General features: G+C 64.5%; 51 protein-coding genes and 1 tRNA gene (2 of these 52 cut by a window edge). 30 read left to right on the top strand and 22 right to left on the bottom strand.

Going from position 1 to position 57,189, the window contains the following annotated elements:
- Positions 1-2,196, top strand: the 3' portion of a protein-coding gene (locus GSQ92_RS10510) for a DUF4175 domain-containing protein (protein ID WP_158801743.1). 213 nt of this gene lie to the left of the window's left edge; the window shows 2,196 of its 2,409 coding nt (coding positions 214-2,409); the start codon falls outside the window, past its left edge; the stop codon is at positions 2,194-2,196.
- Here the strand turns inward: GSQ92_RS10510 and GSQ92_RS10505 are convergent.
- Positions 2,193-3,134 carry a choline sulfate utilization transcriptional regulator gene (locus tag GSQ92_RS10505; RefSeq protein ID WP_158801742.1) on the bottom strand — a complete coding sequence of 314 codons (942 nt, stop codon included), beginning with the start codon at positions 3,132-3,134 and terminating at the stop codon, positions 2,193-2,195. The two genes, GSQ92_RS10510 and GSQ92_RS10505, sit on opposite strands and share 4 nt — an antisense overlap.
- Positions 3,135-3,228: 94 nt before the next feature.
- Between GSQ92_RS10505 and betC the strand changes: the two genes are divergently transcribed.
- Positions 3,229-4,752 carry a choline-sulfatase gene (gene betC, locus GSQ92_RS10500; RefSeq protein ID WP_158801741.1) on the top strand — a complete coding sequence of 508 codons (1,524 nt, stop codon included), beginning with the start codon at positions 3,229-3,231 and terminating at the stop codon, positions 4,750-4,752.
- A 26-nt stretch (positions 4,753-4,778) separates the two neighbouring features.
- On the top strand, positions 4,779-5,741 hold the full coding sequence (choX, locus tag GSQ92_RS10495; protein WP_158801740.1) for a choline ABC transporter substrate-binding protein: 963 nt from the start codon (positions 4,779-4,781) through the stop codon (positions 5,739-5,741).
- 769 nt (positions 5,742-6,510) lie between these two features.
- On the opposite strand, the gene GSQ92_RS10490 is transcribed toward choX, so the two are convergent.
- From GSQ92_RS10490 to GSQ92_RS10475, 4 genes are all read right to left on the bottom strand, one after another.
- Positions 6,511-7,035 carry a hypothetical protein gene (locus tag GSQ92_RS10490; protein ID WP_158801739.1) on the bottom strand — a complete coding sequence of 175 codons (525 nt, stop codon included), beginning with the start codon at positions 7,033-7,035 and terminating at the stop codon, positions 6,511-6,513.
- 65 nt (positions 7,036-7,100) lie between these two features.
- Positions 7,101-8,135, bottom strand: a complete 1,035-nt coding sequence (locus GSQ92_RS10485; protein WP_158801738.1) for a cyclopropane-fatty-acyl-phospholipid synthase family protein — start codon at positions 8,133-8,135, stop codon at positions 7,101-7,103.
- Entirely contained in the window at positions 8,132-8,929 is a 798-nt protein-coding gene (locus GSQ92_RS10480) for a DUF1295 domain-containing protein (RefSeq protein WP_158801737.1), read from the bottom strand. Before GSQ92_RS10480 ends, GSQ92_RS10485 begins: the two co-directional genes overlap by 4 nt.
- Before the next feature lie 29 nt (positions 8,930-8,958).
- Positions 8,959-9,861 (bottom strand): alpha/beta hydrolase, encoded by a 903-nt coding sequence (locus GSQ92_RS10475; protein ID WP_158801736.1) that lies wholly within the window; start codon positions 9,859-9,861, stop codon positions 8,959-8,961.
- A gap of 114 nt (positions 9,862-9,975) precedes the next feature.
- On the opposite strand from GSQ92_RS10475, the gene GSQ92_RS10470 reads away from it, so the two are divergent.
- Genes GSQ92_RS10470 through GSQ92_RS10460 form a run of 3 tightly spaced genes read left to right on the top strand, consistent with a single transcriptional unit; the run spans position 9,976 to position 13,303 of the window.
- The gene (locus GSQ92_RS10470; RefSeq protein ID WP_158801735.1) at positions 9,976-11,328 is read left to right on the top strand and encodes an NAD(P)/FAD-dependent oxidoreductase; all 1,353 of its coding nucleotides are present in this window, start codon (positions 9,976-9,978) and stop codon (positions 11,326-11,328) included.
- The gene (locus GSQ92_RS10465) at positions 11,325-12,089 is read left to right on the top strand and encodes a DUF1365 domain-containing protein (protein WP_158801734.1); all 765 of its coding nucleotides are present in this window, start codon (positions 11,325-11,327) and stop codon (positions 12,087-12,089) included. Before GSQ92_RS10470 ends, GSQ92_RS10465 begins: the two co-directional genes overlap by 4 nt.
- Positions 12,090-12,091: 2 nt before the next feature.
- Complete coding sequence (locus GSQ92_RS10460) at positions 12,092-13,303, top strand: cyclopropane-fatty-acyl-phospholipid synthase family protein (protein WP_158801733.1); 1,212 nt, start codon at positions 12,092-12,094, stop codon at positions 13,301-13,303.
- Positions 13,304-13,378: 75 nt separating this feature from the next.
- On the opposite strand, the gene GSQ92_RS10455 is transcribed toward GSQ92_RS10460, so the two are convergent.
- From GSQ92_RS10455 to lgt, 8 genes are all read right to left on the bottom strand, one after another.
- The gene (locus GSQ92_RS10455; RefSeq protein ID WP_158801732.1) at positions 13,379-13,999 is read right to left on the bottom strand and encodes a hypothetical protein; all 621 of its coding nucleotides are present in this window, start codon (positions 13,997-13,999) and stop codon (positions 13,379-13,381) included.
- A 100-nt stretch (positions 14,000-14,099) separates the two neighbouring features.
- Positions 14,100-14,939 (bottom strand): SDR family NAD(P)-dependent oxidoreductase, encoded by an 840-nt coding sequence (locus GSQ92_RS10450; protein ID WP_158801731.1) that lies wholly within the window; start codon positions 14,937-14,939, stop codon positions 14,100-14,102.
- 12 nt (positions 14,940-14,951) lie between these two features.
- Positions 14,952-15,536: a histidine phosphatase family protein gene (locus tag GSQ92_RS10445; protein ID WP_158801730.1), complete on the bottom strand. Its 585-nt coding sequence runs from the start codon at positions 15,534-15,536 to the stop codon at positions 14,952-14,954.
- A 41-nt stretch (positions 15,537-15,577) separates the two neighbouring features.
- Entirely contained in the window at positions 15,578-16,510 is a 933-nt protein-coding gene (locus GSQ92_RS10440; protein ID WP_158801729.1) for a ribose-phosphate pyrophosphokinase, read from the bottom strand.
- Positions 16,511-16,604: 94 nt separating this feature from the next.
- Entirely contained in the window at positions 16,605-17,534 is a 930-nt protein-coding gene (locus GSQ92_RS10435) for a hypothetical protein (protein WP_158801728.1), read from the bottom strand.
- Positions 17,531-18,304 (bottom strand): peptidoglycan editing factor PgeF, encoded by a 774-nt coding sequence (gene pgeF, locus GSQ92_RS10430; RefSeq protein WP_158801727.1) that lies wholly within the window; start codon positions 18,302-18,304, stop codon positions 17,531-17,533. Before pgeF ends, GSQ92_RS10435 begins: the two co-directional genes overlap by 4 nt.
- Positions 18,301-19,281, bottom strand: coding sequence for a class I SAM-dependent methyltransferase (locus tag GSQ92_RS10425; RefSeq protein WP_158801726.1), 981 nt, complete (start codon positions 19,279-19,281; stop codon positions 18,301-18,303). The genes pgeF and GSQ92_RS10425 overlap by 4 nt, the downstream gene beginning before the upstream one ends.
- Entirely contained in the window at positions 19,278-20,105 is an 828-nt protein-coding gene (lgt, locus tag GSQ92_RS10420) for a prolipoprotein diacylglyceryl transferase (RefSeq protein ID WP_158801725.1), read from the bottom strand. The genes GSQ92_RS10425 and lgt overlap by 4 nt, the downstream gene beginning before the upstream one ends.
- A 170-nt stretch (positions 20,106-20,275) precedes the next feature.
- Here lgt and GSQ92_RS10415 point away from each other — a divergent pair, with 170 nt between their 5' ends.
- From GSQ92_RS10415 to GSQ92_RS10395, 5 genes are all read left to right on the top strand, one after another.
- Positions 20,276-20,656 (top strand): accessory factor UbiK family protein, encoded by a 381-nt coding sequence (locus GSQ92_RS10415; RefSeq protein WP_158801724.1) that lies wholly within the window; start codon positions 20,276-20,278, stop codon positions 20,654-20,656.
- Between the two features lie 190 nt (positions 20,657-20,846).
- Positions 20,847-21,350 carry a YbjN domain-containing protein gene (locus GSQ92_RS10410; protein ID WP_254065504.1) on the top strand — a complete coding sequence of 168 codons (504 nt, stop codon included), beginning with the start codon at positions 20,847-20,849 and terminating at the stop codon, positions 21,348-21,350.
- A gap of 67 nt (positions 21,351-21,417) precedes the next feature.
- Complete coding sequence (gene proC / locus GSQ92_RS10405) at positions 21,418-22,242, top strand: pyrroline-5-carboxylate reductase (protein WP_158801722.1); 825 nt, start codon at positions 21,418-21,420, stop codon at positions 22,240-22,242.
- 30 nt (positions 22,243-22,272) lie between these two features.
- Complete coding sequence (locus GSQ92_RS10400) at positions 22,273-22,932, top strand: TetR family transcriptional regulator (RefSeq protein ID WP_158801721.1); 660 nt, start codon at positions 22,273-22,275, stop codon at positions 22,930-22,932.
- 213 nt (positions 22,933-23,145) lie between these two features.
- Positions 23,146-23,523 carry a phasin family protein gene (locus GSQ92_RS10395; RefSeq protein WP_158801720.1) on the top strand — a complete coding sequence of 126 codons (378 nt, stop codon included), beginning with the start codon at positions 23,146-23,148 and terminating at the stop codon, positions 23,521-23,523.
- A 258-nt stretch (positions 23,524-23,781) separates the two neighbouring features.
- Here GSQ92_RS10395 and cobT read toward each other — a convergent pair whose 3' ends face one another.
- From cobT to GSQ92_RS10380, 3 genes are all read right to left on the bottom strand, one after another.
- Positions 23,782-25,677, bottom strand: a complete 1,896-nt coding sequence (gene cobT / locus GSQ92_RS10390; protein ID WP_254065503.1) for a cobaltochelatase subunit CobT — start codon at positions 25,675-25,677, stop codon at positions 23,782-23,784.
- Positions 25,678-25,689: 12 nt separating this feature from the next.
- Positions 25,690-26,646: a cobaltochelatase subunit CobS gene (gene cobS, locus GSQ92_RS10385; protein WP_371417968.1), complete on the bottom strand. Its 957-nt coding sequence runs from the start codon at positions 26,644-26,646 to the stop codon at positions 25,690-25,692.
- 202 nt (positions 26,647-26,848) lie between these two features.
- Positions 26,849-27,436: a J domain-containing protein gene (locus GSQ92_RS10380; RefSeq protein ID WP_158801718.1), complete on the bottom strand. Its 588-nt coding sequence runs from the start codon at positions 27,434-27,436 to the stop codon at positions 26,849-26,851.
- Positions 27,437-27,567: 131 nt separating this feature from the next.
- Between GSQ92_RS10380 and GSQ92_RS10375 the strand changes: the two genes are divergently transcribed.
- Genes GSQ92_RS10375 through GSQ92_RS10365 form a run of 3 tightly spaced genes read left to right on the top strand, consistent with a single transcriptional unit; the run spans position 27,568 to position 29,308 of the window.
- Positions 27,568-27,852 carry a BolA family transcriptional regulator gene (locus GSQ92_RS10375; RefSeq protein ID WP_158801717.1) on the top strand — a complete coding sequence of 95 codons (285 nt, stop codon included), beginning with the start codon at positions 27,568-27,570 and terminating at the stop codon, positions 27,850-27,852.
- 41 nt (positions 27,853-27,893) lie between these two features.
- Positions 27,894-28,355 carry an Lrp/AsnC family transcriptional regulator gene (locus GSQ92_RS10370; RefSeq protein WP_254065502.1) on the top strand — a complete coding sequence of 154 codons (462 nt, stop codon included), beginning with the start codon at positions 27,894-27,896 and terminating at the stop codon, positions 28,353-28,355.
- A 41-nt stretch (positions 28,356-28,396) separates the two neighbouring features.
- Positions 28,397-29,308 (top strand): SirB1 family protein, encoded by a 912-nt coding sequence (locus GSQ92_RS10365; RefSeq protein WP_158801716.1) that lies wholly within the window; start codon positions 28,397-28,399, stop codon positions 29,306-29,308.
- A 174-nt stretch (positions 29,309-29,482) separates the two neighbouring features.
- Here the strand turns inward: GSQ92_RS10365 and GSQ92_RS10360 are convergent, their stop codons facing one another.
- Complete coding sequence (locus GSQ92_RS10360) at positions 29,483-30,148, bottom strand: alpha/beta hydrolase (RefSeq protein ID WP_158801715.1); 666 nt, start codon at positions 30,146-30,148, stop codon at positions 29,483-29,485.
- 363 nt (positions 30,149-30,511) lie between these two features.
- On the opposite strand from GSQ92_RS10360, the gene cysE reads away from it, so the two are divergent.
- The 4 genes from cysE to GSQ92_RS10340 all read left to right on the top strand — a co-directional run bounded on the left by cysE (position 30,512) and on the right by GSQ92_RS10340 (position 34,527).
- On the top strand, positions 30,512-31,219 hold the full coding sequence (cysE, locus tag GSQ92_RS10355) for a serine O-acetyltransferase (protein WP_158801714.1): 708 nt from the start codon (positions 30,512-30,514) through the stop codon (positions 31,217-31,219).
- Complete coding sequence (locus GSQ92_RS10350; protein WP_158801713.1) at positions 31,216-32,316, top strand: cysteine desulfurase family protein; 1,101 nt, start codon at positions 31,216-31,218, stop codon at positions 32,314-32,316. The genes cysE and GSQ92_RS10350 overlap by 4 nt, the downstream gene beginning before the upstream one ends.
- Positions 32,317-32,391: 75 nt before the next feature.
- Entirely contained in the window at positions 32,392-32,721 is a 330-nt protein-coding gene (locus GSQ92_RS10345; protein WP_158801712.1) for a ferredoxin family 2Fe-2S iron-sulfur cluster binding protein, read from the top strand.
- A 399-nt stretch (positions 32,722-33,120) separates the two neighbouring features.
- Positions 33,121-34,527 carry an APC family permease gene (locus tag GSQ92_RS10340; protein ID WP_158801711.1) on the top strand — a complete coding sequence of 469 codons (1,407 nt, stop codon included), beginning with the start codon at positions 33,121-33,123 and terminating at the stop codon, positions 34,525-34,527.
- A gap of 128 nt (positions 34,528-34,655) precedes the next feature.
- Here GSQ92_RS10340 and GSQ92_RS10335 read toward each other — a convergent pair whose 3' ends face one another.
- Entirely contained in the window at positions 34,656-37,478 is a 2,823-nt protein-coding gene (locus tag GSQ92_RS10335) for a phosphoenolpyruvate carboxylase (RefSeq protein WP_158801710.1), read from the bottom strand.
- A gap of 164 nt (positions 37,479-37,642) precedes the next feature.
- Here GSQ92_RS10335 and GSQ92_RS10330 point away from each other — a divergent pair.
- The 9 genes from GSQ92_RS10330 (at position 37,643) to GSQ92_RS10290 (ending at position 47,948) form a co-directional block, all read left to right on the top strand.
- Positions 37,643-37,718 (top strand) — tRNA-Glu (locus GSQ92_RS10330).
- A gap of 555 nt (positions 37,719-38,273) precedes the next feature.
- Positions 38,274-39,083, top strand: coding sequence for a response regulator transcription factor (locus GSQ92_RS10325; RefSeq protein ID WP_158801709.1), 810 nt, complete (start codon positions 38,274-38,276; stop codon positions 39,081-39,083).
- Between the two features lie 373 nt (positions 39,084-39,456).
- Positions 39,457-40,488, top strand: coding sequence for a glycosyltransferase (locus GSQ92_RS10320; protein WP_159013422.1), 1,032 nt, complete (start codon positions 39,457-39,459; stop codon positions 40,486-40,488).
- A 199-nt stretch (positions 40,489-40,687) separates the two neighbouring features.
- Positions 40,688-41,521: a response regulator transcription factor gene (locus GSQ92_RS10315; protein ID WP_158801707.1), complete on the top strand. Its 834-nt coding sequence runs from the start codon at positions 40,688-40,690 to the stop codon at positions 41,519-41,521.
- 49 nt (positions 41,522-41,570) lie between these two features.
- Positions 41,571-42,731: a glycosyltransferase family 4 protein gene (locus tag GSQ92_RS10310; RefSeq protein ID WP_159013421.1), complete on the top strand. Its 1,161-nt coding sequence runs from the start codon at positions 41,571-41,573 to the stop codon at positions 42,729-42,731.
- Between the two features lie 281 nt (positions 42,732-43,012).
- Positions 43,013-45,265 (top strand): polysaccharide biosynthesis tyrosine autokinase, encoded by a 2,253-nt coding sequence (locus tag GSQ92_RS10305; protein ID WP_159013420.1) that lies wholly within the window; start codon positions 43,013-43,015, stop codon positions 45,263-45,265.
- Between the two features lie 122 nt (positions 45,266-45,387).
- A complete protein-coding gene (locus GSQ92_RS10300) occupies positions 45,388-46,476 on the top strand; it encodes a glycosyltransferase family 1 protein (protein ID WP_159013419.1) in 1,089 nt (362 codons plus the stop codon).
- The gene (locus tag GSQ92_RS10295; protein WP_159013418.1) at positions 46,476-47,267 is read left to right on the top strand and encodes a transglycosylase SLT domain-containing protein; all 792 of its coding nucleotides are present in this window, start codon (positions 46,476-46,478) and stop codon (positions 47,265-47,267) included. The genes GSQ92_RS10300 and GSQ92_RS10295 overlap by 1 nt, the downstream gene beginning before the upstream one ends.
- A gap of 69 nt (positions 47,268-47,336) precedes the next feature.
- Positions 47,337-47,948, top strand: coding sequence for a polysaccharide biosynthesis/export family protein (locus tag GSQ92_RS10290; RefSeq protein WP_158801702.1), 612 nt, complete (start codon positions 47,337-47,339; stop codon positions 47,946-47,948).
- A gap of 390 nt (positions 47,949-48,338) precedes the next feature.
- Here GSQ92_RS10290 and GSQ92_RS10285 read toward each other — a convergent pair whose 3' ends face one another.
- On the bottom strand, positions 48,339-49,637 hold the full coding sequence (locus tag GSQ92_RS10285) for an outer membrane beta-barrel protein (protein ID WP_158801701.1): 1,299 nt from the start codon (positions 49,635-49,637) through the stop codon (positions 48,339-48,341).
- A 526-nt stretch (positions 49,638-50,163) separates the two neighbouring features.
- On the opposite strand from GSQ92_RS10285, the gene GSQ92_RS10280 reads away from it, so the two are divergent.
- Together GSQ92_RS10280 and GSQ92_RS10275 are read left to right on the top strand one after the other, a co-directional pair.
- Positions 50,164-51,600: an exopolysaccharide biosynthesis polyprenyl glycosylphosphotransferase gene (locus GSQ92_RS10280; protein WP_158801700.1), complete on the top strand. Its 1,437-nt coding sequence runs from the start codon at positions 50,164-50,166 to the stop codon at positions 51,598-51,600.
- Between the two features lie 37 nt (positions 51,601-51,637).
- The gene (locus GSQ92_RS10275) at positions 51,638-53,107 is read left to right on the top strand and encodes a mannose-1-phosphate guanylyltransferase/mannose-6-phosphate isomerase (protein ID WP_158801699.1); all 1,470 of its coding nucleotides are present in this window, start codon (positions 51,638-51,640) and stop codon (positions 53,105-53,107) included.
- Positions 53,108-53,301: 194 nt separating this feature from the next.
- Here the strand turns inward: GSQ92_RS10275 and GSQ92_RS10270 are convergent, their stop codons facing one another.
- The 3 genes from GSQ92_RS10270 to GSQ92_RS10260 form a co-directional block, all read right to left on the bottom strand.
- Positions 53,302-53,934: a phosphatase PAP2 family protein gene (locus GSQ92_RS10270; RefSeq protein WP_159013417.1), complete on the bottom strand. Its 633-nt coding sequence runs from the start codon at positions 53,932-53,934 to the stop codon at positions 53,302-53,304.
- 196 nt (positions 53,935-54,130) lie between these two features.
- Positions 54,131-55,255, bottom strand: a complete 1,125-nt coding sequence (gene gmd / locus GSQ92_RS10265; protein WP_254065501.1) for a GDP-mannose 4,6-dehydratase — start codon at positions 55,253-55,255, stop codon at positions 54,131-54,133.
- A complete protein-coding gene (locus tag GSQ92_RS10260) occupies positions 55,255-56,364 on the bottom strand; it encodes a glycosyltransferase family 4 protein (protein WP_254065500.1) in 1,110 nt (369 codons plus the stop codon). The genes gmd and GSQ92_RS10260 overlap by 1 nt, the downstream gene beginning before the upstream one ends.
- 728 nt (positions 56,365-57,092) lie before the next feature.
- On the opposite strand from GSQ92_RS10260, the gene GSQ92_RS10255 reads away from it, so the two are divergent.
- Positions 57,093-57,189: the start of a glycosyltransferase gene (locus GSQ92_RS10255; RefSeq protein ID WP_254065499.1), read on the top strand. Its footprint extends 1,208 nt past the window's final position; only the first 97 of its 1,305 coding nucleotides appear in the window; its start codon is at positions 57,093-57,095; its stop codon lies beyond the right edge, outside the window.

The following is a 57,189-nucleotide window of genomic DNA, read 5'->3' as shown; positions in this document are numbered from 1 at the left end:
TTCCGCTGGCCGGGACGCGCGCAGGCTGAGGCGCGGCTCCAGCGAGACTCCGGTCTGCGCCACTCCCCGATGGCCGCCCTCCGTGACCGTCCCGCGCAACAGGACCGCGTGGCGGAAGCTTTGTGGCTGGCGCATCAGGCCCGGAGCCGCCGCGAACTCCGCCGCCTGCGGCTGGGCCTGCCGCGTCCCGGCCTGGCAGCGCGCGACCACATGGCCTTGCGCGGCGCCCTTGTCGTGGCCCTTGTCGCCGCCGTGGTTATTGCAGGACCGCAGATCACCGGACGGCTGGGCCGCGCCTTCACGCTCGACTTTGCCTTCGCCCATTTCGGCGGGCCGCCGCCGACCGTCACCGCCTGGGTTACGCCGCCCGCCTATACGGGCCGTGCGCCCTTCCTCGTGTCGCCGCAGATCCTCGCCTTCGCCGCGCCCGCCGGTTCGCGCCTGACAGTGACGGTCGCGGGAACCCGCAAGCCGCCGGTGCTGCGCCGCGACGGGTCGCCGGTCGCCGGTTTCCGCGCCCTCGACACCGGCGCCTATCAGGCGGAGACCATGTTGGCGGCCAGCGGCCCGCTGCTTCTGCGCGGCAACGGGGATCGGTTGGCCCGATGGCAGCTCGAGGTCATACCCGACCGCCCGCCGAACGTGGCTTTCGTCGCGCCGCCGGTAGCGGATACCGACAACCCCACCGCTTTGCGTCTGGCTTGGCGCGGGGGGGATGACTACGGCGTTACCTCGCTGCAATTCGAGGCCCGGCTGGCGACACGGCCGCAAGCGCCGCCTCTGGTGGTGCCGATCGCCTTGCCCGATGGCTCGGCCACGGCGCCAAAGGGCGTGCAGTCGATCGACTTCTCGACCAACAGCTGGGCCGGCCTGCCGGTCTCCCTCCGTCTCGTGGCGAAGGACGCGCTCGGCCAGGCCGGCTCGACGGGCAATGTGATGCTGATCCTGCCGGAGCGGCGCTTCTCGGATCCCTTCGCGCGCCAGGCGGCGGCGCTGCGCCGCCTGCTGGTCGCGGCGCCGGAGCACGCTTCGACGGTGGGAGAGGCCGCACTCAAGGTCGGTGCCGCCGCCGCGGTGGCCGGCCGCCCGGCCGCCGGGTCGCTGGCGCTGGCCGATGTCGGCTGGGCGCTACGCTTCGACACCAGCACCAGCCAGATCAATCGCGTGACCGACGAGCTGTGGCAGGTGGCGCTGCATTTCGAGCAGGGGCCCGCCGCCGAGACCGCGCAATCGCTCCGCGCCGCCGAGGACGCCTTGCGCAAAGCGCTCCAGGCCAAGAATGCTCCCAACGCGACAGAGCTGTCGAAGCTCATGCAGGCGGTGCGCGCCGCCTTGCTGCAACATCTTTCGGCGCTCATGCAGATGGCGCAGCGGCAGGGCGGCGAGATCACCACGCCGCCCGATTCGCCGCGCCTCGACATGGGCGCCCTGGCGCAGACCCTGCGGCAGATGGAGGCGGCGGCGCGTGCCGGTGACGCGCAGGCGATGCGCCAGTCGCTCGCGTCGCTGGAGCGTAGTCTGCGCTCGCTCGAACAAGCCCGCGTTCAGCCTCCGGATCCCGCGCGCGAAGCGGCGCGGCGCCGGGCGGAGCATGATTTGGCGGCGCTGCAGGCCATGCTGCATCGCCAGGCGGGGCTGATGGATCGCGCCAATCGCCGCGCCGAATCCGAAAGCAACGACACGCACGGCCAGCACCAGGATGCGACGGCACAGGACGCTCTGCACCATGCGCTGCAATCGTTGCTTGCTGGCCGCCGCGACCCCAGCCTCGGCGCCGCCGGCCACGCGATGGGTGATGCGACCCACGCCTTGCAAGGGGGCGCCGATGGCATTGCCGCGAATGACCAGGGTCAGGCGATGCGAGGTCTGCAAAGCGCGATCGGCCGCCTGGGCCGTCAACTGGCGGCGCAATCCGGCGGCACGGTGATCAGCGGCGCCGGCCAGGGAGCCATGGGTTCGCAGCCGGGCGACCTGCCGGAGGAAGGCTTCGGGGGCGCCTCCGGCCCGACCGATCCTTTTGGGCGGCCCCTTCAGACCGGCGCTGGCGTGAGCCTTGGCGCCGATCTCAACCTGCCGCAGGGGTCGCCGGAGGCCCAACTGCGCGCCATTCTCCAAGATCTCCGCCGCCGCGCCGGCGAGCACGATCGCCCGCAGCCCGAACTCGACTACATCGACCGGCTACTTCAGCCTTTCTAAGGGCGTGCATGCGCCGAGGCTTTGATTCCCGCCGCGCATTCCGTCAGCAGCCAGGCGCGGAAGGCGAGCGTCGCGGGGTTGCTTCTCCCGCGCGGCGCTTCGGCAAGGCAATAGCCTCGGCCGGTCACTACCGCTTCCGTCATCACCGGCACCAGGGCGCCCGAGTTCAACAACCGGTCGACCAGTGGCTCCCACCCCAGCGCCACACCCTCGCCGAGCAGCGCCGCCTCCACCACCAGCGGATAGGTGTTGAAGCGTAGCGACCGGTCCCGGCTACTCCGAGGCGGTAGACCGTGGCCCGCGAACCAGTCCGCCCAGCGTAGCCAACGGACAGGGTCCGGTGCATCGAGATGGAGCAGCGGCAAGCGGGACCAATCGAGCATCCGCCAATCCCGGCCTGTTCCGCCATGTTGCGCCAGGAAGGCCGGGCTACAGACCGGGCGCACGCTCTCGCCGAATAGCATGACGACGCCGCGGCCCTCGCCATCGCCGAAGAGGATCGTGATATCGGCATCTTCCGCTGGTGCGTTTGGCGCGAGCTGTGACGTCACGATCCGCACCTCGACGCCGGGCAGGGCGTCTGCGAGGGCGTGTAGCCGTGGCATTAGCCAGAATGACGCGAAGCCGAAATCCGTCGCGATGGTGAGCGTCGAGCGCGCCACTTCCTGGCGCAGCATAGCGATGACATCGGCGATCCCATCCAAACTACGGGTCACAGCTTCCAGGAGTGTGGCTCCCGCCTCGGTCAGCCGCACGCCGCGGTGCAGCCGCTGGAACAGCGGGCGGCCGAGAGCTTCCTCCAGCGAAAGCACCTGCTGGCTCACCGCCGACTGAGTCATGCCGAGCGACTGCGCCGCCAGGCTGAAATTGAGCAGCCGGGCGGCCGCCTCGAAAGCCGCGAGGCGATGCAGGGGTGGTAGGGCCCGGCGGCTTGGCATCAGTGGTGCTTATATCACCATAAGTAATGGTTGACTTCACCAAACGGTTGCTTGTGGCTGATAGTGCAGCGTTTCGAGACGACAGGGCAAAAGTGTGCGGAAGCGGCCAAATATCCTCATCCTAATGGCCGACCAGCTGACAGCCGGGGCGCTTCCCGCCTATGGCAACGGAGTTGCGCGCACGCCTTTCCTCGACCGGCTCGCCGCCGAGGGCGTGGTCTTCGAGGCGGCCTATTGCAACAGCCCGCTCTGTGCGCCCTCACGCGCCGTCCTGATGTCCGGGCAGTTCCCTTCCTCCACCGGCGCCTACGACAATGCCGTCGAGTTCCCCTCCCAGATGCCGACCTTCGCGCATTACCTGCGGGCCGACGGCTACCGTACGATCCTCGCGGGCAAGATGCATTTCTGCGGCCCCGACCAGCTCCACGGCTTCGAGGAGCGGCTCACGACCGACATCTACCCCGCCGATTTCGGCTGGACCCCCGACTGGACGCGGCCGGAGGAGCGGCCCGACTGGTATCACAGCATGGACAGCGTGACGCAGGCCGGTCTCTGCGTGCGCACCAACCAGATGGATTTCGACGAGGAGGTCGGCTTCGCCGCGCGGCAGAAGCTTTATGACATCGCGCGGGATCGCGACGACCGGCCGTTCTGCATGGTCGTTTCGATGACCCATCCGCATGATCCCTTCACGATCCCCGACCCGTATTGGTCACGGTACCGCCGCGAAGAAATCGACATGCCGCGCGTCCCGGCTGCCAATTCCGAGCGCGATCCGCATGCGGCGCGGCTGCGCCATGTATGTGGTCAGGATTTGCAGGATGTGACCGAGGCGCAGATCCGCGACGCGCGTCATGCCTATTACGGCGCTGTCTCCTATTTCGACGATCACGTCGGCGCACTTCTCGTGGCGCTGCGTGACGCGCGGCTGGCGGAAGATACGATCGTCATGCTTCTCGCTGACCACGGCGAGATGCTTGGCGAGCGCGGTCTCTGGTTCAAAATGAACTTCCACGAGGGTGCGTCTCGCATTCCGATGATTGTCCATGCGCCCGGTCGTTTCACCGCGCGGCGCGTAAAGGCCGCGGTCTCTCTCCTCGACGTGTTGCCGACCTTGGCGGCCATCGCGGGGGAGGGGCGGGAGCCCGAATATGCGACTACGCCTGATGGTCGCAGCCTGCTGCCTTACTGCGAGGGTGCGCCGGACGATGCGGGCGAGGCCATTGGCGAATACTGTGCGGAGGGCGTCACCGCGCCGATGGTGATGATCCGCCGTGGCGCGCTCAAATTCATCCACTGCCCGACCGATCCTGACCAGCTGTACGATCTCGTGGCCGACCCAGACGAGCGCCACAACCTGGCACCCCAAGATCCGCGCGTTGCCGGTTTTCGTGAGGAAATCGCGCGCCGGTGGAATCTGGAAACGCTGCGACAGGATGTGCTCGCAAGCCAGAAGCGGCGGCGGCTGGTGTCGGATGCGCTGAACCAGGGCCAATACCACCCCTGGGATTTCGAACCGAAACGCGACGCCAGCCAATCCTATATGCGGAACCACATGAAGCTTGATGATCTCGAAGCCATGGCGCGCTTCCCGCGTGTCACACCTGCGACCAACTGACGCACAACACGAACAGGAGATCCGCGATGCGCCTTTCTCGCCTGCTCGCTTCTACTGCTTTCGCCGCTCTCGGTGTCGCGGCGGTCGCTTCCAGTTCGGCGCGCGCAGCGGATCCGGCGAGTTGCACGACCGTGCGCATGGGGACACCGGGCTGGAGCGATATCCAATCCACCAACGGAATCGCGGAGCTTTTGCTGACGGGCCTCGGCTACAAGCAGCAGATCGAGACTCTCTCCGTGCCGATCACCTATCAGGCTTTGAGCAACGGCCAGTCCGATGTCTTCCTCGGCAACTGGGCACCGGCGCAGGATCACTTCACGAAACCGCTCGTGGCGGCCAATAAGATCGACGTGCTGCACCAGAATCTCGATGGTGCGAAATACACCTTGGCGGTGCCCGATTATGTCGCGGCCGGCGGCGTGAAGAGCTTCGCGGATCTCGCGGCGCATGGCGAGGAATTTCACCACAAGATCTACGGCATCGACGCCGGCTCGCCGGGCAACCAGAACATCCAGAAGGCGATCGACAACCCGGCGCTCAAGCTGAGCGGCTGGAAGGTCGTGCCGTCCTCCGAGCAGGGCATGTTGTCTGAGGTTTCACGCGACGTGCCGCATAAGCGCTGGGTCGTGTTCCTCGGCTGGGCGCCGCATCCGATGAACACGAAGTTCAACCTCACCTATCTCGCGGGCGGCGACGACTATTTCGGCCCCAACTTCGGCGGCGCGACCGTCAATACCGTAACACGCAGCGGCTTCGCGCAGGCCTGCCCCAATCTCGCCCATCTCTTCAGCCAGCTTACTTTCAGCATCCCGGCTGAAAACATGATGATGAACGCAATCGATAACGAGCGACAAACGGGAACCCAAGCGGCGGCGGCCTATCTCAAGGCGCATCCCGAGCTGCTCGCGACTTGGCTCGATGGCGTCACCACGCAGGACGGCAAGCCAGGACTGCCGGCGGTAAAAACCTCACTTGGCATTGGTGGGTGATGTGAGACCGAACATTAAAGGCGCCGAGCCCCGCTTCGGCGCCATCGTCGCGGCGATCCTCGTCAGTGTGATGCTGTTAGTGGTCTACGCGTTGCTGGCCCGCTACGGCGGGTAGTTTCGCCGGGATCGGTGTCGAACGCGGGCGTTGCCTTCGGTCTAAACCGTGCTCATTCCTCCACGTCATGCTCGAAGGCCGAGCATCCACGCCTCTGCGTAAGGCGCCAAAGGAAGACGTGGATGGCACGCCTTCGCGTGCCATGACGGGATCGTAGGGGCGCGGCTCGATATTAAGTCATCACGCGCTAGCGCGGTCCTAACAAGGAGATGTTCGAGAATATTGGGACGTCCATACTATTAGCGACAATCTAACAAGCGTTTCTTGCTGGCTGACGGCGTCGCCACGGAGTCCATTCGGCAAGCGAGCGGCCGTCAGCACGGCGCATGGCGTCGGCAGTCGAACAAGGAGCGACTCGAGATGAGTGCAATTACCGGGCGGCACTGTGGCCAAGAGTTCGAGATCTTGCCGGGTGTGTACGTCCCGCCTTTGCTCTTCCAGGATATGGTGCTGGCCAGGTCGAACTTGAATCCCCCGGGCGCCGTCATTCGTCGCACGATCGCGAGCCGCGGGTTTTGTTGCGACGCTCCCATTCGGGCGCTACACATTTCCGAAGAGCGTACTTGATCAGTTGATAAGGGACTTGCTGAGACAGTCCGGGGACCTCGAACTGTCTGTGACGGACATTAAACGAGCCTTAGATGAGCGCGATGCTCAAGGCGAAGTCGTCAACGCCGGCTGCGTCACGATTTCGGCGGCCGGTGGCTGTGGCGGTACCGCTGGAGAATGATAGGCCGACGCCTGATCGTAAACCTGCTCCAACGGCTTCATCGTCGGTTCAGGCTGCCTCATGCAGCCGCGCACCACCGGCGCGCAAGTGCCATCCTGGCCGACCGCTTCGTCCGTGCTGCCGGCATAGTGCACTTCGGTCACATGCCCGTTCACGACTCGCATGATCGCCGAGCAGGCGCCTCCGCTGCTGCCAAGCGTCAACCCGCCGAGACTAAGCGGCAACGTGACGCCGAGGCCGGTCGAGGTCGGCGGCTTGTAATCGTAACTGTCGATCTCGGCGGACGGACTGAGCCGCGTGACCTTGTCCGGCGGACCGGCGCAGGCGAAGAGATCGGCCGAGGACATGCCGACCATGGCACTCTGCGCCGCATGGGCCGTCCGGGCATTGCCGTAACCGCAGCCGGCGAGCGCCAGGAGCGGAAGCAGGGAAAGAATCGCAACTCTCATCCGCGCGAGTTTATCGCAGTGCAGCATAAACGTGAACCCAGTCGGGCTCGCCCTGTGCGGAGCGGTTATGCCGGTTGCAGCAGGTAGTGGCTGACGCCCCAGGGACGGCCTCGGTCATGGCCGAAAAGCCCGGAGGTCGCGAGGAAGAACAGCCGCCACCGGCGAAGCCACAGCGCGGTGTCGGCACCATAGACCGGCCGCAGGATCGCCTCGATCTTCGCGCGGTTGCGATCAAAATTGGCCAGCCAATCCTCCGCCGTGCGGCGGTAATGGGTCCCGCTCCACTGCCATTCGCGCTCGACCGCGAAGAGGTCGGGGAATTGCCGGATGAGGCCATGGCTCGGCATGATGCCGCCGGTGAAGAAATGCTGCGCGATCCAGTCCGCCTTGTCGCCGAGTTCGAAGCGATAGGGCGCGCGGGCATGGGCGAAGATATGGATCATCGCCCGCCCCTCCGGCCGCAGCCAGCGCCGCATCGCCGCGAAGAGCGGGCGCCAATTGGCCATATGCTCGAACATCTCGACCGAGACGATGCGGTCGAATTTGGCGAGGGGCGCGAAATCTCGCGCGAAGTCGTTCATATCGGCGGTGATGACGCGGACATGCGAGAAACCTCGCCGCGCCGCTTCCGCCTCGATATACGCGCGCTGGGAGGCCGAATTGGAAACGGCGGTGATGCGCGCCGCCGGATAGTGCTCCGCCATCCAAAGCGTGAGCGATCCCCAGCCGCAACCCAGTTCCAGAATCTCTTGCCCATCGACCAGCGCCGCATGCGCACAGGTTTCGGCTAAAGCGCGCTCCTCAGCCTCGGCCAAAGTCTCCCGCCCGGTGGGGTAGAGGCAGCTCGAATATTTGCGCCGCGGCCCCAGCACCTCGGCGAAGAACGCGGCCGGAACCTCGTAATGCTGCGTATTGGCGGCGTCGGCATGTTCGGCGATCGGGAAGGCGCCCATCCGAGCGGCAAAAGTAGCATCGCGATCGCCAATGACTGCCAGTTTGCGGCGCGTGCGGCCGACCATCATGCTGATACCGAGGCGGCTCAGCGCATCAGGCAGCGGCCATCGCTCGGCGGCGCTGGCGGCGAATGTGGCGAGGCTCATGCGCGGACTTTCGGTGGCAGCGGGAGGAACTTGCTCACCCGCCGCTGATAGTCCCGAAATGCGTCGCCGCGGGAGCGCAGCATATGGGCCTCGGTTGGCGGAATGCCCGAACCATGCACCAGCACGAGATACATCGCCACCGGCCCGATCCAGGCCAGCCAGCCCCAGGCCCAGCCGAGGCCCGCCACCGCGAATAGCGCATAGGCGACCCAGATCAGCCACTCGAAGAAATAATTGGGATGGCGCGACCAGCCCCAGAGGCCGACATCGCAGATGCGGCCTTTGTTGGCCGGATCCTGGCGGAAGCGATGAACCTGCCGGTCCGCCATCGCCTCGCCGAGGATCGCGGCGACGGCAAGGAGAACGGCATCGGAGTCGAGCCAGTCAAAACCAGGCGCGGGATTCCGTCCGGCGAGCATGATGACGACACCGAGAACGAACACGCTCGCAGCCTGCATCTGCAAGAAGCCGAACATCTTCCAGCGGTAGCTCGGCCCCCAATCCTTCTTGAGCTGCGCATAGCGCGGATCGTCGTGGCCCTGCAGCGCGCGCCGCAGGATATGGCCGCCGAGGCGCGCCGCCCAAGCCGCCGCTATGGCGCTCACCACCAATTGCCGCGTCGTCCAATGGCTAGGCGCGGTGGGCCCCAGGATCAGCACGATGCCCGCAAGAGCAGTGCCAAAGGTCCAGGTGACATCGACCCAGCTGCTATTGCCGCTTCTTTGCTGGACAACCCAGGCGAAAACCATCGCCAGGCTGCAGGCGACCAGCACCGCGACTAGTAAAATCGTCATGAAATTCAGGAACTCACAAGTTGCCCAGCCTACGCGGCGCGGCGCGCTACGGATGCAGGATCGGCGATGAAGGCGAGACTGTCTCGCAGGGTCGGCGCCAAAAAGCGAAAGGGCTGGCCGATCGCGCCGACGATCTCGCGATGATCGACCCCGGGATAGAGCCGATCCGCCACCGGCCCGCCAGCGGCCCGGATGCGCGCGGCGAGGCGCGTCGTATTGCGCGGCAGGACATCCGTGTCCTTGGTGCCGGCAAGCAGCAGCATCGGCGGATTGCGGCCGTCGACATGGTTGATCGGCTGAGTCGCGGGCGGGGTGGGGTTCGGACCGAAGATTTTCTCCAGCTCCGCGTCATGCAGCGGCAGGAAGTCGTATGGCCCGGCGAGGCCGATCATACCGGCCGGAACCGGCGCGCCCGCTGCCGCCAGGTAGTCTGTCTGAAGAGACAGCATCGCCGCGTTATACGCGCCGGCGGAATGGCCCATAAGGAAGGGGCTGCCAGCGCCGCCATAGGCATGGCCGTTCGTCGCGGCCCAGGCGAAAGCGGCGGCGCAGTCTTCCAGAAAGTCGGGATAGCGGACTGCCGGATAGACCCGATAGTCGGGGATCACCACGACGCAACCCCGGGCGGCGAGAGCGCCTCCGACGAAGCGATACATCTCCTTCGCGCCGCTATCCCAACTGCCGCCATAGAAGAAGACGACGATCGGCGCCGGGTCTCGCCGTGCTGGGCTGTAGACATCGAGCGTCCGCCGCGGCCCAGCTCCAAAAGGCAACCCCTGCGCGACGCGCCGCCCCGGCGCCAGCCCGTTCAGAACCTTTAACGGCGAACAAGCACTCAGCGCGGCGCCAAGGCCGCCAAGGCCGCCAAGTGTCAGGATCCGCCGGCCAATCCGGCCACGGGTCGGCGGCGCCGTATCTGTATCGATTGCCATGGGACCAGAGATAGGCCGCGAGACGGGGATAACGAGCAAGTTCTCGCGCCGACACCACATGCATCCGAAGCAGCCTCCAAGCCGTAGTCAGGTGGTTAGCGGCAGGATGGATGGATGCAACTTGGCCCCGGCCTTCATGACAGCCCTTTGGACATCGCCGTCATCGGCTCGGGCATCGCAGGACTTTCCTGCGCCTGGCTGCTGTCCAAACGTCATCGCGTGACGCTCTACGAGGGCGCCGATCGCCTCGGCGGCCACACCAATACGCTGACGCCCAGCGGCGCGCCCGGCATCGCCGTCGATGCTGGTTTCATCGTCTATAACGAGGCGACCTATCCGAATTTCACAGCACTCCTCGCGCATCTTGGCGTCGCGTCGCAGCCCTCGGAGATGTCCTTCGCCGTCTCGCGTCACGCGGGCGCGCTCGAATATGCAGGCACCGATCTCGGCGGGCTTCTCGCACAAAAGGCAAATGTGATCCGGCCACGCTTCTGGGCGATGATGCGCGACCTGCTGCGCTTCTACCGCCAGGCGCCACGCGATATCGCCCGGATGGAAGCGCTCGATCTCACCCTCGACGAATACTTGATCGAAGGCGGCTATGGCGCTGCCTTCCGTGACGACCATCTGCTGCCGATGGCCGCTGCCATCTGGTCGACACCGACCGCCGCGATCGGTGACTATCCCGCCGCCGCCTTTATCCGCTTTTGCGCCAATCACGGTTTGTTGCGCGTTTCGGGACGGCCGGAATGGCGCACCGTTGCTGGCGGCGCGCGCAACTACCTGCGTTGGCTTGTCGATGGCGTCTCGGGCCCAATCCATCTCGCGCGGCGGATTGGCTCCGTGGCGCGCACCCAGGATGCGGTGCGGATCGAGGATATCGCCGGAGAGGTCGCATGGCATGACCATGTTGTGATCGCGAGCCACGCTCATCAGGCATTTGCCATGCTGGCGGATCCCGATGAGCGAGAGACCGCGCTGCTCGGTGCTTTCGGCCATACGCGCAACCTCGCGGTGCTGCACACTGATGCGACGCTGATGCCGCGCCGCCGGCGCGTCTGGTCGAGCTGGAATTTCATGGAATCGGGTGATGCAGGCGGGCCGCCCTTCGTCACTTATTGGATGAACCGGCTCCAGGCGCTGCCCGGACCGTGCGATTATTTCCTCACACTCAACCCGCCGCGACCGCCCGCCGCCGGAACGATTCTCCATACCGAGCAATATACGCACCCGCTTTTCGACCGCGCGGCGCTCGCGGCGCAGCGCGACTTGTGGAGTCTGCAAGGCGTCCGGCGCACCTGGTTCTGCGGCGCCTGGTTCGGCGCGGGCTTCCATGAGGATGGTCTGCAAGCGGGCCTCGCCGTGGCCGAAGCCCTCGGCAACGTTCGACGGCCTTGGGCGTGTGACGATGAATCCGGCCGCATTCGTCTAAAGGCGAAAACGCCTGTCGCGGCAGGCATATCATGAGCCACTCCGCGCTTTATGCCGGGCTCGTCATCCACCAGCGTTTCAGGCCGCGCCTGCACCGGCTGCGCTACCGCATCTTCTCGCTGCTGCTCGATCTCGACGAATTGGCGGATCTCGATCACGGTTTGCAATTGTTCTCGGTCGACCGGTTCAACCTCTTCAGCTTTCGACAGAGCGACCACGGCGCCGGGACGCGGACCGGTCTCGCCGATTGGGTGCGCGGCCAATGTGCCTTGGCGGGTCTAGCGGCCGACGGTGCGATCTGCGTGCTGGCCATGCCGCGCGTCCTGGGCCACGCCTTCAATCCGCTAAGTGTTTTCTTCTGCCATGGGTCGGACGGCGCGATCGTCGCCGTTCTTTACGAGGTGAACAACACCTTCGGCCAGCGGCACGCCTATCTCATCCCCACCGAGGGCGCTCACCGCGTCATTCGCCAGAGCTGCCGCAAGGTATTCTACGTCTCACCCTTCATGCCGATGGAGATGGAATATCGTTTCCGCGTTCTCCCGCCCGGCCCTCTCGTTTCCGTCTCCATCGAGGGGATCGGTGCTCAGGGACGGCTCATTACCGCCAGCCTGTCAGGCCGCCGCGAACCCCTTACCGACCGTTCGTTGCTGAGGGCCTTTGTGCGTGCGCCGCTCCTCGGGTTCAAGGTTGTGACTGGCATTCATTGGGAAGCATTGCGGATCTGGCGCAAGCGCGCCGGCTATCACCCACGCCCCGCGGCGCCTGTCGCGGCTGTGACTTTCGTAGGCGCCTGAGCATGTCTCAAACAGCAATTCTCGGATCCGCTCCTACGGTGCGTGGCGACTGGATCGGCCGCTTGTTCCTCACCCGGTTGCTGCGCCAGCTCGCACTGGGACAAGTGACCGTGCGGCTGCCGTCCGGCGAGGAGCTTGTCGGCGCCGGCGCAGGGTCGGGACCCGAAGCGACGCTCTTCCTGCATCGCTGGCGCGCGCTGCGGCAACTCGTGCTCGGCGGCGATGTAGGCTTCGCCGAGGCTTTCATGGACGGAGACTGGTCCAGCCCGGATTTGCCCGCGCTCATCGAGCTTGCGGCACGCAACCAGGATGCGCTCGGCGATAGCATCACTGGAACCACCGCGATGCGTCTGTTGAATCGTGTGATGCATCGGTGGCACGCGAATACGAAACGTGGCAGCCGGCGGAACATCGTGTCTCACTATGATCTCGGCAACGACTTCTACGAGAGCTGGCTTGATCGTGGCATGAGCTACTCCTCAGCACTCTTTACGGACCCGCATCAATCCCTGGAGGAAGCGCAGGAAATCAAGCAGGACCGCGTGTTGCGCCACCTGGGTGTGACGGGTGCCGAGACCGTGCTGGAAATCGGCTGCGGCTGGGGCGGACTCGCGGAACGGATCTGTGCGCGCGGGTGTGATGTGACGGGCATCACCTTGTCGCCAGCCCAGCTCGACTATGCACAACGGCGCTTCTCCACTCCTGGTCCGAAAGCGGAAATACGGCTCCAGGACTACAGGGACGTGAACACTGTCTACGACCGCATTGTCTCGATCGAGATGCTGGAGGCGGTCGGGGTGAAATATTGGCCGACCTATTTCGCCAAGCTGCGCGCTTGCCTGGCGCCCGGTGGCGTTGCCGTGCTGCAGGTCATCACCATCGCCGATGAAAAGTTCAGCGCCTATCTACGGAGTCCCGACTTCATCCAGCGTTATATCTTCCCCGGCGGCATGCTGCCGACACCCTCGATCATGCAAAGACAAATCGGTGGCGCCGGCTTATCGCTCGACACGGTGGAGACCTTCGGCCTTAGCTACGCCCGCACCCTCGCCGAGTGGCGCCGCCGCTTCCACGATGCCTGGCCCCGGCTGCGCGCCTCTGGATTGGACGAGATATTCGGCCGCAAATGGGACTACTATCTCGCCTATTGCGAGGCTGGTTTCCGCGCGGGAGCGATCGACGTCGCGCTATACCGGGTGACGAATCCGGCGTAGACGCCGACGAAAATCGCTCGCTGGCCCACGACCGCGGGAACGCTCTTCAGGCCTGAGGAATTTTGAGTGGGAGCCCTACTTCCGGAATTTCCGTCCTAGCCCCTGCAGTGCTGCGCCCAATCTGAATATCCCAGTCGGCTCGGCGACTTTCCTGTTTGTCGCGGCACAAAACATTCTCAGCATGTTGTGTTTCGCATTCAGATCCCTTTGGGCAGGATTGAGTTTGGGATCCATTCGATGAGGGCCGGCCGCATAACTGATCTCACCATCGGGTTTGAGCGTGAGGGTATCGTTTTTCTCACCCGGTGGCGCTGCTTTAGCCGAGGTAAACTTGAGACTGCCATCGAGTTCATGGCTCACCCGATACGGAGCTTTCGATCCAAACTGGTTCACATCGGGAAATGGCAATGTATGCAGAAGCTTCAGGCCGTCTTCCAGGATAGCGCTCGATCCAGGTTTGGGCACAATCTTTAGGCAATTCTGCCGGGTGGTCTTGGCCATTTCCTTCATGGCATGCTCGGCACCCCTGCGGCTGGAGTGCGGCGTGGGCTTGCCTAATGGGTCGTGAAATCGATGTATCCCGTCCTTCTCATTTATTCCAGAAGGTGAGCCGGGCTGAAAATTTTTGGCAGTACCGTCAAGTTTCAATGGTTGCTTAGTCGGAGCATTCGCCCTGCCAGTTCCACCAATAGCCACCGCAACCTCCCGACCAAGCTGAGGTCGGAGGGTCTACGCAGTCAAAGTTAATCCGGGCTGAAATCTCAGCCGAATCGTTCCGCCCGAGAGAACTCCACCTTTACGATTCGACGAAAGCCGAGAATTCCGCTGCGTAGTCCGGATGCCAGCGTGACAGCGCCGGACGGTTGCGGATGATGTCGTCGGCCATCCACTGCATGCGCTTCTCGTCCACCGCGCGCGGCACCGCGTTGTCAGCGCAGAGAATGTAGAAATCCCCGCGCTCCAGACTCGCCAGCATGAAATCGACCACCTGATCGGGCGTCCAGGCTGCGTCGGGCTTCGTGGCGCCCCCTGTCATGCCCGTATGGGTGAAGCCGGGGATGAGCAGGTGCGCGCTGATCCGCGCGCCGTCGGTGTTCCGCAACTCATGCGCAAGGCTTTCGGTGAAGGCGCGCACCCCGGCCTTGGACAGGTTGTAAGCACTATTGCCCGGCGGCAAGGTGATGCCCTGCTTCGAGCCAGTATTGATGACGAGACCCGGCTCAGCGGAGCCGATCATGCCTGGCAGGAAAGCCTGGACACCGTTGATCACGCCCCAAAGATTGGTGTCGAGCAGCCTGCGCCAGCCCTCTGGATTCTCCCAGGACCGCCCCGGATTGGCGCCGGAGCCGGCATTGTTCATCAGCAGGCTTACGGACCCGAAACCCGCCTCCACCGCTTCGCGCAGCGCCTCCACGTCGTCGGGGCGCGACACGTCCGTAGGAATCGCCACAATTTCCGAGCCGGCGGCCTCATCGGACACCGCCGCGTGCGCCTGGTTCAGCGCCTCGCCAGGGAGGTCCGCCAGCACGACATTCATCCCCAACCGCGCGAAACGCCGCGCGGCGGCCAGGCCGATGCCGCTCGCGGCACCCGTGATGACCGCGGTCTTGCCGGCCGCGATCGCTACATGCGCCATGAAGTCTCTCCCTCAGCTCTTGGCCGGTCCGGCCGAGTTCACCGGCAGCAGCGTCCAGGGCTGGCCGGCGGCGGCGGGCGGCTCGCAGTAAATAGGCACGGCATTCGCCGTCCGCACATTCGGCTGCAACCCCATGGCGGAGCGCAGCGCCCGGAACAGCGCGCCATGCGCCACCACCAGGACCGGCGCCGGATTGTCCAAGGCGCGATTGACGGCGACGACTGCGCGCTCGCGCAGCACGGCGAAAGGCTCTGCGCGCTCCGGCGTATAGGTTCCGGCGATCCAGTCGTCGTACCAGTCGCCCATCGGCTTGCCTTCCTGCTCGCCGAACTTCACCTCGCGCAGCCCGTCATCGCTCTGGACCGGCACGCCGATGGCATCCGACACCGCCTGCGCCGTATCGAGCGCGCGAGACAGACTAGATGAGATGATGGTCGCGATCTTATGGCCCTTCACCAGGGCGGCGGCGGATAGCGCCTGCTCCCGGCCCTTTGCGTTCAACGGAATGTCGATGTCACCCTGACTCAGATCCTGAGCGTTCCAGTCGGTCTCGCCATGGCGGAGGAACCAGAAGGCGGTCGGGGTAATGAGCGTCATCGGTGGTCCTTCACAAAGCCGAGCAAGCGACCGCGCGCCCCTCAATCAAACAGCGAACTGACCGAACTCTCGTCGGAGATCCGGCGCATCGCCTCGGCCAGAAGCGGCGCGATGGTGACCTGGCGCAGATTGCTTGCCAGCCGCACGGCCTCGGTCGCCAGGATCGAATCGGTGATCGTCATCATCTCGATGGGCGAGGAGGCGATGCGCGCGACCGCGCCGCCCGAGAGCACGCCATGGGTGGTATAGACGCTGGCGGAACGCGCGCCCTCGGCGATCAGCGCGGCGGCGGCGTTGCACAGCGTGCCGCCGGAATCGACGATGTCATCGACCAGGATGCAGTCGCGGCCGGCCACTTCACCGATGACGTTCATCACTTCCGAAACGCCGGCCCGCTCACGCCGCTTGTCGATGATGGCGAGATCGACATCGAGCCGCTTGGCGAGCGACCGGGCGCGTAGCACGCCGCCGACATCGGGCGAGACGATCATCAGATCGCGCCCGGCGTAACGCTCCTTCACGTCGCGCGCGAAAAGCGGGGCGGCGTAGAGGTTATCGACGGGGATGTCGAAGAAGCCCTGGATTTGCCCGGCATGCAGATCCATCGTCAGCACGCGATTGGCCCCGGCCTCAGTGATCAGATTGGCGACCAGCTTGGCGCTGATCGGCGTGCGCGGACCCGATTTCCGGTCCTGCCGCGCATAGCCGAAATAGGGGATCACCGCCGTCACCCGCCGGGCCGAGCCGCGCCGCAGCGCGTCCAGGGTGATCAGCAGTTCCATCAGATTGTCATTGGCGGGGTAGGAGGTGGACTGCACCACGAAGACATCCTCGCCGCGGACGTTCTCGTGGATCTCCACGAAGATCTCCATATCCGCGAAGCGGCGGACGGAGGCCTTGGTCAGCGGCAGGTTCAGCGCGGCGGCCACAGCCTCCGCGAGGGCGCGGTTGCTGTTGCAGGCGACGATTTTCATTGGGCGGATTCCGGAGCGTGCGGGTCGGCGGGGCGGCTTCTATCAACCCGTAAGCGGGGTGTCCACGCAGCGTAAAGGATGTCAACTCTCCGGCTCATGACGTTTTGCCCGATGTCGTGGTCGCTTTGGACGGAGGCGCGCTGGCCGATTTCGGAACCCGCTTGCCGATCGCATTGTCGATGACCTCCTTGATCCCCAAGGCGGCCTGGCTCCCTGCGGCCGCCGCCACGTCGCCCCAATAGCTGTCGAGCGAGCCGGTCGGGATGTCATGGACCTGGGAGACGCGGCCGGTCTCCTTGCCGTCGGGGGTGGTGACGACCCAGGTGAGTTCGACGCGCTGCGTCTGCGGGTTCACCGTCGAATTTTTTACCTTGCCGCTGAGCAGATAATCCGCCTGGTCTTTCTGCTGCACCATGACCACGCCCATGCCCGGCAGATCCCGCCCGATTTCCTTCGCGAGCGACTGGTTGCCGTCGCCCGGCGCGCCGGTGACACCCGAGAAGGCCACCCGGGGCGGACGGTTATACAGGCTGTTCGGGTCGTTCTGCTTCAGCACCGCGTCGATATTGGAGAGCAGGTCGGAGATGCCGGGGCTCGCCGCATTGGCGGCATCGGTGAGCGCCGCGGAATCACCGGCGGCCCAGGATGCGCTCGATACCGCCGGGCCTGAGTAGTTGCCCTGCTTGTGGCCGCGCGGATCGGTGATGGTGTAGCTCGGCACCACGCTGTCGCCTTGCAGAACGGCATGGACGCCCAGCACCCAATCCCCCCGCTGCGGACGGGCGGCGAAGGCGGGAATGGTCTGGTTGACGAGGGCATTGGCGAGGTCGGTCGCGAAAAGCTTGGCGGCCTGATCGTCGAGCAGTGCGTCATGCGGCGTCGGCACCACGATGCGCTGCGGCGGCGGATGCGCCAGCAGGGCGCCCATGCGGCCGGGATTGCCCAGCATGGGTTGGGGAAAGTCGCCGCAAGCGGCAGGCAGCAAGGCGAGCGCCAGGAAAGCGAGACGAGTCAGGCGGATCATAGGCGCGCTCCAAGAACGATCGCCGACATCTGGTGGCCGATCGCGCCGCCACCGGCGAGCGTGCGGCGGCGGTGGCTGAAGAAGCGATCGGGCTCCGCCGCCGTATCGCCCTCGGCGATGATGACCTTGGCGACCCCGGCCGCGACGAGGCGGGCTTCGCAATAGCCGGCGAGGTCGAACATCCAGCGCTCAGGGCGGCCGGGGAGAAAGAAGCGCTCATCCTCGGCATTCTGATCGAGCACCGAGCCGCGCAGATCGCCCGCCACTTCGTAGGAGTCCTGGCGGATGCAGGGCCCGATAGCGGCGATGATCCGCCCCGGATGCGCGCCGAGCGCGGCCATCGCCTCTACGGTTGCCTCCAGCACGCCCGCGACGGCACCGCGCCAGCCGGCATGGGCGGCGCCGATGACCCGGGCCTCGGTATCCGCGAAGAGCACGGGCGCGCAGTCGGCGGTGACGACGCCGAGGGCGATGCCGGGCACCGCCGTCACCATCGCATCGGCGCGCGGACCGGCACCAGCGATCCAGGGTGCTAGGACGGTCTCGACGTCCGGTCCGTGGACCTGATGCAGCCCCACGAGCTGCTCCGGCGCCACATCCAAGGCGCGGGCGACACGCGCCCGATTCTCGGTGACCGCCGCGCGATCATCGCCGCCGGAAATGCTGCAATTGAGGCTGGCATAGGCGCCAGCGGAAACCCCGCCCTCCCGCGTGAAGAAGCCGTGGGCGGCGCGCAGTTCTGGAACGGAGACGAAGCTTGGGAGGGTCATGCGGCGAATCCGGGAAGAGGGGGGGTGCCGGGCGCGGCGATGGCAAGCGCCACGAACAGACTGCCCATACCACGCGGCTCGGCCAGGCGTCGCGCGGCACCCATCACCGTCGCGGCCTCGGTTTCGGACCTGCCTCGCGCCAGACGTTCGGCGCGTTCGAAGAGGCCGAGGCGCTGGAGGAAGACACCCTGCATCACCGGTCCCTGCACCTCGGCGCCCTGGCCTCGCGCCGCGCGAGCGATGGCGGCGAAATCGACATGGGCGGTGAGATCCGCCGATCCGGGCTCGGCCAGCGGGTCGGTGGGCGCGCCATCGCGTAGTGCTTGCAGACTGTTGCCGGCATTGCCGTCGCGGCCATAATCCAGGATCAGGGCGAGACCGCCATCAGTGACGATCCGCGCGGCAAGGTCGGCACAGAAGGCGTCGGCGGCTTCGTTGATCTCGATCTCGCTGCGGTCGTCCTCCGCATTCTCCGGCGGGAAGGCCGGGCGTTCGACGAAAGCGCCATCCTGCACGAACCGCTCGACCCAGCGGCCGGCGACGAGGCGAAACTGGCGGACCGGCAGGGCGTCGAGGAACTCATTGGCGATCAGGATCACAGGGCCGGACGGTAGCCCCTCTAGCGCGTCATGCCAGGCGGCCATCGGAACCCGTATCGCCTGCTCGGCACGCAGCCGGGGCGAGGTTTCGATGAAATGTACTGTCATCGCCTCGGTGAAGGCAGGGGCCACGCGGGCGAGCACGCGGGTCGCGTCGGCCATCAGCGTGCCGCGCCCCGGGCCTGCCTCCGCGAATAGCACAGGGGTAGGGCGACCCAGCATGTCCCAGCAGACCGCGGCCCAGGCGCCGATAAGCTCGCCGAAGATCTGGCTGATCTCGGGAGAGGTGGTGAAATCGGCGAAGGGGTCGTGGTTCGCGTAATAGGCGGCATTGGCTCGTGCCATGAAGCGGTCGAGCCGTTCCGCCGTGTTCGTCACGCCGCGAAGGCACCGGTGAGCCGCGGCGAGCGGAGTCGGGCGTAGAAGACCAAACCCAGCCCGACGATGATCATCGGCAGCGACAGTACCTGACCCATGGTGACGCCGGACCAGAGGAAGCCGAGGAACGCGTCCGGCTGGCGGAAGCACTCGCCGATAATGCGCGCGATGCCATAGCCGATCAGGAAGCAGCCGGTGAGCAATCCGAAGCGGGCGCGGCGTGCCTCCGACCGCGCGAGGAAGAGCATCACCAGCAGCAGCACCAGCCCTTCCAGGAAAGCCTGGTAGATCTCGCTCGGGAAGCGCGGCTGCATATCGACGCGGGGATAGATCATCGCGAAGGGCCAGCCGGGCGGGGCGGGGCGGCCCCACAGCTCGCCATTTATGAAATTGGCGATGCGCCCGAAGCCCAGCCCGATGGGGGCGACGATCGCGATACGGTCGGCGAAGCCCAGGATGGGGATGCGGTGGCGCAGGCAGAAAACAATGATGGCGACCGTGACGCCGAGCATGCCGCCATGGAAGCTCATGCCCCCCTGCCAGACGGCGATGATGCTCAGCGGATGATGCAGGAAATTGCCCGGCTGGTAGAACAGCACGTAGCCGATCCGGCCGCCGAGCACGACGCCGAGCGTCGCCCATGAAAGAAAATCATCCACCAGAACCGGCGTCGCCACGGCCGGGGTCCAAAGCGCCATCCGCCGCACGAGACGCCATCCTAGGACGAGCGCCGCGATATAGGCGATGGCGTACCAATGGATCGCGAAAGGGCCGAGACGCACCAGGACCGGGTCAAAATCGGGGAAAATCAACACATGGCTCATGCCGTCTCCTGCTCCCCGCAGGGCGCCGCATTGGTTGGACGCTGTGCCACGCCCATATCATGGCATGATGATGCGGGAGCCGCGGCGTGGCGCTCGGCGGAGACAGTGACCGGAAGCATGGGCCGGGCTTATACGCAACCGCTCGCAGGCACGGAAGGCAGGAGGACGGGATGAAGGAGCGCAGCCGCTTCATGGACGATCTGGCGGGAGTCGCGCAGGGCGCGATGTCCGCTTTCGCCGGCGTGCGAGACGAGGCGGAAGCCGTGATGCGTGCCCGCATCGATGACGCCATCCAGCGCTTCGACCTCGTGCGCGGCGAGCAATTCGCGGCGGTGCAGGAGATGGCGGCCAATGCCCGCGCGGCGCAGGAGGCGGCGGAAGCCAAGCTCGCCGCCCTCACCGACCGAGTCGCGGCGCTTGAAGCGCGGCTTGGCGCGGCGGCGCCAAAAATCGGCGCCACTACGGAGCCGCCAATCGCCATGCCGCCCCCAACTGAGGTCCGGACGGACCTTGGAGATGCCGCTTCCGGCGTTTTAGGCTCCGGCGGTTAGACTTTCGTTCGAAGGTCATCGCTTAGACTCTTGCTACAGTAGGCTTGGTTGCGGCCAAATGACCTCGCGACCAAGCCTAACCCGCGGATTCGGCGATCCGCACCGCCCGCTCCTGCGTATAGGAGGAGCCGGCGTCAATTGACGGCTTCGCCCGATGTCCGGCCTTCCTCCAGCCCCGAGGAGACCTCGCGTGACCCATCTTTCCCTCGCCGCAGAGACCGACGTCGCCAATCCGCTCGACGTGGTCGAGCAGATAATCTCCTCAAACGAATGGATCTTTGAGCGTCGCAACGACGCCGAAATGGCCGCCGAGGCCCCTGGTCGGTGGTGCGACTACGGGTTGTTCTTCAACTGGTCGCATGAAATCTCGGCGATGCACTTCACCTGCGCCCTCGACATGAAGGTGCCGGAGAAGCGCCGCGCCGCGCTGCACGAGTTGCTCGCCTTGGCCAATACGCATCTCTGGATCGGCCATTTCGGTCTGGATGCGGATGACGGCATGCCGGTTTTCCGCCATGCGGTCCTGCTCCGCGGCGCCCGCGCCGCCTCGGCCGAGAGCCTGGAGGATATGGTGGATATCGCCATTACCGAGTGCGAGCGTTTCTATCCGGCCTTCCAGTTCGTCCTATGGGGCGGCAAGACCCCGGCCGAGGCGCTGACCGCCTCGATGCTGGAATGCGTCGGCGAGGCGTGAGTCTTCCCGGGTTGCATTTTAGCAAGCGGGTCAGGTCTCCCCTCCCTGCAGGGAGGGGAGCGCGCCAATGACCGTCCCAGGCGACCGCGGCAAACTGCCCTCCGTTCTTCTCGTCGGCGGCGGGAAGATGGGGCGCGCGATGCTGGCTGGTTGGCGCGAGGTCGGCCTCGCGTCCTCGATCGTCGTTGATCCGAGTCCGGAGGCAGCAAGTGCCGCGAGTGCCGAGGTCACGGTACTCGCCGGCCCGGAAGCGATACCGCGAGATTTCGCTCCATCCGCCGTGATTTTGGCCGTGAAGCCGCAGATGGCTCCGACCGTACTTCCGCTGTATGGCCGGTTCGCTTCCGGCGCGGTTTTTCTCACGATCATGGCGGGAAAGACGGCGGCGGATGTTGTTGCCATGCTCGGTGCCGAGGCCCGGGTGGTGCGCGCCATGCCCAATACGCCCGCCGCCGTTCGTCAAGGCATAACGGTGGCCGTCGCCGGTGCGGGCGTGGCCGATGCGGAACGTGCGCTCTGTGACCGGTTATTGACGGCGATCGGCGAGGTCGCCTGGACCACGGACGAGGCGCTGCTCGATCCGGTGACAGCGGTTTCCGGCAGTGGCCCTGCCTATGTGTTTCTGCTCGCCGAACTGCTGGAAGCGGCGGCAGTCGCACAGGGCTTGCCCGCTAACCTCGCGCGCCGGTTGGCGCGGCAAACGGTGATTGGCGCCGGCGCGCTCTTGGCTGCTAGTCCGGAGGATGCTGCTGATCTTCGGCGAGCGGTAACCAGCCCGAAAGGCACCACAGAAGCCGCTCTCGCGGTGTTAATGGCTCCCGAGGCGTGGCCGCATGCCATCGACGAAGCGGTGACGGCTGCCACCCGCCGCTCTCGTGAACTTTCCGGCTGACGCCACGCATAAACACATAAAGATATGCTTATGAATGATGCAGAGTTTGACGAAGCGTTAGTTGCCGCGGTTTTCGCGCAGGCGGGAGACCGAGGGTGGCGGAGTGTTAGTCTGGTCCAGGCGGCGCGCGATGCCGGACTCGATGTCGCCCGCACCCGAACCCGCTTCCCGTCTCGCATCGCCGTCCTCATGCGCTTCGGCGCGATGGCGGACCGCGCGGCGCTGGAAGCGGCCCCGCCGAGTGGCCCCATCAAGGACCGGCTCTTCGACATGATCATGCGCCGCATCGATGTGCTGCAGGCGCATCGTGCCGGTGTGCTCGCGGTACTAGAAGCCGCGCCGAGAGATCCGCTGCTCGGCTTGATGCTAAGCCGGCTCAGCCTGCGCAGCATGGGCTGGCTTTTGGAGGCGGCCGAGGTTTCGACGACCGGGCTACGCGGCGCGGGGCATAAGCGCGGCCTGCTCGCGGTGTGGCTTTGGGTTGTTCGCGCCTGGCGGAATGATGACAGTACCGACCTGGCGACGACGATGAGCGCGCTCGATCAGGCGCTAGACCGCGCGGCTCAGGTGGCCCGGTGGCTGGGCGAGTCCGACGACAATGCCCCTCCAGACCCGGAAAGCGCATCAGACACCATGCCGCCGGATGAACCGCCCCCGGTGCCCGCGAACGGGGCGGTGCCACCCATCTGAGGCTTTCTGCGCTTCGCGGAACCTTTTCACGTTCTAGCCCCTGGTGCAGCGGCGATGCCGGTGCAAATTCTGTGGGGGCATGGCCCCTCCAGTGGCGGCCAGCCCAATGACAAGGAGGAGACGACGATGTCTGACGGTCCGAAGGACACTCCCTATCGTTTCGGAAGCGGAGCAATGAATCCGGATATCTCGCGCCTATTCTCGAACCTGAAGATGCCGGCGATCCCGGAAGCGACGGCATTGCTCGACATGCACCGCCGCAACCTCGCGACCCTGGCGGCCGCCAATAAGATGATGTTCGAGGGCGCGCAGGCGATCGTGCAGCGTCAGATGGAGCTCATGCAGCGCCAGGTTTCGGATCTGAGCGAAGCGGCGAAGACGCTGGCAGCTCCCGGCGGCCCTCAGGACAAGGCCGTCAAGCAGACCGAGCTGGTCAAGTCAGCCTATGAGAAGAGCGTAGGCGATGCCCGCGAACTCGAGGATCTGATGCGCAACTCCAGCACCGAGGCGCTCGACATGGTCCACAAGCGCTTCCTGGCCTCGCTGGATGAGTTGAAGGCCGCGGTCGAGAAGACCAAAGCGGCGGGTTGAGGCGGTCCGCTTAGGTCGATCGGGTCCGCTGCGGTAGTCGGTAGCTCGGCGGGATGTCTCTGGTCTGAACCGTGCTCACTCGACCCCGTCATGCTCGGCGAAGGCCGGCATCCACGCCTCGCTTGCTTCACGAAGGCAGGCGTGGATGGCATGCTTTCGCGTGCCATGACGAATCTGGGGGTCGGGGTTCAGAGTGATCATTGAGCTGGAGCCTGCTGCAACTCTATCCACGGCGCATGGCGTGATGCGAAATGAGACTCAGACGACCACCGGCGCCCGCTCGTTGCCGCGTTCCCAGGACTCCTGCTCGCTCTCGTCGAAGAGCGCGGTGAGGTGGCGGACCATGGTGCCGCCGAGATCCTCGGCATCGACGATGGTCACGGCGCGGCGGTAGTAGCGCGTCACGTCGTGGCCGATCCCGATGGCGATGAGCTGGACCTGGCGCCGCCCCTCGATTTCGCCGATGACCTGGCGCAGGTGGCGCTCCAGGTAGTTCCCCGGATTGACGGATAGCGTGGAATCATCGACCGGCGCGCCATCGCTGATGACCATCAGGATGCGCCGGTGCTCGGTGCGGGTGAGTAGGCGCCGGTAAGCCCAAAGCAGCGCCTCGCCGTCGATATTTTCCTTGAGCAGCCCCTCGCGCAACATGAGGCCGAGGTTGCGGCGGCTGCGCCGCCAGGGCGCGTCGGCGGCCTTGTAGATGATATGGCGCAGGTCGTTCAGCCGCCCAGGCAGGCGTGGCTTGCCCTCCTGCACCCAGCGCTCGCGGCTCTGGCCGCCCTTCCAGGCGCGGGTGGTAAAGCCCAGCACCTCGACCTTCACGGCGCAGCGTTCCAGCGTGCGGGCCAGGATATCTCCGCACATGGCGGCCACCGTGATCGGGCGGCCGCGCATGGAGCCTGAGTTGTCGATCAGCAGTGTCACGACGGTATCGCGGAAGTCTGTCTCCCGTTCGCGCTTGTAGGAGAGCGATTGGGTAGGCGTGGCGACGACGCGGGCGAGGCGGCTCACGTCGAGGAGCCCCTCCTCAAGGTCGAAATCCCAGGCCCGTGTCTGCTGCGCCATGAGGCGGCGCTGCAGGCGGTTCGCAAGCTTGGACACCATCCCTTGAAGGTGCTGGAGCTGATGGTCGAGCTGTTGGCGCAGCCGTCCTAGCTCTTCGGCGTCGCAGAGGTCCTCGGCGCTGACCTCCTCGTCGAAATCGCGGGCGAAGGCTTTGTAGGTCGCCTCCACGCCCTGCCGCTCGCGGTGGGGCTGCGGGCCGCCGGGGCGTTCCTCACCCTCAGCCTCGCCATTTGCGTCCTCGTCGCCTTCCGCGTCATCCTCGTCGGCGGCTTCGCCCTGCATGTCCTGAGGGTCGCCGCCGACCGTCTCATCGGCCTCGGCCTCCGACTGGCTTTCGCCCTCGCTGCTGGCGTCCTGCGGCGGACCTTCTTCCGGCGCTTCCTCACCGCCCTGCGGATCCTCGGACGGATCGGCTTCGGCCTCGGCTTCCGCGAGGTCGTAAGCGGAAAGCAGCCGGCGGGCGGCGCGCGCGAAGGCTTGCTGGTCGGCGAGGTTGTCGGCCATTTCGGCGAAGGCGGCCTCGGCCTCGGGCGCCACGGTGGCGCGCCATAGCGACAGCACGCGATCCGCGCCGGCAGGGGCGGTACGGCCGGACATGCGCTCTCGTGCCATCAGCGACAGCGCGGTGCCGAGCGGAAGCTGGTCCCGCCGGGTCATGCGGTCGTAGCCCTCGGCCTCGCATTGCTCCGCCAGCTTGGCGTCGAGGTTCGCGGCGACGCCGGCCATGTGACGCGAGCCGAGCGCTTCAACCCGCGCCTGTTCCAGCGCGTCATAGACTTCCCGGGCCTCCCGGCTGGCCGGGGAGCGCGCCGCGTGGATGGCGTCACTGTGGTGGCGGAGGCGCAGCGCCATGGCATCAGCCGTGCCGCGCAGCCGCGCCATCTCAGCGGGTGGCAGGCCGCGCGTGGGGCTTGGGATGCGAGCGCGCCCCGCCCCCGCGCTGGCCGGACCCGGCTGGAAGGCGACCTCGGCATCCGGGATGCCCGAGACCGCGCGAATGGCGCCAGCGGTCGCGCGTTTGAATTCCTCGCTACGCTCCGCCGCGTCGCGCGCCTGAGTGCCGCCGATCTGGCCGCCCGGGCTCACCGCCACCGCCGTTTAGCTCGCGCGGCGCAGGGCGCCGGTGTTGATCTCTTCGTTGAAGCAGCGCTGGTAATATTCCGCGACCGTCGCACGCTCCGCCTCGTCGCATTTGTTCAGGAAGGTGAGGCGGAAGGCGAAGTTGAGGTCGCCGAAGATCTTCTCGTTCTCCGCCCAGGTGATCACGGTGCGCGGCGACATCACGGTCGAGATGTCACCGGCGATGAAGCCGGCGCGGGTGAGGTCGGCCAGCGCCACCATGGCCTCGACCTTGCGGCGGGCCGGGACGTCCTTCTTGTCGATGCCGAGCTTGGCCATGACGATGGCCGTCTCGTCCGCATGCGGCAGGTAGTTCAGCGTGGCGACGATGTTCCAGCGGTCCATCTGGCCCTGATTGATCTGCTGGGTGCCGTGGTAGAGCCCGGTGGTATCGCCGAGACCGACCGTATTGGCTGTCGAGAACAGGCGGAAGGCCGGGTGAGGGTGGATCACCCTGTTCTGGTCGAGCAGCGTGAGCCGCCCCTCCACCTCCAGCACGCGCTGGATCACGAACATCACGTCGGGCCGGCCGGCGTCGTATTCGTCGAAAACCAGCGCGCAGGGGTGCTGCAGCGCCCAGGGTAGGATGCCTTCCTTGAACTCTGTCACCTGCTGGCCGTCCTTGAGGACGATCGCATCCTTGCCGATGAGGTCGATCCGGCTGATGTGGCTATCGAGGTTGATGCGCAGACACGGCCAGTTGAGCCGCGCCGCCACCTGCTCGATATGGGTGGATTTGCCGGTGCCGTGATAGCCCTGGATCATCACGCGGCGGTTGAAGGCGAAGCCCGCGAGGATGGCGAGCGTCGTGTCGCGGTCAAACTGGTAGGTGGTGTCGATCGCAGGCACGTGGTCGGTCCGCATCGTAAAGGCCGGCACGACGAGGTCACTCGCGAAACCGAAAACCTTTTGGACGTTGACCGTGGTGTCGGGCATGCCGTTGGGGGTTGGGGAAAGGCTATCGGCGATTCCCAAGCCGGGGCCATTCGTCATCGAAACGCGCGTCCTATCGTTATACGTCGATGCATCAAGCAGGAGGATGCATCAAGCGGGGGGCATCAAGCGGGAGCATCGAGCCAGGGAGAAGTATCGGTCGTTAGCCGTCGCGATCCTAGTATGGGGGCGGCAAAGCTGCGCGTCAGGACCGCGCCATCTGCCTTTGACCGGCGGGCAAGAAGTTTTTCAACGTCGAATAGGCGATGTTGATCGCCTTGATGAGGTCTTCCTTCTCGGCCGCGCCGCCATTCGCGTCGGGATGATGCTTCTTCGCCAGCTCTTTGTAGCGTGCCTTCACCATGTCGAGACTAACGGGCCAGGACAGCCCGAGCACGCCGAGCGGATGCCGCAGCTCGGGCGGCGCCTCATCGCGCGGCTCAGCGGAGTGCGCGGTGCGGCCGTCGATCGAGGCCAGCGGGTCGCGCAGGATGGATTCATGGACGGGTCGGAAATTTCCGTTGACCCCAAGTCGCCAAGTCGGGCGCTGCCAGGAGACATCGGCCCGCAACTCGGCCTCGATCTGCCCGGGCGTCATATCCTTGTAGTAGTCCCAGCCCGCATTGTAGGCGCGCACGTGATCCAGGCAGAGCCAGAGATATTCGTGCAACGAGGTGCGGGAGCGCGGAGCGCGGTAGCAGCCGAGTTCCTGGCAATCGGGCATGTCACAAATCCGGCCCGGCGCATCCGGGTCGGGCGCGTAGGCCCGGGTGCGGGAGGCGCGACGACTCATGGACCGTATATGGTGGCGCGGCGCGATGATTGGCAATCCCGCAACGGTGTGGGCAGGGCTTCCGAGCGACCGCTTGATTGCTTCGCGGCGCAACCCGCAAGCTAACATCCACAAGCCAGCGAGCCCGAGACATGTCCCGCCACGAACGAATCACCGCCCGGTTGAACGAGGCTTTCGCGCCAACTCAGTTGAATGTGCAGGATGACAGCGCGCTCCACGCCGGTCATTCCGGCGCTCGTGCCGGTGGTGAGACGCATTATACCGTGACCATGGTTTCCGCCGCCTTCGCGGGCAAAAACCGCGTTGCCCGCTCGCGGGCGGTACATGAGGCTTTGGCTGAGGAACTCGGCTCCGGCCTGCACGCCCTGGCCCTCGTGTTGCGCGCTCCGAGTGAGGGGGAAACCTCCGCCGTCTGATCTCGCTTCCTTCGGATGGCCTTCCGAGGCTAGCATCGCGCATGTCAGCCGTGACGATGGACGAAACCGATCGGGCGATCCTACGCCTCATCGCGCGCGACGCATCACTCTCCCTCGCCGAGATCGCGGCCGAGGTGAAGCTTACGCCCACGCCGTGTTGGAAGCGTATCCGGAGGCTGGAGCGCGACGGGGTTATCAAGGGCCGGGTCGCGGTGCTGGACCAGCAGGCCCTCGGGCTGCCGGTGTCGGTCTTTGTCTCGGTTGAGACTTCCGATCATTCGGCCGATTGGTTGAAACGCTTCGCCGAGCTGGTGGCGGCCACGCCGGAGATCGTCGATGCCTGGCGCATGAGCGGGGATGTCGATTACCTGCTGCATGTCGTGGTGTCCGATATCAATGCCTATGACGCATTTTACCGCCGGTTGATCGGTGCGGTGGCCTTGCGCAACGTGACCAGCAGGTTTGCTATGGAACGCATCAAGGCTGGAACGTTGCCAGTTTGAATGAATACACGTCGGATGATGTGGTTTAGGTGCCGCGACGCATGCTAAATTGGCGCAGGCTTCGAACAGTCTTCCGAGCATGGAGAGAGCGGCTGACCGAGTTTCCCGAGACCTCAGACCTTGCCTCTGGCCTGCGCGCGGCGCTGGCCGCCGTGGGCACGCTGCCGGACAAGGAAATCGACCTTGCGGGGACGGCGTTGTTGTTCGCGCGGCTGGACGCGCCCGACGCGGACTGGCGTTCCGCCCAGCGTCACCTCTCTGTCGTCGCGCGTGAAGCGGCGGAGGTCGCCCGTTGGGCCGGTGGCAGCGCCGCTGCCCAAGCCGAGGCGCTGGCCGGGGTGCTCGCCTGCCGCCACGACTATAGCGGCGACTACGAGAATTATGACGATCTCGCGAATGCCAACCTGATCCACGTGATCGCCCGCCGGCGTGGCCTGCCCATCAGCCTCGGCATCATCTGGCTGCATTGCGCCGAGGTGGCTGGCTGGGACTGCTATGGGCTCGATTTCCCGGGCCATTTCATTCTTGGGCTGGAAGGCGAGGACGGGCAGACCATCCTCGACGTTTTCGCCGGCGGCCAGACGCTGGACCAGCAGGACCTCACGGAGTTGCTGACGCGGGTGCAAGGGCGCCGGACGCGGCTTGTGGCGAGCAGCTTCCAGCGGCGGCGGATGGGCAAGCGGGATGTGCTGTTGCGGCTTCAGCGCAATATCGCTCACCGACGTTACAAGGCGGGCGACGCTGTCGGCACGCTGCGTTGCGTCGAGGATATGCTGCTGATCGCGCCGGACGGGATTGCCTTGTGGCAGGAGGCGGCGGCGCTCAACCAGCAACTCGACCAGATGGCGGCGGCGCTGCGCTGCATGGGACGGGTGGTGGATCTGGCGCCGCCGGGCGCGGATGCGGCTCATGCCCGTGCCGCGATCGCGGAGCTGCGCGGGCGGCTGCACTAGGTTTGAGGCGCGTTAATCCTGTTCGATCGCGCCCCGGGGTCCGTCATGGCACGCGAAGGCGTGCCATCCACGCCTTGCCTATGTAGAGCGGGCAAGGCGTGGATGCTCGGCCTGCGCCGAGCATGACGTGGAGACTATGCTGAAGGATCGCACGCAGCGGCGAACCGCGCCTCGTCAGTCGGCGGCGAGCGCCATCTGGCGGCGGGCCATTGTCTGGCGGACGTATTCCTCGGTCTCCTGGCCGATGCGGTCGGCGTGGTGGGCGAAGACGTGGTCGGCGCCCTCATAGACGCGATAATCGATCGAGACGCCCTTCTGGGTGTTGAGCTTGTCGACCAGCTTCCGGACGCCGGGCTCGGCCACCATCTCGTCGGCATCGCCATGAATGAGCAGGCCGCCGGTTGGACAGGGGGCGAGGAAGCCGAAGTCGTAATGCGTCGCCGGGGGCGCCACGCTGATCCAGCCCGAGATCTCCGGCCGGCGCATGAGCAGCTGCATGCCGACGAAGGCGCCAAATGAATAACCGGCGATCCACAACCCGCCGGAATTCGGATTGACCGCCTGCATCCAGTCGAGCGCGCCCGCCGCATCGCTGATCTCGCCGATGCCGCCATCATAGCGGCCCTGGCTGCGGCCGACGCCCCGGAAGTTGAAGCGCATCACCGAGAAACCTAGGCGCTGGAACGCCTGGAACATCGAATAGGTGATGCGATTGTTCATCGTGCCACCGTGCATAGGGTGCGGGTGCAGGACGAGCGCGAGAGGCGCCCCGGTCTCCTTGCTGTGGTGGTAACGGCCTTCCAAGCGGCCGTCCGGCCCGGCGAACATCACTTCAGGCATGGCGCTGCAACCTATCCTTCAAGCATTTCGGCCCCCCGGTTCGCCGGAGGGTCATTCACGTCCCAATCACGTCCCGCACTGTCATCCGCCGGCTTGACCCGCGCCTTCGCCAAAGCCCCGGCAGCTGCCCCGCTTCCGACCGGCGCCGCTATGGCACTCGATGGAGGGACAGGAGACATCCGCTATGCGGGCATTGACCCCCGAAGGAGCGACACCTAGCTTCGCGAGGCTTAGAGGAAGAGGGGTTAAGACGGGCGGTGAACTGGCAGATAATGCCGGCCTCCGTCCCGACAACGCTTCGTACATCTAGGGCTGACATGATAATAGGTCGCCCCTCCTTCGGTTTCATACGGAAATTGTCGCATGGCCTTCATGTTTTTGCGGGAAAGCATTCAGGCCTACCGGGAACGCGATCCGGCGGCGCGCTCGAACGTCATGGTTTTCTTTTGTTATCCCGGACTTCACGCCGTCATTTGGCATAGGCTGGCGCATCGCCTTTGGACATCCGGCGCTTTTTTCCTCGCTCGTTTCGTTTCGCATCTCGGCCGGTGGCTGACCGGTATCGAGATTCACCCTGCCGCTCGTCTTGGCCGCCGGCTTGTCATCGACCATGGCATGGGCCTCGTCATCGGCGAGACGGCCGAGGTCGGGGATGACGTGACGCTCTATCATCAGGTGACGCTTGGTGGCGTCAGCCTCGGCCATGGAAAGCGCCATCCGACGATTGGCAACGGCGTCATCGTCGGCGCCGGGGCGAAAGTGCTGGGAGCCATCACGCTGGGTTCCGGCGCCCGGATCGGCGCCAATGCGGTGGTGATCGAATCCGTGCCAGCGGGCCTGACCATGGTAGGCATCCCGGCGCGGCCGGTCGATCGCCAGCACCGTGCGCCGGCCTTCGAATCCTATGGCACACCCTGCGACGAGCTGGTCGATCCGCTGATCCGCGAGATCGAGGGGCTGCGGGCGGAACTGTCGGACCTCGAACTTCGCGTCGCCCGCATGGCGAGCAATGACATGCCGCTCCGCACCTCGGCACGGCGGGAAAGCGCGGGCAAGGCCGACGCCGATTGACCTATCTGGACGCCAACGCCACCGAACCGTTGCGGCCTGCCGCGCGGGAGGCGGCGCTCGCGGCGCTGGATCGGCTGGGCAATCCGTCCTCGATCCATCGTGACGGCCGGGCCGCGCGCGCGGCCCTGGAGGAAGCGCGGGAGGCGATCGCCGGCCGCTTCGGCGGGTTGCCACGACATCTAGTCTTCACCTCCGGCGGTACGGAGGCCAATGCGCTCGCGATCCATGGGCTCGGGCGCGGCCGCCGCCTGCTGCGGGGTGCGACGGAACATGCGGCGGTGATCGCCGCGGCGGGCGAGGCGGCCGTCGTGCTGCCGGTCGATGCGGAGGGTGTCATCGACCTCGATGCACTCGCGGCCGCGCTGGATGCGGCAACGGGACCGGCGCTGGTCTGCGTCATGCTCGCCAATAACGAGACAGGCACCATCCAGCCAATCGCGGAGATCGCTGCCGTTTGCCACGCGCGGGGCGCCCGGCTGCATGTCGATGCGGTTCAGGCGGCCGGGCGAACCGCCGTCGATATGGCGGCGCTCGGGGCCGACAGTCTCGTTCTTTCTGGACACAAGATGGGCGGGCCGATGGGCGCGGGCGCCCTGCTACTGGCTCCGGAGGCGGCGGCCGATCTCCTTCCCCTCATCGCGGGCGGTGGCCAGGAGCGCGGGTTGCGTGGCGGCACGCCAGCCTTGCCTGCCATCGCGGGCTTTGCGGCGGCCACGCTGGATGCCGAGCCTGCCGACAGAGCCCGCCTCGTCGCGCTGCGTGCCCGGATCGAGGCGGCGGCTGTCGCGGCGGGTGCCAGGATCTGTGGTGGCGGTGCTCCTCGCCTGCCGAATACGACTTGCCTCGCGCTCCCGGGAGTCCGTTCGGAGGCACAGGTCATCGCTTTGGACCTTGCGGGCGTCTCGGTCTCGGCCGGGGCCGCTTGCAGTTCCGGCAAGGTGGCGCGCAGCCATGTGCTGGAGGCCATGGGGCTGGGCGATGTGGCCGGGCAGGCGATCCGCGTCTCGCTGCCGTGGAACGCCACGGCCGAGGATGTCGCGGCCTTCGCGCGGGCCTATGAGGCTCTGGCCTCCCGCGCCCTTCGCCGGGCGGCCTGAGCAACGCCGGCTGCTTGCGCAACCTCGAGTGACGAACTACCTCCGCCTCTCCCGGACTGAAGGACTGACGAGCCGATGCCCAAGATGACCTTCGTCGAGCGCAACGGAAAGGCGCGCGAAGTGGACGCGCCGCTCGGCCTGTCGGTGCTGGAAGTCGCGCATAAGCACGACGTCGATCTGGAAGGCGCCTGCGAGGGCTCGCTTGCCTGCTCGACCTGCCATGTCGTCATCGATCCCGCCTGGTTCGAGCGGCTGACCCCGCCGACCGAGGACGAGGAAGACATGCTCGACCTCGCCTTCGGGCTGGAAGAGACCTCCCGGCTCGGCTGCCAGATCGTGATGACCGAGGAACTCGACGGCCTAGTGGTGCGGCTGCCCGCCGGGACACGCAACGCACAGAGTTAGGACGCCGGACACTTTACCGGCGATTTCCGCCGAGAGGTCGTTTCGGCTGCGCCCTTAGCGCGGCGGCGTGGCTGTTTCCTTCTTGTCCCCTCCCTGGCGCCCAGTGGGCTCGCCGCCGCCACGGCCGCGATTTAGCCGTCGCAAAAAAGCGCCGCGCCGCGGGGCCCGTCACCACAAAAAGCGGCAAGCCTCGATCCCGAAAGACCTCATGGAGCGTGAGCGTTCCCGGCATTGAACTCCGGGGCCGTGAGAGGAAAAGGGGCGGCTGCGTTGAATTTCATGGACAAAAACCTTACGAAGATATTTCGTAATCGTGAACTTTTGATCTCGATAACGTTTTTGCCTTCGCAGGTCCGAGCAACGGTGCCGCAAGGCGTCCAGGAAAGGTGAACCTCCGCCATGGCCTTCACGCCGCAACACCGGCTCAGTCGAAACCAGCTCAGTCTGACGGCGATCATCGCCTCGACCCTGGCCAATATCGCTCCTGCCATGGGCTTCTTCTTCGGCTTTGGGCTGATCGTGGCCGGTGCAGGGGTCGCGGCGCCGATCACCCTCATCGTCGCGATGGTGGTGATTCTGTTCCTCTGCAACACCCTGGCCCAATTCTCCCGCTACCGCCCGAGTGCCGGGTCCTTCGTGACCTTCATCGGCATGGCCTTCGGCCCCGTCTCGGGCGCCGCCGCATCGATCTTCGTCGTGGTCGGCTACTGCATCGCGGCGTCCTCGGTGGTCGTGATCTCGGGCGGCTGGGTACATGACACGCTGAAGCTGTTCCTCGGCATCAGCGTTCCCTGGCAGATCATCTCGATCCTATGCACCGTCATCGTCGGGCTTTTGGTGTCACGCGGGATCAGCCTCTCGACCAAATGGGCGGCGGTTTTCTTCTACTTCGAGACCGCGCTGTTGCTGATCGGCGCGATCGTCATGCTCTGGGTCAATCGCGACGCTATGACCCTCGACCCCTTCCGCTGGTCGCATCTGGCCGGTGGGCTGAAGGGCATCGGCCTTGGTTTCCCGCTCGCGATCTATCTCTTTATCGGCTGGGAAAATTCAGCGACGCTGGCCGAGGAGGCGGAGAATCCGCGCCGCAATGTGCCGCGGGCGCTGATCGTCGGCACCATCGCCTGCGGCCTCGTCTACCTGTTCATCGCCTATGCGGTGGAGACCGCTTTCCACAACAATGCCGACGCCATCGGCAAGTCCACGATTCCCTTCATCGACGCGATCAAGGCCTCGTACGGCGCCTTGCTCATCGTCGCTTATCTCGCGGGTATCACCAGCATCTTCTCCTGCCTCATCGGCCTGACCAATGGCCAGTCCCGCATTCTGTTCAATTCGGGGCGTGAGGGATTACTGCCGGCGTTCTTCGGCAAGATCCATCCGCGTCACAAGACGCCGCATGTCGCGATGTGGATCTATATCGCGGTCGCCTGCCTGATCGTTCTGGTCTTCGGCACGCAAACGGATCCCGTCACGCTGTTCGGTGAAACTGGCACGCTGGGAACCATCCCGGTCGTCATCACCTATCTGATCACGAACATTGCGCTGCCGGTCTATATGCTTCGCTACCACCGCGAGGATTTCAACGTCCTCACGCATCTGATCATCCCGGTGCTTGGCACGGTGCTGATGCTGTTCCCGCTGTGGGGCCTTATCGAGCCCGGTCAGCCGGCGCCGTTCAACTACTTCCCGTGGCTGTCGCTGGCGCTGCTGCTGATCTCGATCCTCTACGGCATCATCCTGGCGCATCGTTCGCCGGACCTGGTGCAGCGGATCGGGTCTTACGTGGCTGACGAAGAGTATTGAGGGAAGCGGTAGACCGGCACGTCATGCTCGGCGAAGGCCGAGCATCCACGCCTTTGCTTACGTGACGAAGGCAAGTCGTGGATGGCACGCCTTCGCGTGCCATGACGGATCCAGGAAAGCCGAGCGGCCTACCCGAAGGCGCCGACCTCGTGGCTCACCGCCGCGCTGATCTCGCGGACCAGCGCGAAGTAGCGGTGGATGGGGCGGAAAATCTCGGCATGTTCCCGTGCGTAGGCGGAGGCATTGGGCGAGGTGCCGGGTTCGCCGAAATCGGTGCCCGAAGTGTCATCCGGCGCGCTTGGGAAGATGCGTTCGAGCGTCGCCATGGCGGCCGGGACGTCGAGCCGCAATAGCCGCTGCTGCAGACCGCCCCGCATCACCCCCATGCGCGGCGCGAAATCCGGGATCGTCGCGGTCAGGATCCAGATGCGGTGAATGCAGGCGAGGCGGAGGGTGTGGAGCAGCAACTCGCGCTCCGCCATCGCGGGTGCCTCCGGCCAGGCGGCGCGCAGGGCGAGGTGGTCGCTTTGGATACGGCGGAACATCGCCGTGACCTCGGCCCAGATGCCGAGCCTCTCAAGACCGCCGGCGACCGCGATCAATGCCTCCCGCCGCCCTGGAATGCGGCTGTGCCCGGCGCGGTCGAGCCAGATACCGGGGTCGAGCGTCTCGACCACCGCGCGCAGCACGTCGAGATGCGAATGGGCAAGGCCATGGGTCGCGAGGTCGAGCGCGCGGCGGAAGCGCGGGCTGGTGCGGCGTAGCTCAGCGACCGCATCGGGATGCCGGCTGACGGCCAAACCCAGACCCTGCAAAGTATTCGCGCACCAGCCAAGTTGCTGGAGGATCGCGTTGTTCGGGATCGCCCGCAATTCGCGCGGGTGGCTGATGACGCTGACGACCGAGGCGCCGTCGCTTTGCCGGGCAGCCGGGCGGGAACCCGTGCGGTCGATCAGCGCCGGGCCGAAGGCACCGAGCATGGCGGCGTAGCCGGGATCCTCGACCAGTTCCTCCATGCTCGACCGCATGGTGGCGAAGAAGTCGGCGGCGAAGTCGGGGTCGGCGTAGATCGGATCGTCGCCCTCGGCTATGGCGCCCATCGCGAACTCGGCGACGCGCAGGATGGTGCAATGGGCGAGTTCCGGCGTGCCGAACAGCAGATAGCCGTCGCCACCCTGAAAGGCGGATTCCTCGCGGAAGGCGATGCCCGCGCTCTCAAAAGCCCGCCGCCCGACGGCCGGGGAGAGATAGGACAGGCGATCATGCATCGAGGCGGGATGGGCGCCGCGGCCGATGCTCTCGCCGTGGGTGTCGAAGAGCACGATCTCGACATCGCGCAAGCCGTGTTTGACCATCGCCTCGCAGAGCTTGAGGCGCAGCCGCTCGATCAGGTAGGTCGCCGCGACCTGGCCGACATAGCGGCCGGAATCCGAATAGCCGAACTGGACGCAGAGCCTGCCGAGACCGCGCAGATAGGCGCGGTAATGCGGGCTGCGCAGTGCCTCCTCGATGATCCGGCCGCCCTGCGCGAGTGCCTCGGCGGTCTCGAAGAGCGGGCTGATCTCGACATGCTTCTCGATGCCGAAGAGGCGGGCGAAGTAGAGGGCGCTGAGGAGGGTATAGCCGGTCTCGGTCTCGGCGATGAGGAAGCGCACCGGACTCACGGCGTCGATGTGCTTGACCATCTGGGCGACGGTCATCATCAGGCGCGCCGCGGAGGCCTGCTCGGCCATCAGAGTGCCGAAGTTGATCGCCTCCGGCTTGACGGTCTCCAGTGCCGTATTGATGGCGCCGAGCAGCACGCGGCGACGCGAGGGGTCGGCCGGTGGGTCGGCGAGGCCGAGGCGCTGGCGGACCGCATTGTGCAACTGGGCGGAGTTCAGCCGGACATGGGTATGGGCGAGGCCGAGGCCATGCGAGACAAGACCGGCGCGCACGACAAGGAGCGCGCGCTTGCCAGCCTCGTCGGCCGCCGCGATGGCAGCGGGAAACAGCGCGAGAAGCGGTTCGGGCGAGGTGAGGGCGGCCTCGCGCTCTCCCACCAGCGATTGCGCGAAGGCGGCGACCTGCTCCGCCTCCGGCTCGCTTGGACAAGCGCCGAGTTGTGCCATGGTGGCGGTGATTGCCTGGCGTGCTCGCTCCAGAATGGCCTGGCCCCCAGGCTGGTCGAGAAGCCCTGCCTCCACGCGCTGGAGTTGATAGAGCTTCATCCGCAGGCGCAGACGTAGAGTGTCCCACCAGCCGATATCGGTGCGGCCGTCGGTATCGTAGCCGACCCAGGTCGCCAGGGTGATCGGGCGGGGCGCCAGATCGAGCCAGCGGCCGTTCCACACGGTCTGGGCGACGTCGAGGATCGCGCCCGTGAGGGTGTCGATCGCATCCCGGCCGCGCGCGATGGCGGCGTGGGCCTGCGCGAACTCCTCTTCCAAGGTAATGGGCGCAGGGCGATGGCTGGTGAAACAGGCGTTGCTTTCGCGGCCGGATGCGGCCTCCGCGAGCGTTGCCGAAATCGGGGCTGGTAGAGAGAAGGTGGGATGGGCCGTGAAAACGGCGGAGAAGCGTGTGCGTTCCACCGCGCGGCGGAACTGCGCGAAGGGGATCGCGCTATCGGCGGGATCGGGCCGCACCACGCGGGCCGCCAGTTGCGCCATCTCCTGCTTGGGGTCGGCGCCGGGCGTGAGGCCTACATAGGCGGCAATGCGTTTGGCCCGATCGCGGAACGCCTCATCGCGTAGCCAGCATACAAGGCCATGCAGGGTCGGCTCATCCAGCAGCCCCTGGTCGATGCGCCGGGAGATCGTAAGCGCCATCGTCATCACAGGATTACTGAAGGGATCCTCGGCGCCGCGTTCCAGAGCCTCTCTAAGATGACTCAGCAGTTCCTCGGCAAGGGCGTCGGCACCCAGTGCGGGGTCAGCGAGGGTGGGGTCGGAGGTCTGATGATCGGGCATGCCGCTATTGTGCACTGCAACGAAGCCAGGACAACAAGTTCCTGACGGAAGCCGAGTTTTCTCTCCGAAGGGCGTACGGGCCGGGGCATTGGGCCGCCTCTTGATCCGCGAGTTGGGCTCCCGTAAGAAGGCGCCGTTCGCCCCACGGGGCGCCGGCCGCGAATGTCCCGTTCGTCTAGAGGCCTAGGACGTCGCCCTCTCACGGCGATAACACCGGTTCGAATCCGGTACGGGATACCAATTCATCTGACGTTATCGCCGCGGCCTCCTGCTCGCTTGAGAACCTTTCGCGCCCGAGCAGCACTCCGAGTACCAGCGACTGAAGTGCGATTCGAGGCCATCCTCTCGGGCAAAATCGTGCTGCGGGATCTGCTCCGTAGCGTGGCGCCGGTTTCGCGCTTTCAAGGCTAACTTCGAGTAAGAATAACGGTTTACGGAACTTGGGCTAACGAGACCGTAGCGATATCGGAACGACATTAATGCCCGGATCTCACTAAAACGTGAGAATCGAGCGGGCTGAGGTGGGAAAAGCCGAAATATGTCGCGAAAAATGTTCCAAATTTAGGATAATAGCCATAATTATGCACAATGCCGATTGCCCAAACCGACCATCCAATAAACGAAGCATTAATGCCTTTTTAAGATATACGTGAACCAAAAAGCGCGAAAAAGCGGGCACACTATCGCGGTAAACCTCAACATAAAGTTGTAGGTGTCTAAACTTTCTTTCTCGACTTCGGCATATTTGGGTTATGGTTTGGATAAGATTTGAGCAATTGATCGAAAGGACCCGATATGAGCCAGGAATTTCAACTCTCTTCCCCTCAATTTTCGCATCTGGCGTTAGCCGATGCGGCATTGGCCGATCAGGCATTGCATCTCTTTTCAGATGATGTGCCGAAATTCGAAACCATCGATCATAATTTGGACAATGATATGGCCGGGGCGCTCCGCGTAGGCTGGATCGACAGCTATTGCCTCACACGCGACTGCATGTCGAAGGCCTTCACCGAACTCTACCCGCAATTCCACATGACCTCCTTCGCCTCCGCGCAGGATTGCATCGACAACGGGAACGACGATCTCGATCTGATCATCTACTACTCTCACCGTTCGACGGAAGGTTGCCTGCAGGACACCGCGGCGATCCGTGAGGCCTTCAGCGCCGTTCGCCTGATTATCCTCTCCGACTCCGACGACACGCATCAGATCAAGGCGATCCGCAACACGCTGCAGGGCGGTGCGGACGGGTTCATCTCGACCCGCACCATGGGCCTGCCGATGGCGCTCGCGGCGATCCGCTTCGTCCAGTCGGGTGGGACTTTCGCTCCTCTCGAAGGCTTGCTGACCGATCGGCCCTCGCCCTCGATCAGTGCGCCGGAGCCTGCTTCCCCGAGCCGCCTGACGTCGCGTCAGAAGGACGTGCTCGCGCAGCTGCAGGAAGGCAAGGCGAACAAGATCATCGCCCACGAGTTGGGCATGAGCGAGAGCACCGTGAAGGTGCATGTTCGCAACATCATGCGGAAGATGGGCGCGACCAACCGTACCCAGGCGGCCTTTAAGGCGCTGAAGCTTTCCAACAGCGCGATGACGGCCCACGCCTAAGATGAGAGGGAGAGGACCTCTAGTTCACCAATCATCGGTAACTAGAGGCCTTGTCTCCGCCCCACTACAAAGTATTTTAGCTTTCTAAGTATTATTCAGTCGGGCCGTGCCAAACGGCCCGACAATGAAGACGCTGCACTATCAAAGTGATCTATCCCTCGTGCCAAATAGACTACGGCACTCCACTAGTTGCGATATTGCTCATTTCGGTTCACCGCGCGACTTTCCGGCTGTGGCGATCAGCGTGGTGGACGTCCTGTCGTTCACGCTGGAGACCGAATCAATCGAAATGAGTGTGGAATATGCCTGCAACGCTAGACTGGACCACGACCGATACAAGAAGCCGCCGGTTTGATCAGTTCGGGAACGAGTCGTGCCGCGCTGCCTCGATGCCGATGCGCGGCATCTCGCTATGAGAGTGGCTTACATCTTCGTCACTGATAAACGGGGTTACGAGTTGACACAGCATTCCGCTGTATCGCTCGCGCTTTCGCAGCCCACGCATTGCGACATCCACGTCTTTTGCTACCAGTTTCTCCCTAAATCCTCGACGCTCTTTAGCGCGGCGCTCAACAAGCTAGGGTCGAAACTGACGCTCAGCAGCATCAGCGATCCAACCGTGGAGCATCATCCCGCACGTGGTCGTGTGACGACTCCGACCCTCCTGAAACTGGCGGCCGCCAATACGCTGGTCGATCGCTATGACCGGATCGTCTATCTCGACAATGACATCCTGGTATTCGACGAGCTGAAGATCGCGAGCATAAATTTCGGGCTCGCTCCAATCGCCGCCGTCGTCGATATGGATCTGAGTGCCAACGGCTCGCTCCGCAATTCGACCTGGGCGACGGGGCGAAGCGGCACCGACGAGATCGGGAACTACTTCAACGCCGGGATGATCGTCTTCGCGACACGAAACTGGCGCTCGTCGTATCTCGAAACCTATGCTGCGGCGCTCGAGGAGCACGCAAAGAGCTGCCGCTACAAACTCAACTGCACATCGGTCGATCAATGCGCGATCAATATGACTTTCGCGAACTTGTGGGTGAAGCTTCCGGCCAAACACAACATGCAGGCCGGAACCAAATTCACCAGATCCTGGAAGACGGCCGCGGTGAGGCACTATTGCGGTGGGCGAAAGTTCACGCCGGTATCGCCTTTCCGCAACGATAGAAGGGATGTCGTCCATCTGAACCGAATCAGGAAACTGCTCGGCCTTCGGAAAACGCGATTTCCCATTGCTTACGAGATCATGTTTCGCTTGAACGTCGCCCGGCAATACCGGGATGCCACCGATATGCGGCGCTTCCTGGCCGCGGTCCATACCCATGACAGTGTGACGCTGCGGCGCGATGCCGTGGCCATAGCTGCGGAGAAAGCCGATGTCACCGGCATCGCCGCCTAGACATGCAATGACACTCCGTTCAAGCAAGGTGCCGCGATTGCAGTGTTCAGAAGTTTTACAACCACTACTCGCAACTTCTCCAACCGCGGTGGCAACGGTAACCACTAAGTCGTATTCGCGTTAACTTCACTTCCTGCGACGCGAACATGGGTCTAATCTGTAAATGCATTGACTTCAATGCGCCTGGGAGTGGCTACCAATGAAGCACCAGAAGGATATTGTGAGCGTGCCTACTACCCATGGCTCCATGTTCATCCAGTCCGATCGGCTTACGCATTCGGGAGCGAAGATTACGGAAACGCAAACTTCGAAATTCGACACCCCCTTCCATGTGTTGCCGACCAAGGCAGCGCCTTCGGATCCCGAGCGCCTTCGTGTCGCGTGGGTCGATATTTATCGGCTGACTCGGGAATGCATCATGAAGGCTTTCATCGAGGTTCAGCCCGCTTTGGCGATGATGCCCTACGCGACCGCGGAAGAATGTATCGCGGACGCGGCGCCCAGCCTTGACCTCATCATCTACCACTCCCATGCGCTGGATACCTCGTCGCTCCAGAGCATCGCGGCACTCCATCACGCCTTTTCGGCGGTCCCTCTGATATTCCTGTCGGATTCGGATGACGCGCACCAGATCAGAACGATCCGCGAAACCTTGAAGAGTGGCGCGCATGGCTTCATCTCGACGCGCACCACGGGCATATCGATGGCCTTCGCCGCGCTCCGCTTCGTGAAGGCCGGAGGAACGATCGCGCCGCTCGACCTGCTGCTGACGGAACGGCCGGTCCGCGTAATCGAGCCGGAGGCCGCGCCCTCCGACCGCCTGACGCTGCGCCAGATGGCAGTCCTCGCGCATCTGCAACAGGGCAAGGCGAATAAGATTATCGCGCATGAACTCGGCATGAGCGAGAGTACGGTCAAAGTCCATGTCCGGAACATCATGCGCAAGATGGGCGCGACGAACCGGACGCAGGCCGCATTCAAGGCCCGGACCAACCCCTCCGGTCGAGAGATCAGGGTGACCGCGACCGATTGAACGTGCCGCATTTTAACCGCGCCTGGAGCGTGCCAAATTGGAGGCGACGATGCTTGCCATTAGCCGTGGCCTCAAACGTTCGCTGACCGACAGCTATCTCGCCGGCAATGCCGAGCTGATCCGCCGCATGCTGCGCGGACGCTCTGGCGGTCGCGATTTCAGCCGAGTCGTGATCGTGGCGGCACTCGCGCGGCACAACGGCATCACGCGGGGTGCCTATTTGCAGTGGGAAGCGCTCCGGCAAATCGGCGTTGAGACCGAACTGGTCGATGCGACGCCGGCACTCCGCAATCCGCTTTACCGTATCCGCCATCAGCCGGGCTCGGCCTATGTGTTCCATACCGGCGGACCGCAGACCGCGAGCCTGGTCGGCAGTGTGCTGCCGCATGCAGCTTCGGCCTATCGCATTGCCTATTGGGCGTGGGAATTGCCCGATCCACCCCAGGATTGGGGCGGCTGCGACCGCAATGTCGAGGAAATCTGGACGCCCAGCGCTTTCTCCCAGGCCAGTCTTGCCAAGATCGTGCAGCGTCCGGTTCATGTCGTGCCACACTATCTGCCGCCGCACCCCGCGCGGAAGCGGGACAGCGCCGAGCCATTCACCGTCCTGACCATGGCGGATAGCCGATCGAGCTTTTCGCGCAAGAATCCTGAGGGCGCGGTGCGGGCTTTCCGACGCGCTTTCGGAACCTCACCCTCCGCCCGACTCATTCTAAAGTTGTCCGGCAGGGACGAGGAACTCAAAACCTTTGAAGGCGCGCTGGGCCACGAGCTCCGCGGTGACAATATCGAGGTCGTCCGGGATTATCTGGATGAGGCCGGTCTCGCAGCCCTCTATCGGCGCGCCGATGTGCTGCTGTCGCTGCACCGCGCGGAAGGCTTCGGGTTGCCGATGTTGGAGGCGATGGCGCATGGCATTCCGGTTGTCGCCACCGGATGGTCGGGAAACCTCGAATTCGCGGATGCCACGAATACACTACTGGTACCGTATCGGCTCGTCGCGGTGAGCGATCCTGCCGGCATTTACAGCGGAAGCACCTGGGCTGAGCCGGATCTGGAAGCCGCCGCCCAGGGCCTGCGGCGTTTGGCGGAAGCGCCGGCATTTTACGCTGCGCTCGCGTCGGCCGCGCATCGCGGTGTTGTTACCGCGACGCCGCGCTTTCCGTTCGAGTCTCAACGCGCGGTTGCGCAATACGCTGCCGCATCCTAAAGCGTGATCCACAGCCAAAATACGGGTCAGAAAATCTGCCCCACAGCAATTCTCAGGCGCGAATTGGAGCGCCTGAGCGGCCGCGGCTCACGCCACGGGCTGAATCGTGCTCAAAATTTTATAGCTGGCCTCATTACCTCACCCAAACTCGGTAGTAGTCGTATGGCTCTTGACCACAGGAATGATCGAACGGGGCGAGCCAAGAGTGGTAGTGAGAAAGCTATCAACCGCCGGCTATCGGTCGGTCGTCGGCAAGGTATGGCAAAGTCATGAATGACAGGATGATTCAACGGCCTTTCGAATCCGCTCCGCCGGACGTCTATGCGTCGGCGATGGATGCGACGGCAAGATTAGAGCCCGCCGCGGTTCCTCTCGGGCGTGCAGGACTTATCCTGCGTCGCCATTTCTGGGTGATCCTTCTGACCTTCGCCGTCGGCGTCGGACTGACCGGAGTGGTCGTCAAGGGGATGACCAAACGCTACACGGCCGAGGCGCAGATTATCATCGAGCCCCAGCGGACTCAGGTGAGCGACCTGCAGGCCATATCCTCCGATTCGACTGACGTGAGCGGCCTGGTGAGAACGCAGATTGACATTCTCAGCTCGCCGGCCTTGGCGGTGGGCGTCGTCAAGGCGCTGAAGCTCACCAAGAATGAGGAGTTCGCGCCACATCACGTTGGTCTCATGACCCGCGCGATGGATTACCTGCAACAGATTACCGACCAGCCGCCAAGGGCCACGCCGCAGACGTCGAACGAAGACGCCATTGACATAGCGGCCGCGATCCTCGGCACCAAGATCAGCTTCGGCAACGAAGTACGGTCGAGCCTGCTGAGCGTCGCGGTAACGACCCATGATCCCAAGCTCAGCGCGATGATCGCCAATGAAATCGCGAAACAATACCTCGCGTTCAAGGTGCAGGAAAAGTTCGCGGCGATGCAGCGCGCCCATGATTGGCTTCAGGGTCAGGTCGCATCCCTTGCCGACCAGGTTCGGGCGGATGATCTCGCGGTTGAAAGCTATCGCCTGGGACATGGACTGGGCGAAGAGTCCCCGAACGACGCCGCGAGTGGCGGCGGATGGACGGCGACCGTCAATCGCCAGCAGCTCGACGAACTCAGCCATGAACTCATCCAGGTTTCACGTGACCGTGCCGAGAAAGAAGGCGAGCTCATTCAGGCGCAGCTCGCTCTGCGCGGTGGCGGCGCGTTGACCACCAGCACCCTGCCTTCCGTTCTGGTCTCTCCCGTGGTTGCGGGGCTGATCAGCGAGACGGCATCGATTGCTGGCCGCGAGTCGCAGCTCTCCGCGACGCTGGGTCCGAACAATCCTCAGCTCGTCGCGATCCGGGCACAGCTCGCCAGAATGCAGGCAAAAACCTCGCAACAGATGTCCAACGTGGCCGGCAGTCTCGCGAGCCAGGTTGACGCGGCACGCTCGCAAGAAACGTCGCTGACGAAACGGATGGAGCAGCTGCGCAGTGCGGTGAGCAAGGAAAATTCCGCCGAGCTTGGCCTCCAGACTCTTGAGACGAAGGCACGGGCGACACGGAACATCTATGAGAGCTTCCTCAGCCGCGCCGCGCAGCTTGCGAACGTCGCGGGTATTCAGGAGCCCGACGCCTCGCTGGTTTCGGCCGCCGAGCCGCCGCTCGCTCCATCGGCGCCGAAGGTTACACGCCTGCTTGCTCTTGCCTCGGCTCTCTCGCTTGCCCTCGGTGTGATCTTCGCTGTCGTGATTGAGCGGCTACGCGGAGGCTTCAGCCTGCCGGAGCAAGTCGAGGGTATCCTCGGCCTGCCGCTCCTCGCGCTGATGCCGAAGGTGCGGGTGAATACGCTGCGCCGCCGCCGCAAGGGCCGTGCTGCGGCTGCGATGGGCGCTTCGCTCGACAGGCTGCGCGGCCAGATGCGGGTGCTCGGCGAGGATCGTCCGAAACTCGTGATGGTGACTTCGGCTCTGCCGAAGGAAGGCAAGTCGGTCTTTGCGGTCGAGCTGGCGCGTAACACGGCGGCTGCCGGCTGGCGTGTGCTCCTTCTCGAATGCGATTTCGGTTGCCCGTCGCTCGGCGATTACTTCGGCATGCAGCCTGGGCCTGGGCTTAGCGAGATCCTTTCGGGTGGCAGCCTGGGACGTACGGATAGCCTCATCCGCAAGCCGGAGCGCCATCTGCACGTCATTCTCGCCGGCGGTGTAAAGGCCGATTCGCAGGAAATGCTGGCATCGAAGCGGATGAGCGCGCTGCTCGCGACCGTTCGCTCGCAATACGACCTGGTGATCCTCGACACGCCGCCAGTGTTGCCGGTTGCCGACGCGCTCGTGCTGGCACGCCAGGCCGATGCGACGCTGGCAGTCGTGCGCTGGGAAAGCACGTCGCGCAGCGCGGTGTCGGACGCGGTGCGGTTGCTGCGTGGCAGCGGCGCCCAGATCATGGGCGTGGTCATGACGCAGGTCGATCTTCGCACGGCGGCGATCTCGGGCGGCCGGATGTCCTACGCCTTCCGCCACTACGACGGCTACCACGCCATCCAAGCGTAACGGCGGATGAACTTAGCGATCCTTGGCATCGTTCTGGTGCCGCTCACGGGCTGCCACGCCTATCGGATGGTGGCGGCCCGCATGGCCCCCGACAAGGTCGGCATGCAAGGGAACTATGCCCGATGACCGCGACTGTCTTCCTCAACGGCAGGTTCCGCAGCCAGTCCGTTACCGGCGTGCAGCGTTTCTCGGCGGAAGTCGTGTCCGCGATCGATCGCCTCATGCTGCGGGGCGAGTGGCCGGAGACGACGCTGCTCACGCCACAGCTTGACGAGCCGGCAGATCGTGGTGGTGCCACTCCTTATGGGCTGTTGCAGTCACGAAAAGTCGGGCACCGGAGCGGTCACGCCTGGGAACAGATCGAGCTGCCGAAAGCTGCCCGTGGCGGTACTCTGGTCAGCCTCGGCAATACCGCACCGGTTTTGGCGGGGCATCGCCAGGTGGTCGTGATTCATGACGCCGGTATCTTCGACACACCCGAATCCTACTCGTTGCGTTTCCGGCTTTGGTACAAGACTTTGCAGCACATGCTGGTCAAGACCGGCGCCAAAGTGGTGACGGTTTCGGCCTTCTCGCGGGACCGTATCGCATCGCGGCTCGGCATCGATCCCGCCCGGATCGCGGTGATGTATGAAGGCGCAGACCACGTTCTGCGGGTTCCAGCCGATCCTGACACGCTGAATCGCCATGGGCTGCGGCCGGGAGGATACGCGCTCGTCGTCGGTAGCAGGGTCGCGCATAAGAATTTGACGGCTCTCCGCGAAGTGGCCGCTGTGCTCAAGACGCGCGGCATGGTCATCGCGGTCGCCGGCGGCTCGAACAAAGACGTTTTCCAGAATGCCGAGGTGAATGACCTCGGCGAAAAACGCCTTGGCCGAACGACGGATGGCGAATTGCGGGCCCTGTACGAGAACGCGGCCTGCCTGCTGTTCCCGTCGCGCTACGAAGGTTTTGGCCTGCCGCCGGTCGAGGCAATGGCTTGCGGCTGTCCGGTGCTTGCCTCGGGCGGCGGCGCCGTCGAGGAGATTTGCGGCGACAGCGCCCTTTACTTCACCAGTGACGGCCGGCTCTCAATCATCGCGGCGGTCGAACGGCTGCTGGACGAGGAAGGGCTCGCGGCCGAACTCCGAACGAAGGGGCTGGCGCGTGCGGCTTCCCTGAGCTGGGACGCATCGGCGCGGATCCTGGGTGATGTTGTGCGGAGCGCGTGATGAGGGCCGCCCTCAAAGCGATCCGTGGCAATTGGCGGGACCTCGCCTTCTGCGCCGTCCTCGCAACCGCCGTTCCTTTGGCAGCAGCGCGTGCTGATGGGCTTGAGCCGGCGGTCGATTCGGCCGGTGCTTGCGCCAGCGCGATAAGTGCCGCCGAATTGCGCTATCACCTGCCGCATGGCCTGCTGTTTGCCATCGGTGAGGTGGAGTCTGGACGCCCGGACCCCGCGACCCATCGGCTGGAGCCGTGGCCCTGGACGGTACAGTCGCAGGGCCAGAGCTTCTATTTCGACACCAAGCCGCAAGCCGTTAAGTGGGTGGAGCAGGCTCAGGCCAAAGGCATCGCCTCGATCGATACCGGCTGCATGCAGGTCAATCTGTTCTATCACCCGCATGCCTTCCAGACCGTCGATGACGCTTTCGACCCCGCGCAGAATGCTGACTACGCCGCCCGGTTCCTCATCTCGCTTCATGCGTCGGTGGGGGACTGGAAGCAGGCCGCGGGCTTCTATCACTCGCAGACTCTCGCTTTGGCGAACCCCTATAGCGACCGGGTCGAGCGCGCTTTGACCGGCAAAGGATGGGTCGGCTTGCCGCTTGGTCCGCCGCCTCCCACGGTCCTCGCCTTGTTGCATGATGCCTGGGGCGCGACGCTCGATACGAGCGAAACCGCCTCCGCGGCAGGAGTGTCAGCGAGCGCCTGGACAATCCTGCAGCGACCCAAACCCCAGCCCGTGGCCCGGCCATGGCGGCGCCACCGGAGGGCTATTATGCTTACCGAAGCTCGCTAACAGCAAAATTCGTCTAGCACGCTGTCATTCCTGTAGTTATGCTCTCGCAACCCTCTCCAGGTGTTGGTGATGAAATTGTTTTACGCCCTTCAGAGGCACCGTATTACCTCTGTCTTCCTAGCCTTCCGCAAAGCGGCCGCAACCACGGCGGCGGCCTGTCTATTGTTAGCCGCCTGCGCTCCCGGCTCCGATTTGCCACCGTTGCCCGCCACGCAAGCTGGTCCTTACCGGCTCGGCACCGGCGAGCAGGTGCGAATCGTGATCTTTGGCCAGGAGCAGCTGACCGGGCGGTTCACCGTCAATGATCGCGGCAATATCTCTGTGCCACTGCTGGGGCCGATACCGGCCAGCGGGCTGACCACCTCACAGCTTGAGGCAAACATCGCGGAAGAGCTGAGAGACAAGAAGATCCTTGTCAGTCCCAGCGTCTCGGTGGAGGTCGTGACCTTCCGGCCGGTGTTCATCTTGGGCGAAGTGGTCAAGCCAGGCCAGTATCCCTACGAGCCGGGCATGACGGCCCTGACCACGGTCGCGATCGCGGGTGGCTTCACCTATCGGGCGCAGACGGGATACGTCTCGATCCTCCGGACGATCAACGGTCATTCCTTCGAGGGACGCGCCATGCGCGGGACGCCGCTTGAGCCGGGCGACGTCGTAACGGTCTTCGAGCGCTATTTCTGATCGAAGGCTATGCCATCCCTCGGCAATGCGCCGAGGGATGGCGGCTCTCACCTAGGCGGAACTGAGGGCCGGAAAGCTTCCGGCCCTTAGCGCGTGGTGAGGGCTTTGAGACGGGGGCGAGCGAAATCCGCCTGCACCTCTAACGTCATCATCGGCGAAGGCCGATCCAAAGACCCATCATGGCACGCGAAGGCGTGCCATCCACGCCTTGCCTTCGTCGGGAAGGAAGGCGTGGATGCTCGGCCTTCGCCGAGCATGACGTAGCGGAATCTACGCGGTTCAGACCAAAGTCATCTTCGCCGTAGTGTCGGGCGAATATCCCAGGATTGTTCGGTTGTCCCTGGGCCTAGTCGGGCGCCGATCTTCGGGAGAAAACCCTAAGCCGCCGCCTCAGAGTCCCACGTGCAGGGTGAGGGCCAGGAGATTCTGGTCGAAGGCGCCGGTCTGCTGCGCATTGGGGGCGGATGATTGCGCGATATTTCCCGCCGAGGTCTGGTGGGTATAATCGTCGCTGAGCGATAGCTGCAGATTCCGGTTCAGCAACCAGGTGACTCCGCCGCCGACCGTTATCGCATTTTGGCTGCCGCCGAGGAGATAATTCGCGTTTTCGAAAGCACCGCGGCCTTGCAGCAAGACGTAGCGCAGCAATTCGTAATCGACGATCAGCCGGGCCTGGCTAAGCACGTAGCCATTCGTGTCCGCCGATTGGGGGTCCTCGATCTCGCGGGAGAGCACACCCGTAAGGGTTAAAACCCCCGTCGGCGTCCAGATCGCGGTCGCGGCGACGATCGGCGCCGTGTGGCTTGCGTATTGCGACGCCTGGAACACCCGCGTTTCGACACCGGCCAGAAGACTGTACCGCCAGACGCTCGCCGCCTGATAGTCGAGGCCGCCGAGAGCGAGGAAGCTGTTCGAGTTGTTGCTGGGCTGTCCTGCGGCCGGGCTGATGTAGTGCGAATCGACCGCACGCGCGACGAAGATGATGCCGCTTTTATCCGTCAGAGCGTAGCGGCCGTTGAATCCGCCAGCCACCACGTCCCGGTTTAGATAATCCTGGTTCTGCTCAATCCCATTCAAGGTCACGTCGCCATAGCGATAGGCGCTGACATCGAGGGTGGGCGATAACGAGAAGCGGCCGAAATTGAAGGTGTAGGAGAGCTCAGCCGAATCGGTTTGATTGAGCGAAGGCGTCTCGGTCTGCACCGCGCCGAGCGCCGTGCCGAGCAGATGATAGGATTGATGCGAATAGGCCGCCGTGAGCTGGCTATCGCCAATCGTATAGCCGCCCGCGAGCCCGACGTTCCAATCGGTATAGTTCTCGCTCGGAAGGTCGAAGAACTGGAAGTGGTCCATCCCGATCGTCGCCGCGAGGCTATCGCGACTCCAATCCGACTGGGCGGAAATGTTGGCCGAGGTCCGCGAGCCCCAGCTCCCGGTGTTATTGCCCGAGCTGGTGCCGCCGTTGACGTTCGTATTGTCGAAGATCGACTCATCCAAATTGGGGCGAACGGTGAAGCTGCCGAGCTGGATGCCGGGGGCCTCATATTCCGGGCGCAAGCGGGAAAGCACCGTCACCCCGAGTTCCTGGTCGTAGCCCGAGGTGGCAGAGGGAAAAAACGCCTCCGCCGTCTGCGCCCATAGCGGATGGGACCACGTCAGCAGAGTGGTGGTGAGCAGGCCAAGCAGCACCCTATTCCGCGGGGATGACCCGGCTGAAGGGCTGCTGGTTCGAAACGGCACTAGCTGCATCACGCGAGAATCCGTCCGAGCCCTTTGTCCAAACACGATCCGACCGACGCGGCGCGTCGCTGTGGGGACGCCGGACCGTCCAAGGCTGAAGGCGGAACCCCCAGCTTCACGAAGCTAACGGTGAATGTTGTCGGATGGCAAGAACACTCGGAGCTAATTGAAAAATTTACTCCGACCGTGTCACCGGCCGGACCTGGCCGGAGAGGGGGCCGGGCTCCACCTCGGCAATTGCCGATTCCGCAGCCTCGGTTCGTCCTTGTCGACCTGTCCTTGCGGCTATCCCGCCTATCATCCGGGTACCTCCCTTCGGATGATTGGCCGGTTTCGTCTAAGCAAATTGCACCAATCCCTCATGCGGGTGCACCTGAAGTACCGGCAAGGCAGCGACAGGCGGGCGTCATAGATTGCACTCCGCCGCAAATGTGGTCTTGAGGAGAGGTCGTTGACAGTATTGAAGAGTCAACAAGTGCTTGAAGAATTGGCGTTGACGCAAAGCGGTGTTCTTGCTTCGGACCGGCCGCGCTCCTCGCCCATCTCCTGCACCGTTTCGCTGTTCGCAGCGGATAGTATCGCGATCATCCTCTCGGTCATCGTGGTGGCCTGCTGCGGCGCTTTTCTGTCCAGCGCGCTGGCCATGCAGGCGCAGCCGAATGGGGTTTGGGCGCTACGCGACGTCCTGATCCTCTACGTCGTAACGACCGGCTACCTTGCTTTCAAGGGCCGCTACAGCGAGCGGATCCCGTTCTGGACCGAGATGAAGCTGATCCTCTCGACGACCTTTTGGGCCATTTCGGCCGAAGTGGTCCTGGGCGCGCTCGACCGGGATATCATCAGCCGGGCGCCCACCATCGTGATCTTCGGGCTTTTCCCGGTCTTCGCGATCGTTGCCAATTCGCTCGCCAAGAGCGCTTTGACGCAGACCGGCGCCTGGACCTTGTCGATCGTTCTGATCGGCGACGGAGCAAGCGCGCTGGCCGCCGAGGCGGCTTTGGCCTCTGACCCAGGACTCGGCTACGAGGTTGTCGGCCGGGTCGACCCCGCCTCCGTCATGGCGGTCACGAACGGCCCCAAGCTCTGGCCGCTGGTCGAGCGGTATCGCGCCGATCGCCTCCTTCTGGCGCTCGACGGCGACAAGGAACTGCAACGCCAGGTCATCGGCTGCGCGCTTCGCGAGCGGGTGCCTTTCGCGATTGCGCCGGAGCCCCATGCTTTTCCGGCCTTCGCCTGGGAGGCGACGCGCTTCTTCAGCCACGACGCCGTCATGCTTTCGGTTCGCCACGGGCTATCCCGGCGCCTATCCCAAGCGGTCAAGGCCACGATCGACGTATCGGCTGCCGCCGTCATGCTGCTTCTCGCGAGCCCGGTCTTCCTCGTGGTCATCTTGCTGAACAAGCTGGATGGCGGGCCGGTCTTCTTCGCTCATCGTCGACTTGGGGCGGGTGGCAGGTCTTTTCCCTGCCTGAAATTCCGCACGATGGTGGTGGATGGCGAGCGGGTGCTTGCCGAAGCCGTTGCCGCCGACCCCGCCTTGGCGGCCGAGTGGGAAGCCACGCGCAAGCTGCGGAACGATCCGCGCGTTACGCGCATCGGCAAGTTCCTGCGCAAGACCAGCCTGGATGAGCTGCCCCAGCTCATCAACGTTCTTCTGCGCCAGATGAGCCTCGTGGGGCCGCGCCCCATCGTGGAGAGCGAGGCGCGGTTCTATGGCGACGACATCGCCCATTATTACGGCACTCGCCCTGGCCTCACCGGCCTTTGGCAGGTGAGCGGCCGCAGCAACACTTCCTATGCCCGGCGCGTGCAGCTCGACGTCTGGTACGTGAATAACTGGACCGTTTGGCTCGATATCGCGGTGCTGCTGAAGACTCTTCCAGCCGTTCTTGGGCGCAGCGGCGCTCACTAACTTTCCTAATTTTCAACGCATTTCGCGTGGAGCATTCATGACATCTCTTTCCCCCATCGTGCGGTCGACTGAACGCCTCGAAAGCGGCGCCGCGCTGATCGTCCCCGTCATCCTTTCAGGCGGTTCGGGCACCCGGCTTTGGCCGGTCTCGCGTGAGAGTTTTCCGAAGCAGTTCTGGCCGCTCGTTTCCGATCGGACCCTGCTGCAGTCGAGCGCTTTGCGCGCCACGGATGTCCGCTTCGCGCCGCCGATCGTCATCTGCAATCACGAGCATCGCTTCGTGGTCGCCGAGCAGCTGCGTGCCGCTGGGATCGAGGATGCACGTATCGTTCTGGAGCCGACCGGCCGTAACACGGCGCCCGCTATCGCGACCGCGGCACTGTTGGTCGCCAAGGATGATCCTTCGGCCGTGCTGTGGGTGATGTCCGCCGATTCCGCCATGCAGCGCACCGAGACCCTGGCCGCGGCGATCGATGTCGCGGAAGCGGCCGCTCGCGCCGGGCGCATCGTGTTGTTCGGCATGCAGCCCTCCGCGCCCGAGACGGGCTACGGCTATATCGAGCGCGGCGAGGAGATCGAAGAGGCGCCGGGCGCTTATGGCGTGAGCGCGTTCCTCGAGAAGCCGGATGCGGCGGTCGCCGCGAAGCTCATCGCTTCGGGCAAGCACCTGTGGAACGCCGGCATGTTCGTCTTCATGGCGAAGACGATGCTGGCCGAAATGACGGAGCATGCGCCGGGCGTGCTGGAGACGGTTCGCCGCGCGATGGACGCCGGCAGCGAGGATCTCAACTTCACGCGGCTCGATCCCGCGACTTTCGCGGAATGCCCGAATATCAGCGTCGATCATGCGGTGGCCGAGCACACCAGCGTCGCGGCGGTGGTGCCGGCGGATTTCGGCTGGTCCGATGTCGGCGGCTGGCGCGCGCTTTGGGAGCTGGGCGAGAAGGATGAGCGCGGCAACGTCACGGTCGGTGATGTCATGCTCGAAACCGCGGATAACTGCTACGTGCGGAGTGACGGTATCGTGACGGCGGTTGTCGGTCTTGAAGACGCCGTCGTGGTCGTCACGAAGGACGCGGTGCTCGCGATGCACAAGAACCGCGCCCAGGACGTGAAGAAGATCGTCGACCGACTGAAGAAGGCGGGCCGTCCGGAGGCGGTGTCGCATAACCGCTGCTACCGCCCCTGGGGATTCTACGAGAGCCTGATCCAGGGCGACCGCTTCCAGGTCAAGCGGATCGTGGTGGAGCCCGGCCACAAGCTATCCCTGCAGAAGCACTTTCATCGTGCCGAGCACTGGGTGGTGGTGAATGGCACCGCCGTGGTGACGCGGGACCACGAGGAGGTCCTGATCCGCGAAAACGAGAGCATCTACCTGCCGCTCGGCTGCGTGCATCGGTTGGAAAATCGCGGCCGCATCCCCCTGGCGCTGATCGAGGTGCAGTCGGGGGCGTATCTTGGCGAGGATGATATCATCCGCATCGAGGATACCTACGGGCGTAATTGAGGGCGGTGGCGACTTCCCTAAAGCTTGTCTGAACCACTGACGTTAACGATCGTCATCCTCGCCGAAGGCCGAGGATCCACGCTTTGCTAGCGATACGAAGAAGGCGGGGATGTTCGGCCGCGGGCGGCCCGCCTTCGCCGAGCATGACGAGGGAGACTAGCTACCGGCCGACTGGGCCGCGGTGCGACCCGGGATCAACTCCCCGAGGCCGCCGCGCCCACCGGGCCTGGCCGAGCGTAAGGCTCGTCATGGCGCGACAGATGCAGCGCCATCTGGACGATCAGATGTTCCGAGGGCGCGCGCACCCCGGCTAGCGCCACGATCAGCACAGTCGCTCCAGCGCCAATGATCGGCCACCAGTTGAAGGCCGCACGGAGCGGTAGCCACGCGAAGCGCAAATAAACCAGCGCCACAAGGCCGCCTAGAGCGCAGCCGGCGACGATCTCCGACCATGAATGCGCCGAGAGCGCGACCCGCGAAATACCGATCGCCACACCGACCGCGAAGCCCAGCAGCGCGGCGGCGATCCGCGTGCGGACACCAGCACGCCGGCTGATGAAATAGGCGGCAATCGGCATGATGGAGCAGGCGAGCATCGCGTGGCCGCTGATGCCGGCGAACCGCAAGGCGGGGATGCCGAGGCCCCAGCCCAGGAAGGCAAGCTTGGTCGCCAGGACCACGGCGGCGCCAGCGCCCAGCACGGCAAACAGTAAGACCGCGTCGCGTCTCATGCCGTTGATCACGAGCCACAGCATCAAGCCAGCCCCGGCCGGCAGCATCGCGGCGGAATCCCCGACACCGGTGATCACGGTCAAAAGCTCATACATCTGGGTGGCGGTCGCCGCTCAATTCCTGGCGGGCTGATGCCATGGGCGAAGGCCTGACCGCAACCGGCGGTGGCTGAAGCCGCCCCCGCGCCCGTCAGGCAAAAGAAAACCGGCTCAGATGCGATGATCTGAGCCGGTCCGGGCCGCGCCGAGGGCAGGGGCGGAGGACCGCCGCTGCCCCCTTTGGCCAGGCCGCCTACGCGAGCGTCAGCGCCTCGGATAAAGCGCGGGCGGTGGCGTGCTTCCGGCGATGCCGCAGGAGATCGGCGTCCACCATCTTCTGGCACAGCTCCCGCACGGGCATGACCGGCGCCCAGCCGATCTTGGCAAGGGCTTTGGACGGATCGCCGATGAGGAACTCGACTTCGGCCGGGCGATAGAACTCCGGCGTGATCTCGACCAGCAGGCGGTTGGTGCGGCGGCAGGTGCCACGCTCATTGACACCGCTGCCCTGCCAAACGACCTCGATATCGGCCGCCTGGAACGCCCAGGTAGCGAAGTCACGCACAGTGTTCGTCTTGTTGGTGGCGAAGACGAAGGTGTCGGCTTCCTCGGCTTGCAGCATCCGCCACATCCCTTCGACATATTCCTCCGCATAGCCCCAATCGCGTTCGGCATTGATGTTGCCGAGTCGGATCGGTGTTTCGCCGCCAACCGCCAGTGCCGCCACGCCATCGGTGATCTTGCGGGTCACGAATTCGAGGCCACGCAGCGGCGACTCGTGATTGAAGAGGATGCCGCAGCTACCGAAGATATTATAGGATTCGCGATAGTTCACCGTGATCCAATGGGCATAGAGCTTGGCGACCGCATAGGGGCTGCGCGGATAGAAGGGCGTCGCCTCCGACTGCGGAATAGACTGCACCAGGCCGAACATCTCGGCGGTCGACGCCTGGTAGTAGCGGATGGTCGGATCAACGGTGCGGATCGCTTCGAGAAGGTGGAGCGCGCCGAGGCCGGTGATCTGCGCCGTGGTCTCCGGCTGGTCGAAGGACGCGCCGACGAAGCTCTGCGCGGCGAGGTTATAGACCTCGCTGGGGCGGGCGGCTTCCAGCATGCGGATGCAGGACACCGGATCGGTCACATCGTTGACCGACAGGATGAGCCTGGGGTGGTTGAGGATCCCGAGCTCTTCCAGGCGCCAGAAATTCACCGAGCTCGTCCGCCGATAGGTGCCGTGAACGGTATAGCCCTTGCCCAGCAGGAACTTCGCCAGGTAGGCGCCATCCTGGCCGGAAATTCCGGTGATCAGGGCGGATTTCGTTCGCTGCGACGCGATCTGGGTTTCCGAGGTCAGTTCGGCCATCGTGTCAGGGGGCATCAGGCTGCATCCTCATTTACCATGTGGGGTCTCACACCACCGCGGTGGAGCTTGCTCGCGTGGGTCTCCCAGCGGGAGCGCACGAAGCGGGTGAATTCCGAACGGAAGCGTTCGGTGGAGAAGCGCAGGGCATGCGCGCGGACCCGCTCGGGATCGAACTGGCCTTCGGCCTTCTCGAACTGAACAACCGCCGCCGCGATGGCTTCGGCGCTCTGCTCGTGGAACAGCAGGCCGCTGACGCCGTTCGCCACTGTCTCGACGGCACCGCCACGGCCGTAGGCGATGACGGGCGTGCCGCAGGCCTGGGCCTCGATCGGCGTGATGCCGAAATCCTCCTCGGCCGCGAAGATAAAGGCCCGTGCCCGCTGCATATGGTCGAGCAGGACGGAGAAGGGCTGGTAGCCCATGATGGTCACGTTCGGACCGGCCAGCGCCTTGATCCGCTTGAACTGCGGCCCGGTGCCGATCACCACCAGCTTGCGGTCCGGCATCTTCGAGAAGGCTTCCACGATCAGGTGGATCTTTTTGTAGGGGACCATGCGCGAGGAGGTTAGGTAGAAATCTTCCTTCGCCTGGCCGGGAACGAATTTCTCGGTGTCGACGTTCGGATAGATCGTGACGGAATCGCGATTATACGCCTTCTTGATGCGCCGCCCGATATAGTTGGAGCAGGCGATGAAGTGGTCGACGCTCTGCGCCGAGCGATAATCCCACATCCGGATCTTGTGCAGGAGATATCGCGACAGGATGCTGCGTACGCCGCGCTCCATGTTCGATTCTTTGAGGTACTGCGCCTGAAGGTCCCAGGCATAGCGCATCGGCGTGTAGCAATAGCAGATATGCAGCTGGTCCGGGCCCGTGATGATGCCTTTGGCAACCGCATGGCTGTTGCTGATCACGACGTCATAACCGGACATATCGAGCTGCTCGATGGCCATCGGCATGAACGGCAGGAGCCACCGGTAGAAGTGCTGAACGAAGGGCACCTTCTGCAGGAAGGTCGTGTTGATCTTCCTGCCGCTGAAGCCAGCGCGATGCTGCTCCGGCAGGCGGTCGATCAGCGTATAGAGGTCGGCGTTCGGAAACTCCGACAGCATGACCTCGAGCACTTTCTCGGAGCCAGCATAGGTCGTGAGCCACTCGTGTACGAGTGCGACTCTCATGGTGTTCAGCCCTTTGTTCGAGGCGCTCAGAGGGCGGGCGCTATTTGCGAGTGCCTCCACTACTGACCCCATGACGTTCTCCTGTCGTTACTGTGTCGATTTGCCGAAGTCACACGAAGATGTGTACGCGGCAAGCTAGCCATGAGGCGTAGATGCGCGGGCTGTTCCAATGACGTAGAGCCAGAAGCGGCAAATAGCTTGCAGATCTGTATAGACGTGTGGGCGCGTTCGACTTGCCGGAAAGCGGCGGTCTCGATGATCAACTGCATCACGCTTGCGTCCAGGCGGTCATTGGCGGTCCCATCACGTTATTGAAAGCTCGTCCGGCGGCGGATGTAGAAGACACACCAGTGTCAAAACCGAAGCTGCCGCTGTTCGATCAACACTTTGCATGCCTCAGGCCCCAAAAGGAAAGTTCGCCCAAAGGAGGACATTGCTATCCCTTGGACCGACAAGCCCAGTGAAGGCGCCTGATGGAGGCCGATCCCCGGGGTTACCTGCCCTGCAACCGTGGGTCCGTGACCTTGAAGACGGGGAAAATCTGCCCATTAGCCAAATCGAAGCGTGGCGCTGGGGTCACATACCTCGAAAAGGCGGCGTCACAGCGCAACTAACAGGAACTAAATCTAACATCCGGCGCCGCGAGATCATCGCGACTGCCGCGGGGAATATGAATGTCGTACGTCGGAGAGCAGGCGCCTGCCGGCTTCACTAACGCTCCCAAATGCCGCACAGTCGAGGGCCATCACGCCCCTGAGGACTGGGAGCTCG

Origin of the sequence: Acidisoma sp. S159 (assembly GCF_009766125.1) — a bacterium.
Taxonomy (GTDB): Bacteria; Pseudomonadota; Alphaproteobacteria; order Acetobacterales; family Acetobacteraceae; genus Acidisoma.
This window is presented reverse-complemented; position numbering and strand designations above follow the sequence as displayed.

Excerpts from the sequence above, each read along its gene's own strand:
- GSQ92_RS10335 (WP_158801710.1), bottom strand. The coding sequence starts at position 37,478 with ATGCCCGATCATCAGACCTCCGACCCCACCCTCGCTGACCCCGCACTG.
- GSQ92_RS10445 (WP_158801730.1), bottom strand. The coding sequence starts at position 15,536 with ATGACGCTCATTACCCCGACCGCCTTCTGGTTCCTCCGCCATGGCGAG.
- cobS (WP_371417968.1), bottom strand. The coding sequence starts at position 26,646 with ATGCCCGACACCACGGTCAACGTCCAAAAGGTTTTCGGTTTCGCGAGT.
- GSQ92_RS10365 (WP_158801716.1), top strand. The coding sequence starts at position 28,397 with ATGCTAAATTGGCGCAGGCTTCGAACAGTCTTCCGAGCATGGAGAGAG.
- GSQ92_RS10490 (WP_158801739.1), bottom strand. The coding sequence starts at position 7,035 with ATGAGAGTTGCGATTCTTTCCCTGCTTCCGCTCCTGGCGCTCGCCGGC.
- GSQ92_RS10310 (WP_159013421.1), top strand. The coding sequence starts at position 41,571 with ATGCTTGCCATTAGCCGTGGCCTCAAACGTTCGCTGACCGACAGCTAT.
- GSQ92_RS10460 (WP_158801733.1), top strand. The coding sequence starts at position 12,092 with ATGTCTCAAACAGCAATTCTCGGATCCGCTCCTACGGTGCGTGGCGAC.
- GSQ92_RS10375 (WP_158801717.1), top strand. The coding sequence starts at position 27,568 with ATGTCCCGCCACGAACGAATCACCGCCCGGTTGAACGAGGCTTTCGCG.
- GSQ92_RS10470 (WP_158801735.1), top strand. The coding sequence starts at position 9,976 with ATGCAACTTGGCCCCGGCCTTCATGACAGCCCTTTGGACATCGCCGTC.
- proC (WP_158801722.1), top strand. The coding sequence starts at position 21,418 with ATGACCGTCCCAGGCGACCGCGGCAAACTGCCCTCCGTTCTTCTCGTC.
- GSQ92_RS10325 (WP_158801709.1), top strand. The coding sequence starts at position 38,274 with ATGAGCCAGGAATTTCAACTCTCTTCCCCTCAATTTTCGCATCTGGCG.
- GSQ92_RS10395 (WP_158801720.1), top strand. The coding sequence starts at position 23,146 with ATGCCGGCGATCCCGGAAGCGACGGCATTGCTCGACATGCACCGCCGC.
- GSQ92_RS10295 (WP_159013418.1), top strand. The coding sequence starts at position 46,476 with ATGAGGGCCGCCCTCAAAGCGATCCGTGGCAATTGGCGGGACCTCGCC.
- GSQ92_RS10485 (WP_158801738.1), bottom strand. The coding sequence starts at position 8,135 with ATGAGCCTCGCCACATTCGCCGCCAGCGCCGCCGAGCGATGGCCGCTG.
- GSQ92_RS10360 (WP_158801715.1), bottom strand. The coding sequence starts at position 30,148 with ATGCCTGAAGTGATGTTCGCCGGGCCGGACGGCCGCTTGGAAGGCCGT.
- cysE (WP_158801714.1), top strand. The coding sequence starts at position 30,512 with ATGGCCTTCATGTTTTTGCGGGAAAGCATTCAGGCCTACCGGGAACGC.
- GSQ92_RS10380 (WP_158801718.1), bottom strand. The coding sequence starts at position 27,436 with ATGAGTCGTCGCGCCTCCCGCACCCGGGCCTACGCGCCCGACCCGGAT.
- choX (WP_158801740.1), top strand. The coding sequence starts at position 4,779 with ATGCGCCTTTCTCGCCTGCTCGCTTCTACTGCTTTCGCCGCTCTCGGT.
- GSQ92_RS10440 (WP_158801729.1), bottom strand. The coding sequence starts at position 16,510 with ATGAAAATCGTCGCCTGCAACAGCAACCGCGCCCTCGCGGAGGCTGTG.
- gmd (WP_254065501.1), bottom strand. The coding sequence starts at position 55,255 with ATGCCCCCTGACACGATGGCCGAACTGACCTCGGAAACCCAGATCGCG.
- GSQ92_RS10290 (WP_158801702.1), top strand. The coding sequence starts at position 47,337 with ATGAAATTGTTTTACGCCCTTCAGAGGCACCGTATTACCTCTGTCTTC.
- GSQ92_RS10400 (WP_158801721.1), top strand. The coding sequence starts at position 22,273 with ATGAATGATGCAGAGTTTGACGAAGCGTTAGTTGCCGCGGTTTTCGCG.
- GSQ92_RS10340 (WP_158801711.1), top strand. The coding sequence starts at position 33,121 with ATGGCCTTCACGCCGCAACACCGGCTCAGTCGAAACCAGCTCAGTCTG.
- GSQ92_RS10345 (WP_158801712.1), top strand. The coding sequence starts at position 32,392 with ATGCCCAAGATGACCTTCGTCGAGCGCAACGGAAAGGCGCGCGAAGTG.
- GSQ92_RS10315 (WP_158801707.1), top strand. The coding sequence starts at position 40,688 with ATGAAGCACCAGAAGGATATTGTGAGCGTGCCTACTACCCATGGCTCC.
- GSQ92_RS10270 (WP_159013417.1), bottom strand. The coding sequence starts at position 53,934 with ATGTATGAGCTTTTGACCGTGATCACCGGTGTCGGGGATTCCGCCGCG.
- lgt (WP_158801725.1), bottom strand. The coding sequence starts at position 20,105 with ATGAGCCATGTGTTGATTTTCCCCGATTTTGACCCGGTCCTGGTGCGT.
- GSQ92_RS10505 (WP_158801742.1), bottom strand. The coding sequence starts at position 3,134 with ATGCCAAGCCGCCGGGCCCTACCACCCCTGCATCGCCTCGCGGCTTTC.
- GSQ92_RS10475 (WP_158801736.1), bottom strand. The coding sequence starts at position 9,861 with ATGGCAATCGATACAGATACGGCGCCGCCGACCCGTGGCCGGATTGGC.
- GSQ92_RS10300 (WP_159013419.1), top strand. The coding sequence starts at position 45,388 with ATGACCGCGACTGTCTTCCTCAACGGCAGGTTCCGCAGCCAGTCCGTT.
- GSQ92_RS10480 (WP_158801737.1), bottom strand. The coding sequence starts at position 8,929 with ATGACGATTTTACTAGTCGCGGTGCTGGTCGCCTGCAGCCTGGCGATG.
- GSQ92_RS10465 (WP_158801734.1), top strand. The coding sequence starts at position 11,325 with ATGAGCCACTCCGCGCTTTATGCCGGGCTCGTCATCCACCAGCGTTTC.
- GSQ92_RS10415 (WP_158801724.1), top strand. The coding sequence starts at position 20,276 with ATGAAGGAGCGCAGCCGCTTCATGGACGATCTGGCGGGAGTCGCGCAG.
- GSQ92_RS10450 (WP_158801731.1), bottom strand. The coding sequence starts at position 14,939 with ATGGCGCATGTAGCGATCGCGGCCGGCAAGACCGCGGTCATCACGGGT.
- GSQ92_RS10305 (WP_159013420.1), top strand. The coding sequence starts at position 43,013 with ATGATTCAACGGCCTTTCGAATCCGCTCCGCCGGACGTCTATGCGTCG.
- pgeF (WP_158801727.1), bottom strand. The coding sequence starts at position 18,304 with ATGACCCTCCCAAGCTTCGTCTCCGTTCCAGAACTGCGCGCCGCCCAC.
- GSQ92_RS10435 (WP_158801728.1), bottom strand. The coding sequence starts at position 17,534 with ATGATCCGCCTGACTCGTCTCGCTTTCCTGGCGCTCGCCTTGCTGCCT.
- GSQ92_RS10370 (WP_254065502.1), top strand. The coding sequence starts at position 27,894 with ATGTCAGCCGTGACGATGGACGAAACCGATCGGGCGATCCTACGCCTC.
- GSQ92_RS10275 (WP_158801699.1), top strand. The coding sequence starts at position 51,638 with ATGACATCTCTTTCCCCCATCGTGCGGTCGACTGAACGCCTCGAAAGC.